56 protein-coding genes, 2 tRNA genes, 1 rRNA gene, 1 other RNA gene and 2 pseudogenes (1 of these 62 cut by a window edge) are annotated in these 54,478 nt (G+C 62.4%); 31 read left to right on the forward strand and 31 right to left on the reverse strand.

All coding sequences use genetic code 11. The features are described from left to right. A 5S ribosomal RNA gene (gene rrf, locus QTL96_RS15460) occupies positions 1 to 86 on the forward strand; the annotation flags it as partial. A 244-nt stretch (positions 87 to 330) separates the two neighbouring features. Next, positions 331 to 407 (forward strand) — tRNA-Met (locus QTL96_RS15465). Between the two features lie 308 nt (positions 408 to 715). Here the strand turns inward: QTL96_RS15465 and QTL96_RS15470 are convergent. The 6 genes from QTL96_RS15470 to QTL96_RS15495 all read right to left on the reverse strand — a co-directional run bounded on the left by QTL96_RS15470 (position 716) and on the right by QTL96_RS15495 (position 7,805). After that, complete coding sequence (locus tag QTL96_RS15470; RefSeq protein ID WP_289728325.1) at positions 716 to 1,936, reverse strand: alpha/beta hydrolase; 1,221 nt, start codon at positions 1,934 to 1,936, stop codon at positions 716 to 718. 178 nt (positions 1,937 to 2,114) lie between these two features. Continuing rightward, positions 2,115 to 3,098: an oligopeptide/dipeptide ABC transporter ATP-binding protein gene (locus QTL96_RS15475; protein WP_113012385.1), complete on the reverse strand. Its 984-nt coding sequence runs from the start codon at positions 3,096 to 3,098 to the stop codon at positions 2,115 to 2,117. Next, positions 3,091 to 4,098 carry an ABC transporter ATP-binding protein gene (locus tag QTL96_RS15480; protein ID WP_047506489.1) on the reverse strand — a complete coding sequence of 336 codons (1,008 nt, stop codon included), beginning with the start codon at positions 4,096 to 4,098 and terminating at the stop codon, positions 3,091 to 3,093. The genes QTL96_RS15475 and QTL96_RS15480 overlap by 8 nt, the downstream gene beginning before the upstream one ends. Positions 4,099 to 4,111: 13 nt before the next feature. Next, positions 4,112 to 5,029: an ABC transporter permease subunit gene (locus QTL96_RS15485; RefSeq protein ID WP_112945010.1), complete on the reverse strand. Its 918-nt coding sequence runs from the start codon at positions 5,027 to 5,029 to the stop codon at positions 4,112 to 4,114. Then, complete coding sequence (locus QTL96_RS15490) at positions 5,026 to 5,949, reverse strand: ABC transporter permease subunit (protein ID WP_289728326.1); 924 nt, start codon at positions 5,947 to 5,949, stop codon at positions 5,026 to 5,028. Before QTL96_RS15490 ends, QTL96_RS15485 begins: the two co-directional genes overlap by 4 nt. A 275-nt stretch (positions 5,950 to 6,224) precedes the next feature. After that, entirely contained in the window at positions 6,225 to 7,805 is a 1,581-nt protein-coding gene (locus tag QTL96_RS15495; protein WP_112945008.1) for a peptide ABC transporter substrate-binding protein, read from the reverse strand. 487 nt (positions 7,806 to 8,292) lie between these two features. Here QTL96_RS15495 and QTL96_RS15500 point away from each other — a divergent pair, with 487 nt between their 5' ends. Beyond that, positions 8,293 to 8,748, forward strand: coding sequence for a GFA family protein (locus QTL96_RS15500; protein WP_289728327.1), 456 nt, complete (start codon positions 8,293 to 8,295; stop codon positions 8,746 to 8,748). A gap of 286 nt (positions 8,749 to 9,034) precedes the next feature. Here QTL96_RS15500 and QTL96_RS15505 read toward each other — a convergent pair whose 3' ends face one another. The 3 genes from QTL96_RS15505 to lepA are packed head-to-tail and all read right to left on the reverse strand — an operon-like array spanning position 9,035 to position 11,458. Beyond that, entirely contained in the window at positions 9,035 to 9,334 is a 300-nt protein-coding gene (locus QTL96_RS15505; RefSeq protein ID WP_289728328.1) for a CcdB family protein, read from the reverse strand. Then, positions 9,335 to 9,565, reverse strand: a complete 231-nt coding sequence (locus QTL96_RS15510; RefSeq protein ID WP_112945005.1) for a type II toxin-antitoxin system CcdA family antitoxin — start codon at positions 9,563 to 9,565, stop codon at positions 9,335 to 9,337. 57 nt (positions 9,566 to 9,622) lie between these two features. Beyond that, positions 9,623 to 11,458 (reverse strand): translation elongation factor 4, encoded by a 1,836-nt coding sequence (gene lepA / locus QTL96_RS15515; protein ID WP_026283110.1) that lies wholly within the window; start codon positions 11,456 to 11,458, stop codon positions 9,623 to 9,625. A 139-nt stretch (positions 11,459 to 11,597) separates the two neighbouring features. Here lepA and QTL96_RS15520 point away from each other — a divergent pair, with 139 nt between their 5' ends. Both QTL96_RS15520 and QTL96_RS15525 read left to right on the forward strand, forming a co-directional pair. Beyond that, positions 11,598 to 12,167: an XRE family transcriptional regulator gene (locus tag QTL96_RS15520; protein ID WP_289728329.1), complete on the forward strand. Its 570-nt coding sequence runs from the start codon at positions 11,598 to 11,600 to the stop codon at positions 12,165 to 12,167. Positions 12,168 to 12,288: 121 nt separating this feature from the next. Next, positions 12,289 to 12,807: a GNAT family N-acetyltransferase gene (locus QTL96_RS15525; RefSeq protein WP_289728330.1), complete on the forward strand. Its 519-nt coding sequence runs from the start codon at positions 12,289 to 12,291 to the stop codon at positions 12,805 to 12,807. 21 nt (positions 12,808 to 12,828) lie between these two features. Here QTL96_RS15525 and QTL96_RS15530 read toward each other — a convergent pair whose 3' ends face one another. Next, on the reverse strand, positions 12,829 to 13,296 hold the full coding sequence (locus QTL96_RS15530; protein WP_289728331.1) for a truncated hemoglobin: 468 nt from the start codon (positions 13,294 to 13,296) through the stop codon (positions 12,829 to 12,831). Positions 13,297 to 13,920: 624 nt separating this feature from the next. Here QTL96_RS15530 and QTL96_RS15535 point away from each other — a divergent pair. From QTL96_RS15535 to QTL96_RS15550, 4 genes and pseudogenes are all read left to right on the forward strand, one after another. Further along, positions 13,921 to 14,079: pseudogene (locus tag QTL96_RS15535) on the forward strand (riboflavin biosynthesis protein RibD); the annotation flags it as partial. A gap of 136 nt (positions 14,080 to 14,215) precedes the next feature. Beyond that, a complete protein-coding gene (gene recF / locus QTL96_RS15540; protein ID WP_018899087.1) occupies positions 14,216 to 15,340 on the forward strand; it encodes a DNA replication/repair protein RecF in 1,125 nt (374 codons plus the stop codon). Next, positions 15,337 to 16,164 carry a molybdopterin-synthase adenylyltransferase MoeB gene (locus QTL96_RS15545; RefSeq protein WP_289728332.1) on the forward strand — a complete coding sequence of 276 codons (828 nt, stop codon included), beginning with the start codon at positions 15,337 to 15,339 and terminating at the stop codon, positions 16,162 to 16,164. The genes recF and QTL96_RS15545 overlap by 4 nt, the downstream gene beginning before the upstream one ends. Beyond that, the gene (locus tag QTL96_RS15550; protein WP_289728333.1) at positions 16,161 to 16,634 is read left to right on the forward strand and encodes a GNAT family N-acetyltransferase; all 474 of its coding nucleotides are present in this window, start codon (positions 16,161 to 16,163) and stop codon (positions 16,632 to 16,634) included. The genes QTL96_RS15545 and QTL96_RS15550 overlap by 4 nt, the downstream gene beginning before the upstream one ends. Here QTL96_RS15550 and QTL96_RS15555 read toward each other — a convergent pair. Beyond that, the gene (locus QTL96_RS15555; RefSeq protein ID WP_209232172.1) at positions 16,631 to 17,632 is read right to left on the reverse strand and encodes a D-glycerate dehydrogenase; all 1,002 of its coding nucleotides are present in this window, start codon (positions 17,630 to 17,632) and stop codon (positions 16,631 to 16,633) included. The genes QTL96_RS15550 and QTL96_RS15555 overlap by 4 nt on opposite strands. Before the next feature lie 183 nt (positions 17,633 to 17,815). On the opposite strand from QTL96_RS15555, the gene QTL96_RS15560 reads away from it, so the two are divergent. Continuing rightward, positions 17,816 to 18,355, forward strand: coding sequence for an SH3 domain-containing protein (locus QTL96_RS15560; RefSeq protein WP_018899091.1), 540 nt, complete (start codon positions 17,816 to 17,818; stop codon positions 18,353 to 18,355). Between the two features lie 115 nt (positions 18,356 to 18,470). Here QTL96_RS15560 and QTL96_RS15565 read toward each other — a convergent pair whose 3' ends face one another. Further along, a complete protein-coding gene (locus tag QTL96_RS15565) occupies positions 18,471 to 19,463 on the reverse strand; it encodes an adenosine kinase (protein WP_112435968.1) in 993 nt (330 codons plus the stop codon). 429 nt (positions 19,464 to 19,892) lie between these two features. Here QTL96_RS15565 and QTL96_RS15570 point away from each other — a divergent pair, with 429 nt between their 5' ends. Beyond that, positions 19,893 to 20,837 carry an AEC family transporter gene (locus QTL96_RS15570; RefSeq protein ID WP_289728334.1) on the forward strand — a complete coding sequence of 315 codons (945 nt, stop codon included), beginning with the start codon at positions 19,893 to 19,895 and terminating at the stop codon, positions 20,835 to 20,837. A gap of 68 nt (positions 20,838 to 20,905) precedes the next feature. Here QTL96_RS15570 and QTL96_RS15575 read toward each other — a convergent pair whose 3' ends face one another. Continuing rightward, on the reverse strand, positions 20,906 to 21,481 hold the full coding sequence (locus tag QTL96_RS15575) for a cytochrome c family protein (protein WP_112822261.1): 576 nt from the start codon (positions 21,479 to 21,481) through the stop codon (positions 20,906 to 20,908). Positions 21,482 to 21,639: 158 nt separating this feature from the next. Between QTL96_RS15575 and QTL96_RS15580 the strand changes: the two genes are divergently transcribed. Together QTL96_RS15580 and QTL96_RS15585 are read left to right on the forward strand one after the other, a co-directional pair. Further along, the gene (locus QTL96_RS15580) at positions 21,640 to 22,395 is read left to right on the forward strand and encodes a 3-deoxy-manno-octulosonate cytidylyltransferase (RefSeq protein WP_289728335.1); all 756 of its coding nucleotides are present in this window, start codon (positions 21,640 to 21,642) and stop codon (positions 22,393 to 22,395) included. A gap of 10 nt (positions 22,396 to 22,405) precedes the next feature. After that, complete coding sequence (locus QTL96_RS15585; protein WP_018899097.1) at positions 22,406 to 23,266, forward strand: prephenate dehydratase; 861 nt, start codon at positions 22,406 to 22,408, stop codon at positions 23,264 to 23,266. 46 nt (positions 23,267 to 23,312) lie between these two features. On the opposite strand, the gene QTL96_RS15590 is transcribed toward QTL96_RS15585, so the two are convergent. The 5 genes from QTL96_RS15590 to QTL96_RS15610 form a co-directional block, all read right to left on the reverse strand. Further along, on the reverse strand, positions 23,313 to 23,681 hold the full coding sequence (locus QTL96_RS15590) for a VOC family protein (protein WP_289728336.1): 369 nt from the start codon (positions 23,679 to 23,681) through the stop codon (positions 23,313 to 23,315). 96 nt (positions 23,682 to 23,777) lie between these two features. Beyond that, entirely contained in the window at positions 23,778 to 24,026 is a 249-nt protein-coding gene (locus QTL96_RS15595) for a hypothetical protein (RefSeq protein ID WP_289728337.1), read from the reverse strand. A gap of 52 nt (positions 24,027 to 24,078) precedes the next feature. After that, complete coding sequence (locus QTL96_RS15600; RefSeq protein WP_047506525.1) at positions 24,079 to 24,783, reverse strand: YafY family protein; 705 nt, start codon at positions 24,781 to 24,783, stop codon at positions 24,079 to 24,081. A 9-nt stretch (positions 24,784 to 24,792) separates the two neighbouring features. Next, positions 24,793 to 25,752 carry an NAD(+) diphosphatase gene (gene nudC, locus QTL96_RS15605; protein WP_289728338.1) on the reverse strand — a complete coding sequence of 320 codons (960 nt, stop codon included), beginning with the start codon at positions 25,750 to 25,752 and terminating at the stop codon, positions 24,793 to 24,795. Beyond that, a complete protein-coding gene (locus QTL96_RS15610; protein ID WP_111563253.1) occupies positions 25,749 to 26,159 on the reverse strand; it encodes an HIT family protein in 411 nt (136 codons plus the stop codon). The genes nudC and QTL96_RS15610 overlap by 4 nt, the downstream gene beginning before the upstream one ends. Before the next feature lie 89 nt (positions 26,160 to 26,248). Here QTL96_RS15610 and ffs point away from each other — a divergent pair. The 3 genes from ffs (at position 26,249) to QTL96_RS15625 (ending at position 28,618) form a co-directional block, all read left to right on the forward strand. Next, positions 26,249 to 26,345: signal recognition particle sRNA small type (gene ffs / locus QTL96_RS15615), an RNA gene on the forward strand. Between the two features lie 47 nt (positions 26,346 to 26,392). After that, a complete protein-coding gene (locus QTL96_RS15620; RefSeq protein WP_289728339.1) occupies positions 26,393 to 28,273 on the forward strand; it encodes a DNA polymerase III subunit gamma/tau in 1,881 nt (626 codons plus the stop codon). Between the two features lie 21 nt (positions 28,274 to 28,294). Next, the gene (locus tag QTL96_RS15625) at positions 28,295 to 28,618 is read left to right on the forward strand and encodes a YbaB/EbfC family nucleoid-associated protein (RefSeq protein ID WP_018899104.1); all 324 of its coding nucleotides are present in this window, start codon (positions 28,295 to 28,297) and stop codon (positions 28,616 to 28,618) included. 72 nt (positions 28,619 to 28,690) lie between these two features. Here the strand turns inward: QTL96_RS15625 and QTL96_RS15630 are convergent, their stop codons facing one another. Together QTL96_RS15630 and QTL96_RS15635 are read right to left on the reverse strand one after the other, a co-directional pair. After that, entirely contained in the window at positions 28,691 to 29,221 is a 531-nt protein-coding gene (locus tag QTL96_RS15630) for a DUF992 domain-containing protein (RefSeq protein WP_113239707.1), read from the reverse strand. A 105-nt stretch (positions 29,222 to 29,326) separates the two neighbouring features. Beyond that, the gene (locus tag QTL96_RS15635; protein WP_289728340.1) at positions 29,327 to 29,944 is read right to left on the reverse strand and encodes an MOSC domain-containing protein; all 618 of its coding nucleotides are present in this window, start codon (positions 29,942 to 29,944) and stop codon (positions 29,327 to 29,329) included. A gap of 56 nt (positions 29,945 to 30,000) precedes the next feature. On the opposite strand from QTL96_RS15635, the gene recR reads away from it, so the two are divergent. Together recR and QTL96_RS15645 are read left to right on the forward strand one after the other, a co-directional pair. Beyond that, entirely contained in the window at positions 30,001 to 30,606 is a 606-nt protein-coding gene (recR, locus tag QTL96_RS15640; RefSeq protein ID WP_018899107.1) for a recombination mediator RecR, read from the forward strand. Between the two features lie 173 nt (positions 30,607 to 30,779). Further along, positions 30,780 to 32,045, forward strand: coding sequence for a lytic murein transglycosylase (locus tag QTL96_RS15645; RefSeq protein WP_289728341.1), 1,266 nt, complete (start codon positions 30,780 to 30,782; stop codon positions 32,043 to 32,045). Positions 32,046 to 32,048: 3 nt separating this feature from the next. On the opposite strand, the gene QTL96_RS15650 is transcribed toward QTL96_RS15645, so the two are convergent. Further along, complete coding sequence (locus QTL96_RS15650; RefSeq protein ID WP_289728342.1) at positions 32,049 to 33,680, reverse strand: MFS transporter; 1,632 nt, start codon at positions 33,678 to 33,680, stop codon at positions 32,049 to 32,051. 232 nt (positions 33,681 to 33,912) lie between these two features. Here QTL96_RS15650 and rimP point away from each other — a divergent pair, with 232 nt between their 5' ends. From rimP to truB, 6 genes are all read left to right on the forward strand, one after another. Further along, on the forward strand, positions 33,913 to 34,518 hold the full coding sequence (gene rimP, locus QTL96_RS15655) for a ribosome maturation factor RimP (RefSeq protein WP_018899110.1): 606 nt from the start codon (positions 33,913 to 33,915) through the stop codon (positions 34,516 to 34,518). 61 nt (positions 34,519 to 34,579) lie between these two features. Continuing rightward, positions 34,580 to 36,184, forward strand: coding sequence for a transcription termination factor NusA (nusA, locus tag QTL96_RS15660; RefSeq protein WP_018899111.1), 1,605 nt, complete (start codon positions 34,580 to 34,582; stop codon positions 36,182 to 36,184). Beyond that, positions 36,184 to 36,873 (forward strand): RNA-binding protein, encoded by a 690-nt coding sequence (locus tag QTL96_RS15665; protein ID WP_289728343.1) that lies wholly within the window; start codon positions 36,184 to 36,186, stop codon positions 36,871 to 36,873. Before nusA ends, QTL96_RS15665 begins: the two co-directional genes overlap by 1 nt. Positions 36,874 to 36,972: 99 nt before the next feature. Continuing rightward, a complete protein-coding gene (infB, locus tag QTL96_RS15670; RefSeq protein ID WP_289728344.1) occupies positions 36,973 to 39,741 on the forward strand; it encodes a translation initiation factor IF-2 in 2,769 nt (922 codons plus the stop codon). A 75-nt stretch (positions 39,742 to 39,816) separates the two neighbouring features. Continuing rightward, positions 39,817 to 40,224, forward strand: a complete 408-nt coding sequence (gene rbfA / locus QTL96_RS15675; RefSeq protein ID WP_018899114.1) for a 30S ribosome-binding factor RbfA — start codon at positions 39,817 to 39,819, stop codon at positions 40,222 to 40,224. 12 nt (positions 40,225 to 40,236) lie between these two features. Then, positions 40,237 to 41,169, forward strand: a complete 933-nt coding sequence (gene truB / locus QTL96_RS15680; RefSeq protein ID WP_183900797.1) for a tRNA pseudouridine(55) synthase TruB — start codon at positions 40,237 to 40,239, stop codon at positions 41,167 to 41,169. Positions 41,170 to 41,208: 39 nt separating this feature from the next. On the opposite strand, the gene gstA is transcribed toward truB, so the two are convergent. Continuing rightward, the gene (gene gstA / locus QTL96_RS15685; protein WP_289728345.1) at positions 41,209 to 41,817 is read right to left on the reverse strand and encodes a glutathione transferase GstA; all 609 of its coding nucleotides are present in this window, start codon (positions 41,815 to 41,817) and stop codon (positions 41,209 to 41,211) included. 266 nt (positions 41,818 to 42,083) lie between these two features. Here gstA and rpsO point away from each other — a divergent pair, with 266 nt between their 5' ends. The 3 genes from rpsO (at position 42,084) to QTL96_RS15700 (ending at position 45,912) form a co-directional block, all read left to right on the forward strand. Then, positions 42,084 to 42,353 (forward strand): 30S ribosomal protein S15, encoded by a 270-nt coding sequence (rpsO, locus tag QTL96_RS15690; RefSeq protein ID WP_026283114.1) that lies wholly within the window; start codon positions 42,084 to 42,086, stop codon positions 42,351 to 42,353. Positions 42,354 to 42,681: 328 nt separating this feature from the next. Next, positions 42,682 to 44,820, forward strand: coding sequence for a polyribonucleotide nucleotidyltransferase (pnp, locus tag QTL96_RS15695; RefSeq protein WP_047506552.1), 2,139 nt, complete (start codon positions 42,682 to 42,684; stop codon positions 44,818 to 44,820). 75 nt (positions 44,821 to 44,895) lie between these two features. Continuing rightward, the gene (locus tag QTL96_RS15700) at positions 44,896 to 45,912 is read left to right on the forward strand and encodes a class I SAM-dependent methyltransferase (protein ID WP_289728346.1); all 1,017 of its coding nucleotides are present in this window, start codon (positions 44,896 to 44,898) and stop codon (positions 45,910 to 45,912) included. A gap of 5 nt (positions 45,913 to 45,917) precedes the next feature. Here QTL96_RS15700 and QTL96_RS15705 read toward each other — a convergent pair whose 3' ends face one another. From QTL96_RS15705 to fabA, 4 genes are all read right to left on the reverse strand, one after another. Further along, on the reverse strand, positions 45,918 to 46,313 hold the full coding sequence (locus tag QTL96_RS15705) for a type II toxin-antitoxin system HicB family antitoxin (RefSeq protein ID WP_289728347.1): 396 nt from the start codon (positions 46,311 to 46,313) through the stop codon (positions 45,918 to 45,920). Between the two features lie 139 nt (positions 46,314 to 46,452). After that, a complete protein-coding gene (fabI, locus tag QTL96_RS15710) occupies positions 46,453 to 47,259 on the reverse strand; it encodes an enoyl-ACP reductase FabI (RefSeq protein WP_289728348.1) in 807 nt (268 codons plus the stop codon). A 4-nt stretch (positions 47,260 to 47,263) separates the two neighbouring features. After that, complete coding sequence (fabB, locus tag QTL96_RS15715) at positions 47,264 to 48,487, reverse strand: beta-ketoacyl-ACP synthase I (RefSeq protein WP_018899122.1); 1,224 nt, start codon at positions 48,485 to 48,487, stop codon at positions 47,264 to 47,266. A gap of 59 nt (positions 48,488 to 48,546) precedes the next feature. Beyond that, positions 48,547 to 49,062 carry a 3-hydroxyacyl-[acyl-carrier-protein] dehydratase FabA gene (gene fabA / locus QTL96_RS15720; RefSeq protein ID WP_018899123.1) on the reverse strand — a complete coding sequence of 172 codons (516 nt, stop codon included), beginning with the start codon at positions 49,060 to 49,062 and terminating at the stop codon, positions 48,547 to 48,549. 301 nt (positions 49,063 to 49,363) lie between these two features. Here fabA and irrA point away from each other — a divergent pair, with 301 nt between their 5' ends. Beyond that, positions 49,364 to 49,783 carry an iron response transcriptional regulator IrrA gene (gene irrA, locus QTL96_RS15725; protein WP_026283115.1) on the forward strand — a complete coding sequence of 140 codons (420 nt, stop codon included), beginning with the start codon at positions 49,364 to 49,366 and terminating at the stop codon, positions 49,781 to 49,783. A 13-nt stretch (positions 49,784 to 49,796) separates the two neighbouring features. On the opposite strand, the gene QTL96_RS15730 is transcribed toward irrA, so the two are convergent. Then, complete coding sequence (locus tag QTL96_RS15730) at positions 49,797 to 50,432, reverse strand: trimeric intracellular cation channel family protein (RefSeq protein ID WP_018899125.1); 636 nt, start codon at positions 50,430 to 50,432, stop codon at positions 49,797 to 49,799. A gap of 114 nt (positions 50,433 to 50,546) precedes the next feature. Between QTL96_RS15730 and QTL96_RS15735 the strand changes: the two genes are divergently transcribed. Then, positions 50,547 to 51,029: a hypothetical protein gene (locus tag QTL96_RS15735; protein WP_289728349.1), complete on the forward strand. Its 483-nt coding sequence runs from the start codon at positions 50,547 to 50,549 to the stop codon at positions 51,027 to 51,029. Between the two features lie 18 nt (positions 51,030 to 51,047). Here QTL96_RS15735 and QTL96_RS15740 read toward each other — a convergent pair whose 3' ends face one another. The 4 genes and pseudogenes from QTL96_RS15740 to QTL96_RS15755 all read right to left on the reverse strand — a co-directional run bounded on the left by QTL96_RS15740 (position 51,048) and on the right by QTL96_RS15755 (position 53,164). Further along, on the reverse strand, positions 51,048 to 51,833 hold the full coding sequence (locus QTL96_RS15740) for a YdcF family protein (RefSeq protein ID WP_289728350.1): 786 nt from the start codon (positions 51,831 to 51,833) through the stop codon (positions 51,048 to 51,050). A 71-nt stretch (positions 51,834 to 51,904) separates the two neighbouring features. After that, positions 51,905 to 52,210, reverse strand: a pseudogene (locus QTL96_RS15745) (DUF1275 family protein); the annotation flags it as partial. A 332-nt stretch (positions 52,211 to 52,542) separates the two neighbouring features. Continuing rightward, positions 52,543 to 52,618: transfer RNA gene (locus tag QTL96_RS15750), tRNA-Ala, on the reverse strand. A gap of 153 nt (positions 52,619 to 52,771) precedes the next feature. Continuing rightward, a complete protein-coding gene (locus QTL96_RS15755; RefSeq protein ID WP_018899129.1) occupies positions 52,772 to 53,164 on the reverse strand; it encodes a TIGR02300 family protein in 393 nt (130 codons plus the stop codon). 257 nt (positions 53,165 to 53,421) lie between these two features. Here QTL96_RS15755 and QTL96_RS15760 point away from each other — a divergent pair, with 257 nt between their 5' ends. Further along, a complete protein-coding gene (locus QTL96_RS15760; protein WP_289729129.1) occupies positions 53,422 to 54,075 on the forward strand; it encodes an FMN-binding negative transcriptional regulator in 654 nt (217 codons plus the stop codon). 68 nt (positions 54,076 to 54,143) lie between these two features. Next, on the forward strand, positions 54,144 to 54,478 hold the 5' portion of the coding sequence (gene cmk, locus QTL96_RS15765; RefSeq protein WP_289728351.1) for a (d)CMP kinase. It continues 316 nt past the right edge of the window; the window shows 335 of its 651 coding nt (coding positions 1-335); the start codon lies at positions 54,144 to 54,146; its stop codon lies off the right edge, out of view.

Here is a 54,478-nt window from a genome sequence, read left to right on the forward strand (position 1 = left end):
CGTTCCCATTCCGAACACGGCCGTGAAACGCCCCTGCGCCTATGGTACTTCGTCTTAAGACGCGGGAGAGTCGGTCGCTGCCAGGTCTGCTAAACGCAACATAAATCTTCTCATCACGACAAACGGCCATGGCCGAAACAAAAGGGCCGCCTAAAGCGGTCCTTTCTGCTTTCCAAAGGCCGAAATGCAGAGCAAAATGAATGGGTGAGGCATCTGAAACAAGGTGCGTCCCTTACAGGAACAAAACCCAATAGGGTTTTGCTCCGGTAGAAGGCATAACCGCATAGCGGTTACGCCGCCGCGCCAAAACCCAAAGGGTTTTGCGCTGGACGCGGGGTGGAGCAGCCCGGTAGCTCGTCAGGCTCATAACCTGAAGGCCGCAGGTTCAAATCCTGCCCCCGCAACCAATCTTCCTTTCCCAGAACCTCAACGTTATCACTGTCGCGAAGGCTTCATTTTCGCTGGCGATGATAGATCCTCGTCATCAGGACCATAGTCTAAAGGCGGAGGGTCTAAGCCCGACAGCGCATCTAAATTCTCCCGGAATGCATAAGACAAGTACGAACCAAGCCCGCTTCACGCGGGCTTTTTGGCGTTTGCAGCACACGCATTGGCAACGCCGCACGAGGCGCGGCGATTGAGAAGGTCTTCAGCTCGATAGGAGTTCTCAAGCCACGGCTCCGGCTTCCGCCCTCAAGCCCAGCGACCACCGGCGTCACTGCGTCAGCTGCTGTTCCCTGAGGTCGCCCTGCAGCGTCTCGTCGGCTGTGGTCGGTTTCTTCTTCTTCGGCGGATGCATCATCGGCGCCTCGATGATCGTTGCCGGCACCGCCACCGCTGTGGCCGCCACGGTACCGATATTGGTGACCGTCCCCCCAACCACCGCAGTGATGCCCTGCCCGAGCGTCACATTGCTGTCGGTGAGCGGCTGGCCGGTCATCAGGCGTTGGCCGATCAGCTGCACGATCTCCGGGCTCTCGGCGAATTTGCCGTGGTTCAGCCGGTCGTTGCTGTTGACCTTGGTGAGGTCGATCGCGGTGATGCCAGCCTCTTCCAGCTTGGTGCGATAGGGTTCGACCGTCGGGTCGATGGCGCCGAGGCGCGAAACGCGGCCGGTGATGAAGCTCGAGAAGGCGAGCGCCCGGTCGTCCTGCGATACAAAGATCGTGAATTTTGGCCGCGGCGTGCCCATCTCGGCATATTGCTTGGCGAAGACCTGGATGTCGATGTCGGGCGAGGCCAGGATGACATCGCGGATCTTGCCGTTCAGGTGCCCGTCGCGAATGCCCATCTGCCTGAGCGATTCCATCGTCAGCCACGTGCCCATGGAGTGCGCGAGAATCGTGATGTCCTTGACATTGGGATCGTTGACCAGCGTCCGGAGCGCCTGCTCGAGCGCCGTGCGCGAATAGTTGGTGCTTTCCTTGTCGTATTCGTAAGCGGTGATCTGCGCGCGCGACGGCCATGTGAAGAGGATCGGCGTCGCGTCCATCTTGCTGTCGTTGACGATCTGCGCCAGACGGAAGACCGAATCCTCATACTTGTTGTTGAAGCCGTGGATGAAGACCAGCGCGTGGCCGTTGTGCATGTGCTGGCTGAGCCATGAGCGCCCCTCCTTCACCGTGGCGATCTGCTGGACGCCGGTGACGGCGAAGTCGGTGGCCGGGTTCGGCGGCAGGCGCTTTGGCCATTGCACGGTGCCCGCCTTGCGGTTCGGCGGAATGGAGACTTCGACGGCGGTCAGCGATGGCTTGGGGCTGCGCTCGCCGTTGAAAAGCGTCGCCGGATCGCCGGATGGTTCGCGTGTGGTTGCCACCAGCATGTCGACGCGGGTCGTTTTCGGGGTTGCCGCCGTCAGCGCCACGGGCGTCATCACGCCGCTTGGATGGCCACAACTGGTCAGCAGCAGCATGACAACGAGAAACCGTACGCGCATGAACCCCTCCGGTCTGATGGACGCACCATAGAGCAACCGGCGCTGGAGGGAAGCCCGCAAGACTACGCAATGACCACAGTATGGTGCTTGAGCAGGTGATGATATGCGCGCTGTTGCAGGACGCACACGGTTTGCGGGAAGCGGGCGGCCACGCACAGAGGTCGTGGCCGCCCGGATATCAACGCTCGATATGGTAGCAGGCGGCCGTCTGGCCGGGCCTGACCTCTTCCGTTGGTGGCATCTCGGTTCGACAGATGTCCGTCGCCTTCCAGCAGCGTGGTGAGAAGACGCACCCCTTTGGCGGGTTCAGCGGCGATGGCGGGTCACCCTGCAGGCGGATACGCTGGCGTCCGCGCGCCAGTTTCGGATCCGGGATCGGGGCCGCCGAAAACAGCGCCTGCGTATAGGGATGCGCCGGCTTGTCGAACACCGTCGCGCAATCGCCGGCTTCGACCACCTTTCCGAGATACAGCACCAGCACGTCGTCGGAGATCAGCCGCACGACCGAGAGATCGTGGCTGATGAAGATCAGCGTCAGGCCGAACTCCTTGCGCAGCTTGCGCAGAAGCGTGATCACCTGTCCCTGGATCGACACGTCGAGTGCCGAGACAGGCTCGTCGCAGATGATTAGCTTCGGCCGCGTGATGACGGCCCGGGCAATGCCGATGCGCTGCGCTTGGCCGCCCGAGAACTCGTGCGGATAGCGGTTGATCATTTCGGGCACGAGGCCGACGGCGGCCATGATCTCCTGCACTCGCTCGGCGCGCTGAGCGCGGTTGAGCTTAGGTTCGAACACCGTCAGCGGCTCGGCGATGATGTCGCCAACCGTCATGCGCGGGTCGAGCGATGCGATCGGATCCTGGAAGATGATCTGCATGTCGCGGCGTGCGGCCCGCATCTCCTCGTCCGAGAGGTCGAGCAGGTTGCGCCCCTGCCAGAGGATACGACCCTTCTGCGCCTTCAGGAGCCTGAGGATCGAGCGCCCGAGGGTCGACTTGCCGCAGCCAGATTCCCCGACGATACCGAGCGTACGGCCCTCGCTGAGATCGAAGCTGACATTGTTGACGGCGGTCAGCGTCAGCGGCGGCTTGAAGAAGCCCTTGGAGGGTACGTCGAACTGGGTCGTCAGGTTCTCGACCCTGAGAAGTGATCGTTCAGCCATTGGTCAGAACCTCCTCGAGGCGTGGGAAGGCATGGAAGCAGGCCGCGAGATGACGCGGCGCCTGCACATCGAGGCGTGGCGCGGCGTCGATGCAGTCGTTCTGCACGAGCGGACAGCGCGGCGAGAAGCTGCATCCCTTCGGCAGATGCTGCAGGTTCGGCGGCCGGCCGGGAATGACGGCGAGCTGGTCGACATCCTGGTCCGGTCGCGGGATCGAGGCGTGGAGTGCCGCCGTATAAGGGTGCGCCGGGTTCTCGAACAGCTCGTCCACCGGCGCCTCTTCGACGATGCGCCCGGCATACATGACTGCCACCCGGTCGGCGAGCCCGGCGACGACGCCGAGATCGTGGGTGATCATCACGAGCGCCGTGTTCATCTCGGCCGTCAGATCGTTGAAGAGATCAAGGATCTGCGCCTGGATCGTCACGTCGAGCGCCGTGGTGGGCTCGTCGGCAATCAGGAGCTTCGGCTTCGTCAGCAGCGCCATGGCAATCACGATACGCTGGCGCATACCGCCGGATAGCTCGTGCGGATAGAGGTTGAAGCGCCTGGATGGGTCGGGGATCCCCACGCGCTTCAGCATGTCCAGCGCCTCTGCCGAGGCCGCACGTGCCGTGAAGCCGCGATGTACTTCGAGCTGCTCCGTCAGCTGTCGGGAGATCTTGAGCGACGGATTGAGCGCGGTCATGGGGTCCTGAAACACCATGGCCATGTCCTTGCCACGCACATGGTCGAGCTCGCGCGGCTTCAGCGCCAGCACGTCGCGCCCTTCGAGAAGCGCCTGTCCGCTGGTCCGGCCGTTTTTCGCCAGCAAGCCCATGATGCCGAGAAAGGTCTGGCTCTTGCCGGAGCCGCTTTCGCCGACGATCGCGATGCGCTCGCCGCGCTTGACGGTGAGGTTCATGTTGGAAACGGCCTTCACCTCGCCCTCGGGCGTGCGAAAGCTGATCGAGTAGTCCTTCAACTCCAGAAGGGTGTCGTTCTTGATGTCTTTTTGCATGTCAGCGATCCCTTCAACGGTCCCTTGGGTCGAACGCATCGCGCAGGCCGTCGCCGATAAACAGCAGGCTGAGCAGAAGGGCGACGAGGAAGCCGGCCGGGAAGACGAGCAGCCACGGCATGCTCTCCATGGCATCGGTGCCCTCGGAGATCAGCGTACCCAATGAGGTCAGAGGCTCCTGCACGCCGAAGCCGAGATAGGAGAGAAAACTCTCCGTCGCGATGATTTCGGGCACGGTCAGCGCCGCGAAGATGACCACGGGTCCAACGAGATTGGGAATGATGTGCCGGGTAATGATCTTCAGCGGCTTCTGGCCGGAGGCGCGCGCCGCCTCGATGAATTCGCGCTGCTTGAGCGACAGCGTCTGCCCACGCACGATGCGCGCCATTGTCAGCCACTCCAGCGCGCCGATCGCCGCGAAGAGCAGATAGACATTGCGGCCGAAGATCACCATCAGCAGGATGACGAAGAGGATGTAGGGGAAGGCGTACATGATGTCGACGAAGCGCATCATGACGGCATCCACACGACCACCCATGTAGCCGGAGATGGCGCCGTAGAGCACGCCGATGACGACGGAGACAAGCGTCGCCGTCAACGCCACGGCCAGCGATACGCGGGTGCCGTAAAGCACGCGGGCAAGCAGGTCGCGGCCGTTCGGGTCGGTCCCGAAGTAATGGCCGTCGGCAAACGAAGGCGGTGCGCGGAAGGCGGCCCAATCCGGATCCTCGTAGCCGAAGGGAATGAGGTAGGGGCCGATAAAGGCGACAAGCACGAGCAGCGTCAGAACGATGATCGAGGCCACGGCCGCCTTGTTGCGACAGAGGCGTCGCAGCGCGTCGCGGGTGAGCGAACGGCTGACGGGGCTGAGACCCTCGGCCTCCAGCAGTTCGGCGGCGAGCAGCTCTCTCTTTGCGGGGTTGAGGATCATCGGTTTCTCACTTTCGGATCGAGCCAGGCATAGGCGATGTCGACGAGAAGGTTCAGGAACACGATCAGCACCATGTAGAAGATGACCGTGCCGAGAACCATGCCGTAGTCGCGGTTCAATGCGGCGTTGACGAAGTAGCGGCCGATGCCGGGCAGGCCGAAGACGCTTTCGACGACCAGCGAGCCGGTCAAGAGATAGCTGGCCGCCGGGCCGAGATACGAAACGACGGGCATCATCGCCGGCCGTAGCGCATGGCGCATGACGGTCAGCCGCGGGCCGATGCCCTTGGCCTTGGCGGTGCGGATGAAGTTCTGGCCCATCACCTCGATCATCGAGCCGCGGGTGATGCGCGAGATGCGCCCGGCATGCGGCAGCGCCAGGACGACGACGGGCAGCACCAGGAATTTCAGCGATCCGTTGCCCCAGCCGCCGACGGGCAGCCACTGCAGGTGAATGCCGAAGACCAGCTGCAGGATCGGCGCGATCAGGAAGTTCGGCAGCACGACGCCCACCAGGATCAGCGCGCCCAGAATGTAATCCGGCGCCTTGTTCTGGTAGAGCGCCCCAAGACAGCCGACGGCGACGCCGATGATGATTGCCAGCAGAAAGGCCGCCGTGCCGATGATGAAGGTGTAGGGCAGGCCGATCATGATCTGCTGCGCGACGGTGAAGTCTTCCGACGCGAAGGAGGGACCGAGATCGCCCTTCAGGAGATCGCCGACGTAATAGAGATATTGCTGGATCAGCGGCTTATCGAGATTGTAGTGGGCCGCCAGATTCTGGAGGATCACGGGTGGCAACGGCCTTTCGCCATCGAACGGCCCGCCTGGGGCCAGTCTCAGAACGAAGAAGCAGGCTGTCACGGCGATCCACATCACGGGGATCGTCGACAGCAATCGACGGAATGCATAATTGACCATGGTGGTGACGGTCTTTCCTGCGCCGGGTCTTTCGCATCATCGTGATCAGTCGAAACTGGTTCGGGCGGATGCGAAGGCAATAGTGTGGGAAAGGACCCCTCCCAACCCTCCCCACAAGGGGGAGGGCTTAACCCAGCCGATCCGCCGAGGCGGGATTGGGGCAGGGTTGGCGCGGCAGGTCTTCTCCCCCCTTGTGGGGGAGATGGCCGGCAGGCCAGAGAGGGTCTTTCTCAAGATGCAATCACCCCCGGGCAGGGTGAAGACAATGCCTCTCTCTATTCCTTGATGGACAGCCAGCGGGTGCGGTGGATGTCCTGGATGTTGTCGACGAAGCCTTCGATCTTCGGCGAGACCACGTTCTTGGAAACGTAGTAGTAGATCGGCAGCGCGGCGCTGTCGTCGAGCGCGATCTGCTCGGCCTTCTTGAACATCTCCGCCCGCTTCGTCAGATCGGTTTCGGCATTGCCGTCCTTGATCAGCTTGTCGTAGTCGGCATTCGACCAGCGGCCATAGTTCATCTGCACGCCGGTGACGAGCAGATTCAGGAAGTTGTCCGGATCGTTGTAGTCGGCGAGCCAGCCGGCGCGGCCAACCTGCACGTCGCCGCGCTGCAGCTGGTCGTAGTGCACCTTGGTTTCGGCGTTGATGAGTTCAACATTGACGCCGAGCGGCTTCCACATGGCGGCGATCGCAACGGCGATGCGCTTGTGGTTGTCGTTGGTGTTGTACTTGAGCTGCAGGGTGAGCGGCTTGTCCGGTCCGAATCCGGCTTCCGTCAAGAGCTTTTTGGCCTCTTCGACCTTCTGCTTGTAAGGCTCATCCTTCCAGGAGATGTAGGCCGGCTCGCCGTAATTGGCGGTGCCCGGCGGCACCCAGGAGTAAGCCGGCAGTTCGCCGGTGCCGAGGATCTGCGGTCCGATGACCTCGCGGTTGATCGCCATCGAAAGCGCCTGGCGCACGCGCTTGTCGGCGGTCGGGCCCTTCTGCGAGTTGATGACGTAGTAATAGAGGCCGGAGAACGGCGCGACATGCGCCTGGCCCGGCAGGTTCTTCTTCATCCACTCGTACTGGTCGGTCGGGAAGTCGGTGAGGATGTCGAATTCGCCGGCGCGGTAGCGCTTCAGAGCGGCTTCCTGGTCTTCGAGCACGAAGAACTTGGCGCCATCGATCTTGACGTTCGCGGCATCCCAATACTTGTCGTTCTTCTTGGTCGTGACGTGCGAGCCTGGAATCCATTCCGTAGGCGTGTACGGACCGTTGGTGACGATGTTGCCGATCTTCACCCAGTCGGCGCCCTTGGCGTCCACGACGTGCTTGGGCAGCGGATAGGCCGTGTAGTGCATCAGCGCGTTGAGGAAGTAGGGGGTCGGGTTTTCAAGCGTGATCTCGAGCGTCTTGTCGTCGATCGCCTTGACGCCCAGCTGGCTGAAATCGGTGATCTCGCCCTTGTTGATCTTCTCGGCATTCTTGATGGTGAACTGTAGATAGGCGTAGTCGGCAGCGTTCTTCGGGTCCATCAGGCGCTGGAAGGCGAACACGAAGTCGCCTGCGGTCACCGGGTGGCCATCGGACCACTGGATGCCGTCGCGCAGCTTGAAGGTATAGACCTTGCGGTCGTCCGAGATCGTCCAGCTCGCGGCCTGGCCGGCGACAGGATTGTCATGCGCGTCCTCGGTCACCAGACCTTCGAAGATGTCGCCGGCAATGCGGTTTTCCCAGTCGCCGGAGAGCTTCTGCGGATCCAGCGATTGCGGGTCGCCGCCATTGTGGATGTTGATCGTCGCCGCATGGGCGGAGAATGCCAGCAGCGAGCCAAGCACTGCGGAGGCAAGAATTTTCTTTGTGGGGAAGTTCATGTGGGGGCCCACCTTTCTAGGCTTTTTAGCGCCTTTTATTCGTCGTTGTTCCCTTGGTGACCTGTTACGTGCAAGTCAACGCGCAACCTATCGTAAAGGTCGGCCGTTGCAACCCCCAAAACGAAAGCTGCGAATAGTGGGGAAAACCGGGTGAAAAGACTGCCTATTAGCCGGTTAAAAGTCGATATGTCGCGCCAGGCATAGCGTCTGCGCTAGGGATTACCCGTATGTCGGCCGGAGCCTAAATACGGATGTAGACAATCAGTGATTGAAAATGCGTGCGCGTCGGTCAACGCACCCGTCGGTACGGATATGTCGCGGCCGCGACAGATTATTTCGCATTTTCAATGAGGCAGGATGGGCGATCTGAGGACAACTATCTCGTCCCGCAGGTTGAGAGTTCATCAGGAAGCGCATTTATTCAACCGATCCTCTTCATCTCCGCCCACGGGGCGCTATCATCTCAACCGGAATCAGGGAGATAGAGATGAGCCAGTTGAATTTGCCGAGCGAAGGTGGCTGCCGCTGCGGTCGCGTGCGATTGAAGATCAGCGCCAAGCCGCTTTTGACCATGGCCTGCCACTGCACCGGCTGCCAGACCATGTCCTCGAGCGCCTATTCGCTGAGCGCGGCAATCCCCTCCGATGGCTTCGAGATCACCAGCGGCGAACCCGTCATCGGCGGCCTCCACGGCGCTATGTCGCACCACTATTTCTGCCCGCACTGCATGACCTGGATGTTCACGAAAACGGAAGGCATGGAGTGGTTCGTCAACCTGCGCCCGACCATGCTCGACGATGTCAGCTGGTTCACACCCTTCATCGAGACCTGGACCCGCGAAAAGCTGCCCTTCGCCAAAACCGGTGCCGTGCACAGCTACGAAGCGCTGCCGGAGATGCAGGATTACGAACGGCTGACGAACGACTATATGACGCAGGGCTAGAAGGTATTCGAGGACAGCGAGCGGTTATACAATGCACGACATCGGTTTGAGGCAGTGCGCCTCACGACGGATAGCGTCAAGTAATAGCCTGGAAATATAAACGATGGACTGGTTCCTCATAATCTTCCTTCCGTTCAAAATCATCGTGCTGGGAACGGGCATGTTCTTCGCCATCAAGTGGCATCGCGATCAAGAGAAGAACAAGAAATAACAAGACCGGCGGACCTTAAGCGTCCGCCGATCTGCTGCCGATGCAGGATCACGAAAGATATATCGAAAACGACGCCTAGAAGCCCTGGAAAAGGAAATCCAGCGCTGCCGTGATGTCGTCGCTTCGCGACGAGAGATCAGCCACCTCCGCGCCGATCTCCGTCAGCGGAATGGACGCCATGCGCTGGGTCGCCATCACATAGGTTCGGCCATTCACTGTAACGCGTGGATTGAGCCGCGAAATCGCCCAGGACATACCTTCGATATTGTGAAGCGGCGCCATCACCCGCGATGGGAGGTCATCAAGAAAGTCGCTCTGCAGGTCGATCGCAAGAACATCGTCTCCCTTGAGCCGGTACACGCGGAAGCGCGCCATTCAGAACTGCCGGTACTTGGCAAAGGGCAGCCCATGCTTCTCGACATAGGCGTTTTCTTCCGCGATCGCCTCGGCGTTCTCGATCAGCCACAGCCGTTCGCGCTCGCTTTTGATGGCACGCCTGAGGCCGTCTTCGGCGGCCTTGGAAACATTGAGGTTCAGCTCGCGCGCCTGCGAGACGAGCTCGCTGTCGAGCGACAGGTTGGCGGCCTTGCGACGGGTCTGAGGCATGATCGATCTCCTGATATGCGCATATGATATGCGCATATCAGGCAGAAGCAAATAGCCTCAGTCGTCCTTCATCTTCAGCGCGGCAATGAAGGCTTCCTGCGGAATGTCGACCTTGCCGAACTGCCGCATGCGCTTCTTGCCTTCCTTCTGCTTGTCGAGCAGCTTGCGCTTGCGTGATGCGTCGCCGCCATAGCACTTGGCGGTTACGTCCTTGCGCATTGCCGAGATCGTCTCGCGGGCGATCACGTTGCCGCCGATCGCAGCCTGGATCGGGATCTTGAACATGTGCCTGGGGATCAGGTCCTTCAGCTTCTCGCACATGTCGCGGCCGCGCTTTTCGGCAGCCGTACGGTGCACCAGCATGGAGAGCGCGTCGACCGGCTCGCCATTGACCATGATCGACATCTTCACGAGGTTGCCCTCGCGGTAATCGGCCAGGTGATAGTCGAACGAGGCATAGCCCTTGGAGATCGACTTCAGGCGGTCGTAGAAATCGAACACCACTTCGTTGAGCGGCAGCTCGTAGGTGAGCATTGCGCGCTTGCCGACATAGGTGAGCTCGGTCTGGATGCCACGACGGTCCTGACAGAGCTTCAGGATACCGCCGAGATAATCGTCAGGTGTCAGGATGGTGGCCTTGATCCAGGGTTCGCGGATTTCGGAAATCTTGACGACATCGGGCATGTCGGCCGGGTTGTGCAGCTCGCGCTCCGAACCGTCGGTCATGGTCAGCTGATAGACGACCGAAGGGGCGGTGGCGATCAGATCGAGATCGAACTCACGCTCCAGGCGCTCCTGGATGATCTCGAGATGCAGAAGACCGAGGAAGCCGCAGCGGAAACCGAAGCCGAGCGCCGCGGAGCTTTCCATTTCGAACGAGAAGGACGCGTCGTTGAGGCGCAGCTTGCCCATGGCAGCGCGCAGATCCTCGAAATCGGCCGCATCGACGGGGAAGAGACCGCAGAACACGACAGGCTGCGCCGGCTTGAAGCCCGGCAGCGCCGTCGCCGTCGGCTTCTTGTCCTCGGTAATCGTATCGCCGACGCGGGTGTCGGCCACTTCCTTGATCGAGCCGGTGAAGAAACCGATCTCGCCCGGGCCGAGTGAATCAACCGCCAGCATCTTCGGCGTCAGCACGCCGACGCGCTCGACCTGATACTTGGCATCCGTGCCCATCATGCGGATGGTCATGCCCTTGGAGAGCACACCGTCGAGAATACGCACCAGAACCATGACGCCGAGATAGGTGTCGTACCAGCTGTCGACGAGCAGCGCCTTCAGCGGGCCCTTCTCGCCGGCTTCGCTCTTCGGCGCCGGCAGCTGGTGCACGATCGCCTCCAGCACATCGGGAATGCCGAGACCGGTCTTGGCCGAAATCAGCACGGCCTGGGAAGCGTCGATGCCGATCACTTCCTCGATCTGTTCCTTGATTCGGTCGGGCTCGGCCGCCGGCAGGTCGATCTTGTTGAGGACCGTGACGAGTTCGTGGTTGTTGTCGATCGCCTGGTAGACGTTGGCCAGCGTCTGCGCCTCGACACCCTGGGAGGCGTCGACGACGAGCAGCGAGCCCTCGCAGGCCGACAGCGAACGCGAGACTTCATAGGCGAAGTCGACGTGGCCGGGCGTGTCGATCAGGTTCAGGATGTAGGTTTCGCCGTCGTTCGCCTTGTAGTGCAGGCGAACGGTCTGTGCCTTGATGGTGATGCCGCGCTCGCGCTCGATATCCATCGAATCCAGCACCTGCTCCGACATGTCGCGCTCGGCAAGGCCGCCGGTCGACTGAATCAGGCGGTCGGCCAGCGTCGACTTGCCGTGGTCGATATGGGCCACGATCGAGAAGTTGCGGATATGGTCGAGGGGCGTGCGGGTCGAATTGGTGCTCATGCGCCGCATATAGCAGCGCATCCCCTTGCCGCAAAGCGGAAAAGCAGGGTTTCGTTTACGATAAGTCGCGCCGTCAGGCGGCGAAAATAGCGCTTGATTCCACGATTGAACCATGCATTTCTATTATAGTGGAAATATGGATCGGATAATGGAACAGGAACTCGAAACCGCGATCGGCGTCAGGATTCGCAGGCTGAGAACTGATAGAAACCTGAAGCTCGACGATCTCGCCACCGCCTCCGGCGTCAGCCGGGCGATGATCTCGCGCATCGAGCGCGGCGAGGCGAGCCCGACGGCAGCGCTGCTCGCCCGCGTTTGCGCCGCACTCGGCCTGTCGCTTTCGGCCTTCTTCGCGGAGGAAGGCGAGGCCGCGCCGCTGCTGCGTCGGCAAGACCAGCAGGTCTGGCGTGATCCGGAAACCGGCTACATCAGGCGCGCCGTCTCACCGCCGGGCACCACGTCGGATGTCGATATCGTCGATGTCGAGTTCCCGCCTGGCGCCCGCGTCAGCTTTCCGCCGCATGCGGCCGCCAGCGGCATGACCCAGCACATCTGGCTATTCGACGGCGAGATGGAGATGACGACCGGCGACAACACCGTGCATCGCCTGCTTCCCGGCGATTGCCTGTTCATGCCCTTGGCCGAAGGCCATGTCTTCCATAATCCCGGCCCCGCGCCGGCCCGCTATTGCGTCGTGCTCGACCGCCGCCGTCACTAGCGCATCGGCCCGAAAATCGGAATCGATTTTCGGAACGCTCGATGCGTAGATTCAAAGAGTTAGAGCGTCCTTTGTGCTTCCATTCGGGCGCAAGGCGCTCCAGTCAATCTCAGGAGACCCCATGACCACCATCCGCCTGCTCGACGCGACAGAGGCGCGCGCCGCAATACCCGATCTTTGCGATGTGCTCGTCGATTGCGTCGACGGCGGCGCCTCCGTCGGCTTCATGCAGCCCTATACGCGTGAGGATGCAGAACCCTACTGGCAGGCCGTCGCCGAGAGCGTCGCCTCAGGAGCCACCCTACTGTTTGTGGCAGAGATTGAGGGCAAAGCGCTCGGCACCGTGCAGATCGGCGCCGCCCAGATGCCGAACCAGCCGCACCGCGCCGATCTGAAGAAGCTCCTCGTCCACCGCGCCGCCCGCGGCAAGGGCCTCGCGCGCCTCCTGATGCGCGCCGCCGAAGAGGAAGCCGCGCGTCGCGGCAAGACCATTCTCGTGCTGGACACAGCGACCGGTAGCGATGCCGAGGCGATCTATCCCCGGCTTGGCTGGGAGCGCGTCGGCGTCATTCCGGATTACGCCCTCTGGCCGGAAGGCGGCTTCTGCGCCTCGACCTTCTTCTACAAGCGTATTGCCTGATCTCGGGCAGGCCCGGCGATCTCAGCCCTTCGTCAGCCTGGGATCGTCGAGCGCGGGATTATAGAACAGCGAGAGCGTCAGGCTCCTCGCGATCCGCTCGGCCGTCGCCATGAACCATGCCTTCGCCTCGTCGGAGGGGGCGATATCGTCAAGCGTCGCGGAAAACAGCGCCAGCCATTGCGGAAAAAGCTCCGGCGTTATGTTGGCCACGCCGACATGCGCCTGCACCGGCTTGCCGCCATAAGCGCCGCTGCGAAAGGCGACGGAGGACCAGAAGCTCTTCATCTTCTCCATATGCTCCGGCCATCGCCCGGAAAGTCTGGCATCGAACACCGGCCCAAGCGTGGGATGCGCGAGCACACGCCCATAGAACGTCTCGACCAGACGATCGATAAACGCCGCATCGACCCCCATGCCCGCCATCTCCGCCTCGGCCCGCTCCCGCATCGCCGCCGAATGCGCCGCTCGTCCCTGTATCTCGCTATCCATCGCAAAATCCGTTCCGCCGCGTTCCTGCGGCACGCCTCATATAAGCGCACGCCCGCTGCCGTGAAAGCCGCTGCGACGCAATGCCATCGCTGCCGTCTCCGCCGTGAATCACGCGGCTTCCTGCATGAGGGGACATTGGAGGTGACACAAGTATTGACGATCAAACACTTACGCAAAATCCAGGCGCTGATTGTCCCCGCGTCGAAAACCCCGCCCTACACTATCGGCGTCCCGTCATCGGATACACCGGCAGGCGTGCCGGCGAGGCGGGATCGGCGCGGGGCGTGAGGGTGAGACGCAAAATCTCACGGTCCGGGTCCGCGGAAAATGATCTCCCTCCGGTGACGGCGGGTCCTGTCGCAAGACGGGCCTGAGTTGAGCCCGGACGTGCCTGTGAGGCACACATGGTTCCGCCGCGAAGTTGGGCGGAAAGGCAGAGAGATCGGAGTCGCGGATAAAAACCGCCGAACGGGGCGCTGGGAAGCGCCATACTTTACTTACTCAATCGAGGTGATTTCCAGCGCCCCGTCCGAGTGAAGTTTGCATGGTGAAGACACGGGTGAGAGCCGCGTGGGGTTTTGGTGTGTCTTCGAGGATGTGATGATCAAGATGTGTTGCCGTGTGTTACCCCCCTCTGCCCTGCCGGGCATCTCCCCCACAAGGGGGGAGATCGGCAAGTGGCTTGCTCCCCAATCAAACAATGAAGGTAGAGCGAGCGACCGCGCCCAGCCAATCTCCCCACCTGTGGGGGAGATGCCCGGCAGGGCAGAGGGGGGTATCCCACGGCACGACGCTCAATACCTTGCCGCCACACTGCAGGCCGCTAAACATCCACTCCTCGCAACTCGCCGAAGCCCCACACCCTTGCCATCCGCGCCCATAGCGCTTAGCTCTCAGCCGTCACGAATCCGGATAAAGCATGCCCCACAAGGTTTCCCTGTCCCGTCTCAAGCTCACCGACTTTCGCAATTATGCGTCGGCCGGTTTGCAGTTGGATGGCCGGCATGTGGTGTTGGTGGGGGATAATGGGGCCGGCAAGACCAATCTGATGGAGGCGGTGTCGTTTCTGTCGCCGGGACGGGGCATGCGCCGGGCCACCTATGGCGATGTCACCCGCGTCGGCGCCCATGGCGGCTTCACGATCTTCGCGGCCCTCGACGGTATGGATGGCGAGGTCGAGATCGGCACCGGGGTCGACGGCAACGACGAGAGCACGTCGCGCCGTCTGCGCATCAACGGCACGCCGGCAAAGACCGCCGACGAGCTCACCGATCACCTGCGCCTTCTCTGGCTGACGCCCTCGATGGACGGCCTCTTCACCGGCGGCTCGTCCGAGCGTCGCCGCTTTCTCGATCGCCTTGTGCTGTCGCTCGATCCCGCCCATGGCCGCCGCGCCAGCGATTTCGAGCGCGCCATGCGCAGCCGCAACAAGCTGCTCGACGAGCGCCGCTTCGATCCCTCCTGGCTCTCGGGCATCGAGGAGCAGATGGCAACGCTCGGCATCGCCATGGCCATGGCCCGCCAGGAGATGCTGGGCCTGCTTGTCCGCCTCATCGAGGAAACCCGCGAGACTTCGCCGTTCCCGTCGGCCTCGCTTGATCTCGCCGGCTTCATGGATGGCCAGTTCGATCGCCCTGCCGTCGATCTCGAGGATGAATACGCGGCACAGCTTGCCGAAAGCCGCTACCGCGACGCCGCCGCCGGCCGCACGCTGGAGGGGCCGCACCGCGCCGACCTGCTCGTCCGCCACCGCGACAAGCGCATGGAGGCGGCGCGCTGCTCGACCGGCGAGCAGAAGGCGCTGCTGGTCGGCCTGATCATGGCGCACGCCCGTCTCGTCGCCAATCTCACCGGTCATGCGCCGATCCTGCTGCTCGATGAGATCGCCGCCCATCTCGACGAAAACAGGCGCGCCGCGCTCTTCGATCTGATCGACGCGCTCGGCGGCCAGGCCTTCATGACCGGCACCGATCGGTCGATGTTCGCAGCGCTCGGCGATCGGGCGCAATTCTTCACCGTTGCCGATGGAAAGATATTCGAATGACCGACACTTTCCCCGCCGCCAAGGGCCATGCTAGCATCGCGCCCATGGAACCGTTGAGCCCGGAAGAAATCGCCCGCTACCAGCGCCACATCCTGCTGCCTGAGATCGGCGGCGCCGGCCAGCAGAAGCTGAAGGCGGCGCGCGTGCTCGTCATCGGCGCCGGCGGCCTCGGCGCCCCCATCCTGCAATATCTCGCGGCAGCCGGCGTTGGCACGCTCGGCATTTCCGATGACGACCGGGTGTCGCTCTCCAATCTGCAGCGCCAGGTCATCCACGATTCCGGCACGATCGGCGAATTGAAGACGGAAAGTGCCGCCTTCGCCATCGCAAGGCTCAATCCGCACGTCCGCGTCATCCGCTTCGAGGAGCGCTTCTCCTCAGATAGCGCCCGCCGCCATCTCTCCGGCTTCGATCTCGTCATCGACGGTTCGGACAATTTCGACACACGCTACACCGCTGCCGACGCCGCCGAAGCGGCGCAGTTGCCGCTGGTAACCGGCGCCGTCGGCCGGTTCGATGGCTCGGTCACCGTGCTGAAGCCCTATGAGGCCGCTGCCGATGGCGTGCTCAATCCCACCTACCGCGACCTCTTCCCGGAAAAGCCGCCGGAAGGCTTGATCCCCGTTTGCGCCGAGACCGGCGTCATCGGCGCGCTCACGGGCGTCATCGGCACGCTGATGGCGATGGAAGCGATCAAGCTCATAACCGGGACCGGCGAGCCGCTGGTCGGCCGCCTGCTGCTCTATGATGCGCTTGCGGCACGCTTCGACACCATCCGCTACAAGCGTCGGCGCGCCAAACAGAGCCAAAGCCAGGCATCGTGACCATCCTTCGCCTCGATGCCGATTTCGCCCGCTGGGACGAGCTTCTCGCGCTCATCCTGTCGTCCTTCGCTTACATGAACGACCGCATCGACCCGCCATCCTCGGCGCTCAAGTTGACGGTCGAATCTCTGGCTGCCAAGGCGCAAGCCGAGATCGCCTATGTCGTGATCGAAGAGGGCGCGCTTGTCGGCTGCATCTTCCTGCGGCCCGAGGCGGATTGCCTCTATGTCGGCAAGCTGGCGGTGGCGCCGGCTGCCGAACGGCGCGGCATCGGTCGGCGGTTGCTGACTATTGCCGAGGACACGGCGCGCACACTCTCGCTGCCGGCGCTGCGGTTGGAAACACGCATCGAGCTTACCGAAAACCACGCTGTCTTCGGCCGTTGGGGCTTTGAAAAGACCGCCGAGAACGCCCATCCGGGCTTCACCTGCGTCACCTCGATCGAGATGCGCAAGCGCCTGCCAGCTTAACGCCCCGGCAGCACCCGGTTCGGCGGGCGGTGGCCGTCCATGAAGGCGCGGATGTTGATGATCACCTTGTCGCCCATGTCGATACGGCCCTCGATCGTGGCAGAGCTCATATGCGGCAGAAGCACCACCTTGCCCTCGTTGGCGAGCTTGATCAGCTTCGGATTGACCGCCGGCTCGTTCTCGAACACGTCGAGCCCGGCGCCGGCAAGCTTGCCTTCCCTGAGCGACTTGATCAGCGCCGCCTCGTCGATCACGTCGCCGCGCGCCGTGTTGACGAGATAGGCCGTCGGCTGCAGCAGCGCGAGACGCCGCGCCGAGAGCAGATGGAAGGTCGCCGGCGTCGACGGGCAGTTGACCGATACGATGTCGACGCGCGCCAGCATCTGGTCGAGGCTTTCCCAATACGTCGCCTCGAGCTCGTCTTCCGTCGTCGCCGTCACCCGCTTGCGGTTGTGATAGTGAATGGAGAGGCCGAAGGCCTTGGCACGGCGGGCAACGGCGGTGCCGATCCGGCCCATGCCGACAATGCCGATCCGCTTGCCGTGAATGCGCCGTCCGAGCATCCAGGTCGGCGACCATCCGGCCCATTCGCCGGGCCGGTCGGTCAGCACACGCGCACCTTCGCCAAGCCGGCGCGGCACGGCGAGGATCAGCGCCATCGTCATGTCGGCGGTATCCTCGGTGAGCACGTTCGGCGTGTTAGTGACGGTGATGCCCTTGCGGGCGGCGGCCTCGACATCGATGTGGTCCGTGCCGTTGGAGAAACTGGCGATCAGCTTCAGCTGCGGCCCGGCCTCGTCGATCAGCGCCGCGTCGATCCGGTCGGTCACTGTCGGCACCAGCACGTCGGCGCTCTTCATCGCTGCCGCCAGCTGCGCGGTGGTGCGTGGCGTGTCGTCGATGTTGAGCTCGGCGTCGAATAATTCGCGCATGCGCGTTTCGACGGCATCCGGCAGCTTGCGGGTAATGTAGACCTTCGTTTTTTTCTTTGTCGTCATATCCTGGAGCTGCTGCCTTGTTCAGAGGTCCTTAACCAAGACGCGGGATAATTTTCCCGTTCCGGGGAATTTCTACCAGACCCGTACGCGAAGACAAACAAAACTCGTTGAGCGTGCGCGGGAATGTCGAGGTCCGGAAACCAGGCGGAGGAACCGCCTGGATTTTAGCGAACGGAAATCGTCATGCGCAGCACAGTCCTGAAATCATGCCTCGCCCTCGCGTTGGGCTTTGTGCTTTCGGCCGGCACCGCCGAGCTTGGCTATGCCCAGGCGGCGAAGGGTCCGAGCGGCCTGCCGCTGCCGCGCTTCGTCACGCTGAAATCCAAGCGCGTCAATCTGCGCATCGGCCCCGGCACCGACTATGCCGCGTCGTGGATGTATCTGAAAGCCGGCCTGCCGGTGGAAATCATCCAGGAATATGACAACTGGCGCCAGGTGCGCGATGCCGATGGCACCGAGGGCTGGGTCAACCAGTCGCTGCTGTCGGGCTCCCGCGCCGCCATTGCCGCCCCCTGGATGAAGGGCAAGGGCAAGAGCGTCTTCGTCAACGTGCGCCGCGAGGCCCAGCCATCCGCGACTGTCGTCGCCAAGCTGGAGCCCGGCGTGATGATGAACATCGGCGAATGCACCGGCGACTGGTGCCTCGCCAAGATCGACGGCGCCGAAGGCTGGGTGGCACAGTCGGAAATCTGGGGCGCCTATCCCGGAGAGGCCTTTAAGTAAGGCCGATCCAGGCGAAGCCTTCAAGTAAGTGAGGCCTTCAAATAAGAGAAGCCTTCAACGGATTGAAGGCTTCCAGATAAGTCAGAGGGCAGGTACGCCAGAGGTAAGTCAGGCCTTAGAGAAGACCCGCCTGCTTGCCGGCCTCGGTGAGCGACTTCATCGGGCGCGGTCCGATTTGCTGGATGACGATACCGGCCGCCAGGCAGCCGAGCTTGCCGCAATCCTCGAGCGTCCGCCCCTGCGTGTAGCCGTAAAGGAAACCCGCCGCGAACAGATCGCCGGCGCCGGTCGTGTCGACAAGCTCCTTGATCTCGATGGCGCTGACATAGAAGCGCTCGCTGCCCTTCAATATGACGGCACCCTCTTCGCTCATCGTCACCGCGGCGATCTTGCAATCCTGCGCGATCTTGACGAGCGCCTCTTCGAAATCCTCGGTCTCGTAGAGCGCCAGTGCTTCCTGCTTGTTGGCGAACACGATGTCGACGGTGCCTGTCCGCATCAGGTCGAGAAACTCGTCGCGGTAGCGGCCGACGCAGAAGCTGTCGGAAAGCGTCATCGACATTTCGCGGCCGTTCTCATGGGCGATACGGGCGCAATCGCGGATCGCTTCCTTGGCGCGCGGCGGATCCCAGAGATAGCCTTCGAAATAGGTGACCTTCGACTGCGCCACGACCTCGGGCTCGACATCCTCCGGTCCGAGTTCGACGCAGGCGCCGAGATAGGTGTTCATCGAACGCTCGCCGTCTTCTGTCACGAAGATCATCGAGCGGGCGGTCGGCGGGAACTTGCCCTTCGGCTGCGTCTGGTAGTGCACGCCCTGGGCGCGGATGTCGTGTGCGAAAATCTCGCCCAGCTGGTCTTCGGCGACCTTGCCGAAATAGGCAGCCTTGCCGCCGAAATTGGCGATACCGGCCGCCGTGTTGCCGGCACTGCCGCCCGAGGCTTCCAGCGCCGGGCCCATGTGGTTGTAGAGCAGTTCGGCGCGCTCGGCATCGATCAGGTTCATCGCTGCCTTGGTGATCTTGTGATCAATGAGGAACTGGTCGTCGCAACGCGCGATGATATCGACGATGGCGTTGCCGACAGTCAGTACATCGAATTTGGTCATGAAATGGGAGGTCCCGGTTTTGGTGATAGCCGGTAGTCGGTCTTAGCGAATTTTCAGCCCATGGGAAGCAGAAATGCCGGATTTGCGGCCAATCCTTTCGCAAAAATGCCGCGTGGACGTCATTCGCCTGTCATTTTGGCTGGCTATATCTTCCATCAACAAGATCGGCATGGACGGCTTTAGGGCAGTCGCCGATCAAGAAGGGCCCGGCAAGTAAAACGATGCCCTTCGACGATACCGGTGCGACGCTGACCACGGATGAACTGGCAGCATGACCAACCGGCAATCCGGCAGGACCGGATGCGGAAAAGCGGGCCGAACCCCGCTTTTTTTGCGTTTGCGCCAAGGCTCGATGTCATTCCGGTTTGTCAGCGCGAACAGTTTGCTGTTAGACCTTTGATATTCCATGCAATAGGCAATCCGTCCCCGATGTCCGCCATCTTTCTCGACGTTCTTCCCATCTTCGTGATGATCCTCATCGGCTGGCTGATCGTCAAAGTGGGGTTGATGAAGGCGGAGGTCGGCGATGCCTTGAGCGACTTCGTCTTCAAGATCGCCGTGCCGTTGCTGCTCTTCCGCACCATCGCCGAAGCGGACTTCAAGGGCGCGTCGCCCTTCCGGCTCTGGATCGCCTACTTCTCCGGCGTTGCCATCACCTGGACCGCCGCCCATATCGCCGCCACGCGCTTCTTCGGCCGCGATGACCGGATCGGCGTGCTTGCCGGCGTGTCGTCGGCCTTTGCCAACACCATCTTCATCGGCCTGCCGCTCGTTCAGCGCACCGTCGGCGACAAGGGCCTCGTGCCGCTGTCGATCCTGATCGCCGTGCACCTGCCTGTCATGATGATCATCGGCACCATTCTGATGGAGCGCGCCGAGCACAAGATCGCCGGCGGCCCTGGCCGCAGCATCGTCGCGGTGCTGCGCCAGATCGCCAGCAATCTCGTGCGCAATCCGCTCGTCATCGGGCTCGCTGGCGGCGCCCTCATGCATCTGCTCGGCTGGACCATGCCGATGCCGGTCGAACTCGTGGTCGATCAGATCGCCGGCGTATCCGGCCCCGTCGCCCTGATCTCGCTCGGCATGGCGCTGCAGCAATACGGCACCTCGGGCAATGCCGGCATCGCCAGCGTCACCTCCGCCTTCAAGCTGCTGCTCTTGCCCGCCTGCGTCTGGACGACCAGCCACCTGCTCGGTCTGGAAAGCGATTGGACCGCCGCACTCGTCCTGATCTCGGCGGTCCCGACAGGCGTCAACGCCTGGCTGATCGCCAACCGCTTCGGCGTCGGCCACAGCTTGGCCGCCTCGACGATCACGCTGACGACGGCACTCGGCGCCATCACCGTCTCCTTCTGGGCCTACCTGCTCGGATAATCGAAATACCTGAAACGAAAAAGCCCGGCGCATCGGCCGGGCTTTCGCATTTCATGCAATGGATGATCTCACTGCGTCGCCGAATCAGGCGCGTTCGGATCCGGCAGCGGCACCGGCGAATCGGCCAGCGTGTGCAGGTAGAGGATCACGTTGGCGCGGTCGGTGTCCTTCTGGAGGCCGGCAAAGCCCATCGCCGTTCCGGCAATGTACTTCTTCGGCGCGGCCAAGAAGTGGTTCAGGTGATCGAAGGTCCACTTCTCGCTGGCGCCCTTGGAAAAATCCTTCATGGCGGCGGAATAGGCGAAACCTTCATGCGAGCCGATCGGACGATCTACGACACCAAAGAGGTTCGGCCCGACCTTGTTCGGTCCCCCTTTCGTGCCGTCATGACAGGCCTGACACTTCTTGAAGACCGTTTCGCCGGCCTTTGCGTCGGCTTTCGCAAGCAGCTGCGCGATCGGCACGGCGGCAGCCGGAGCAGCGCCACCGGCATCGGCGGCCGAAGCTTCCTCGGCTACAATGGCAAAGCCCTCTTTCTCCGGATTTTCCGAATGAAACAGGCTTTCCGAAGCGATGGATACGGACATCAGGACGAAAACCGTCCCAAGTAGCGCTCCCACCGCCGTATTCACGTAAGAATTCATCTGTGATGCTCCCCCCTCACAGCCGGCAGACATAAAACCGGTCTGTCACTTGAAATCGAGCGAAACCTATGTCTTTTGGCTAGTTCTTGCAACAGCCGAACACCTCGGCAGCATGAGACTTTTTGACACCTTTCCGCCCGGAAATGAAGGCCTGAGCAATGGCAAGTCCAAATTTAGACAACGTACTCGTCCTCATTCCGGCCCGCATGGCATCCACCCGACTGCCCGGAAAGCCGCTCGCCGACATCTGCGGCAAGCCGATGGTCATCCAGGTGGCTCTTCGAGCGAAGGAGGCCGCGATCGGCCGCGTGGTCGTAGCCGTCGACGAGCAGGAAGTGTTCGACGTGGTCGCAGCCGCCGGTTTCGAGGTCGTCATGACCGCCAAGGCGCACCAGTCCGGCTCCGACCGCATTTACGAGGCGCTGACCAAGGTCGATCCCGAAGGCCGCATCGAATATATCGTCAACGTCCAGGGTGACCTGCCGACGATCGAGCCGGAAACGGTGCGCGCATCGCTGCGCCCGCTGGAAGACGCCGAGGTCGATATCGCCACGCTGACGATCGCCATCGACAACGAGGAAGACAAGACGGCGCCGCATATCGTCAAGGTGGTCGGCTCGCCAATGTCCGAGACCCGCATGCGGGCGCTCTATTTCACGCGGGCGACGGCCCCTTATGGCGAAGGCCCGCTCTATCATCACATCGGCCTTTACACCTATCGCCGCGCGGCACTGGAGCGCTTCGTATCGCTCGGGCCCTCCACGCTCGAAAAGCGCGAATCGCTGGAGCAGCTGCGGGCGCTGGAAGCCGGCATGCGCATCGATGTCGAGATCGTTGACACCGTTCCGCTCGGTGTCGATACTCCCGCCGACCTTGAAAAGGCGCGGCGCATTCTTTCCGCACAAGTGAAGTAACGGATCTCCCATGAGCATCAAGACCAACAAAATCGCCTTCCAGGGCGACTTCGGCGCCAATTCCGACATGGCCTGCCGCGACATGTTTCCTGATATGGAGCCGCTGCCGTGCCAGACCTTCGAGGATGCCTTCGTGGCGCTCGAAAGCGGCGATGCCGATCTGGCGATGATCCCGATCGAAAACACCATCGCCGGCCGCGTCGCTGATATTCACCACCTACTGCCGGAATCGCGCCTGCACATCATCGGCGAGTATTTCATGCCGATCCGCTTCCAGCTCATGGTGCTGCCGGGCGTCACCAAGGACGAGGTCCGCACGGTCCACAGCCACATCCACGCGCTCGGCCAGTGCCGCAAGATCGTCCGCGCCAACGGCTGGAAGGCCGTGGTTGCCGGCGATACGGCGGGTGCCGCCAAGCTGGTGCAGGAAACCGGCGACCGCTCGATGGCAGCGCTCGCGCCGCGTCTGGCCGCCGACCTCTACAAGCTCGATATCATTGCCGAAAACGTCGAGGACACCGAAGACAACGTCACCCGCTTCGTCATTCTCTCGCGTGACGAGAAGTGGGCCGAGCGCGGGGCGGCCGAAGAGAAGCTGGTCACCACCTTTGTCTTCAACGTCCGCAATATTCCAGCAGCGCTCTACAAGGCGCTCGGCGGCTTTGCCACCAACAGCATCAACATGACCAAGCTGGAAAGCTACCAGCTCGGCGGCAAGTTCGTCGCCACCCAGTTCTACGCCGACATCGAAGGTCACCCCGGCGACGCCAATGTCCGCCGCGCGCTGGAAGAGCTGCAGTTCTTCTCCGAGAAGGTACGCATCCTCGGCGTCTACAAGGGCCACCCGATGCGGGGCCTGCTGCAGAAGTAACGAAAAAGGGCGCCTCGGCGCCCTTTTTAATGCTCAGCAATGACGCTTACTTATCCGGCTCACAAACCCGCAACCGATGCCCATCCGGATCGAGCACCACGAACGTCGGACCGAAGTCGAGATCGGTCAGGTCCTGAGCGATCGGCAGGTGGCGATCGCGCCAGTCGCGGTAAAGGTTGGAGACGCCGTTTTCGCCAGGAACCATGAAGGCGATCTCGGCGCGGCTGCCGATCGCCGATGGTTGCGGCACGACGCTGCTCAGCCGCCACAGGCCGAGCGTGAAGCCGCCATCGAGCGCGAAAGCCACGAAATTGGGGGCTGATGCGACCGGCTCGCGGTTGAGGAGCGCCTTGTAGAAGCTGGCGCTTGCGGCGGGATCGCGGACATAGAGAATGATGAGATTGGGGCTGTTCATGATGGTGTCCCTCTGCGTGAAAATGACGTGATGATGCGAACGCCGCTGGGCTTGCCGGCAGCGGTCAAAAGCGTGATTGAAATGTAAGCGTGTCGGTTACCGCTCGCGGTCGCGGCTGTCCCAGTCGATGACGCCGATATCGCGCCTCAGGTTTTCCGACATGGATTGCGGATCGAGACGCGGCGCGCCGGCCCGTCCCATGCTATGCGCCATGCCGCGCGATGCATTCTGCATCATCCTCAGCATCAGCGACTGCGGATACCAGGTGTCGGAGCTGGCCTCGTCGGAACGGTGGTTGCCGCGCGTCGTCTGGCCCATGGTCTGGGACGTGTTCGGGCTCGTCATGGCAGGTCCTCCTGTTTCGATAGGACCTATACTAGACTCATATGCTGTCAGTTTATGGCAGTAGTGTTTTCTGTTCTCGCGGTGCGATTTCGCGGTCGCTCCACTCCTGCAGCAGCACGGCGCGGCGGCGCGGATAGCGCGTTTCCTGCGGGATCATTTCCACGATGCGATCGGTGCGGAAATGCCGGTAATCCTGTCTGAGCTCGCACCAGGCAACGATCATCCGAACCTGCTCGGTATAGCTGATGGCGAAGGGCCAGACATTGCGGATGGAGACCGCGCCGCCCTCGTCGGTATAGGTGAGCTTCAGCACCCGCTCGCCGCGGATCGCCTTGCGGATCACGCCCATGTCGGCCTTGCTCGATATTGGCGGGCGCATGTGGATGAGGAGAGGGGATGTTTCGATCTCATCGCGGATCTCGCGCGGCAAAACGTCGGCGATCTTGGCGAGTGCATCGGCGCCCGCTGCCGCCAGCCTCGGATCGGCCGCCCGCGCCACCCAACGCGATCCCAGCACCAGCGCCTCGATCTCGTCTTGCGAAAACATCATCGGCGGCAGCATGAAGCCGGGTCTGAGGATGTAGCCAAGCCCCGGCTCGCCCTCGATCAGCGCCCCCTGCGCCTGCAGACTGGCAATGTCGCGGTAGAGCGTGCGGATGCTGACGCCGGTTTCCTCGGCCAGCACCGCGCCGCTCACCGGCCGCCGGTAACGGCGCAGCGTTTGCAGCAGTGTCAGCAGCCTCTCGGAGCGTGCCATTCTATTGGCCTATTTCTTCCACTCCACCCAGTCGCGCATCAGGCGGTGGGCGATGGCGCCCTTCGGCGGCGGGGCGCTGCCGTTGGCGCCGGGACGCTCGAGCATCTCGATCGTCTCCTCGCGGGTAAACCAGCGGCAGTCCTCGAGCTCCTGCTCGTCGCGGTTGATGTCGCGTGACTTGGCCTCGGCGTAGCAGCCGATCATCAGCGTGTGCGGCATCGGCCAGGGCTGGGAGGCGTGGTAGCGGATGCGCCCGGTGCGGATGCCGGATTCTTCCAGCGTCTCGCGGCGCACGGCATTCTCGATGGTTTCGCCGGGCTCGACGAAGCCGGCGAGACAGGAATACATGCCCGGCGCGAAATGCGGACCGCGCCCGAGCAGGCAGAGATCGCGCTCCTCGTCGATGGTAAGCATGATGACGACAGGGTCGGTGCGCGGGAAGATCGTGTGCTGGCAGGAGGAGCAGACGCGCTTGTAGCCGCCGATATGCATGTCCATGCCGGAGCCGCAGCGACCGCAGAGCCGGTTGTCGCTATTCCAGCGGATCAGGCTGGCGCCCTGCGCGAACTCGCCAAGCAACACGTCGTCGAGCAGCATGTCGCGATAGAGCGAGCGGCCGTCGGCGGGCTTGTATTGGCTGGACAACTCTTCTTCCGGCACGGCGACCGGCACCGCCAGCCTCGGCTCGCCGGTCTTGCGGTAGCCGAGCAGGATCGTCTCGTCCCAGTTGGGCTTGAGATCGGTCAGCTCGTAGCGCGCAAACAGCGGGTCGAGCACCTGGCCGTCATGCTTCAATACAAGCTTGTCGCCGGTGAAAGCGAAAATATGGGTTCCATCCTTGGCGAGCGCCTCGTCCACCGAGTTTTCGTTGCGATGCTCGGAATCGCGGATCAGGTCGTTGGCGGCGAATGCCGTCAGATTGCTGGGCTCGGGATGGGGTACATCCGTCTCGAAAAGCGAACGGCTCATGATGAAAGGGCTTCCCGCATCGTCTCTATGAATTGGTCTCGTTTCGCGTCCTCATAGGCCTCCGCCTTGCCGTAGCCCCAGATCGGGCCGGGCCAGTTCGGATCACCTTCGAAGCGCGCGACGACATGAACATGAAGCTGGCGGACGATATTGCCAATAGCCGCGACATTGATTTTTGTCGCCCCGGTCACCTTCTTCAAGGCGGTCGACGCCAGTTCCGTCTCGAAGGTCAGCATCACCTGGTCGAGCGGCGTCAGCTCGAAAATCTCGGTGATATCGGCGCGCTGCGGCACGAGGATCAGCCATGGCCAGCGACAGTCCCTGGCGAGCCGGAAGTCGCAGAGGCCCGTTTTCAGGATACTGATGCTGTCATTGGCCAGCCGGTGGTCGAGTTTGAAAGCGTCCAACGGGTATTCCTCCAGAGTTTTCCATAGGCTAGCAGTTTTTTCGGAGCTTGGCTTGCTTTTGATCGCGATATTGCCGATATGTGCCTTCGGGAGGTTGGTGGTGGACGAGCCACTCGCCAACCGGGTCAGGTCCGGAAGGAAGCAGCCCTAACGAGCCAGGCACGGGTCATCGTGCCAGCCTCCCACCCTTCTCTCCATCCTTTGCCCGAAGAGTTCGGGCGTTAAGCAGGGCGATGAGCGACACCGAGCGACAATCACCAGATGCCGCCTCGACGGGCACCGGATACCGGGTGCTGGCACGCAAATACCGCCCCAAGGATTTCACGGATCTGATGGTCGGCCAGGAGCCGATGGTCCAGACCCTAACCAACGCCTTCGAGACCGGCCGTATCGCGCAGGCCTACATGCTGACCGGCGTTCGCGGGGTCGGCAAGACGACGACCGCCCGCATCCTGGCGCGCGCGCTGAATTACAAGACAGCCGAGATCGACAAGCCGACGATCGATCTGCGCATCCCCGGCGACCACTGCCAGGCGATCATGGAAGGCCGCCATGTCGATGTCATCGAGATGGACGCCGCCTCGCATACCGGTATCGACGACATCCGCGAGATCATCGAGCAGGTGCGCTACCGCCCGGTGTCGGCGCGCTACAAGGTCTACATCATCGACGAAGTGCACATGCTCTCGACGCAGGCCTTCAACGGCCTGTTGAAGACGCTCGAAGAGCCGCCGGAGCATGTGAAGTTCATCTTCGCCACGACTGAAATCCGCAAGGTGCCGATCACGGTCCTGTCGCGCTGCCAGCGCTTCGACCTGCGCCGCATCAGCGCGTCCGATCTCGTTGGCCTGTTCACCACGATCGCATCGAAGGAAGGCATCGAGGCCGAGCCCGATGCGCTGGCGATGATCGCCCGTGCCGCCGAAGGCTCGGCGCGCGACGGCTTGTCGCTGCTCGACCAGGCGATTGCCCATGGCGGCGGCGCGGTGCTGGCCGAATCGGTGCGCGGGATGCTCGGTCTCGCGGATCGCGCGCGCATCGTCGATCTCTTCCAGCACGTCATCAAGGGTGACGTGGCCGCAGCGCTTGGCGAATTCGAGAGCCAGTACGAGGCCGGCGCCAATCCGGTGGCGGTGCTGACCGATCTTGCCGATTTCACCCATCTCGTCACCCGTCTGAAGTACGTGCCGGATGCGGCAAACGATCCCTCGCTCAGCGAAATCGAGCGCACCAAGGGCGCGGAATTCTCGCAAGGCGTCGCCGTCACGGCGCTGTCGCGCATCTGGCAGATGCTCTTGAAGGGCATTCCCGAGGTGGAAGCATCCTCGCGTCCGTCGGGTGCCGCCGAAATGGTGCTGATCCGCCTCGCGCATGCCGCCGACCTCCCGGCCCCCGAGGACGCAGCCCGTAGGCTTGCGGAATTCTCTGAAAACAACGGTGGCGCGCGTTCGCCTTCGCCATCCGGCAATGGTGGTGGAAACGGCGGCGCGACCGTCAGCTACCAGGGCAATGTCATGGCCCGTGCCGCGGAAGCCACAGCACCTCGCCCGCAGCCCGCAGGCCCGACCGCCATGCTGCGCGTCGTCCAGAACCCCGATCCTCAGAACCTAGCCGTCGGCCGCACCGAGGCGAAGGCCGCCGATGCGCCGCAGCCGCTGGTGCGGGTCAATTCGGTCAGCGATATCGCCAACCTCGCCGGCGAAAAGCGCGATGTGAAGATCAAGGCGCTGGTGCGCAATTTCGTGCGCCCGGTTCGCGTTCAGCCCGGCATCCTGGATGTCAACCTGACGGAAGGCGCGCCGGGAACGCTGCTCAACGAGCTTGCGCTGAAGCTCAAGGAATGGACGGGGATCCACTGGATCGTCAGCCTCAGCCGCGAGGCCGGCCAGCCGACCATGGTGGAAGCCGAGGCCAACGCCAAGGCGCAGCAGGTCAGCGACGCCCGGCAGGACCCTGATGTGGCGGCCATCCTCTCGCAGTTTCCGGGCGCCAAGATCATCGACGTTCGCGTCCGTGCGCCGGAACCGGAAGAAGAGGAAGGTCCCGTGCAGGCGCCGGCGACCGCCGAATCCGAAGAGGGCGATATCCTGCCCGGCGACGACATAGAATTTTGAGACACCAAGAAGGAGAAGACGATGCGCGACATCATGGGCATGATGGGCAAAGTCAAGGAAATGCAGGCCAAGATGGAGCAGATGCAGGCGGAAATCGCCACGCTCACGGCCGAAGGCAAGTCTGGCGGCGGCCTCGTAACCGTCGTCATCACGGGCAAGGGCGAAATGCAGAGCCTGAAGATCGATCCGTCGCTCTTCAAGGAAGACGACGTCGAAATTCTCGAGGACCTGATCGTCGCCGCCCACAAGGATGCCAAGGAAAAGGCCGACGCGGTTGCCGCCGAAAAGACCAAGGCGCTGACGGCAGGTCTGCCGATCCCGCCCGGCTTCAAGATGCCGTTCTGATCATTCGATCCAACTTGGATTTTGCAAGCGCCGGCGCCCATCGGGTGGCCGGCGCTTGTCGTTTGAGAACGCTTATTTCGTGTGCTTCTGCGTGTGGTGCTTGGCGGGCTTTGCCTTCGGCGGCGGAACGAAGGTCAGCTTCATGTTGGCGATGCCGGCCGCGACGTTGAGGCCGGATGTGCCCTCGACCGACAGCGGCTGCAGCGCCACCGATCCCTCCAGGCCGCCCACCAGCGCATTGGCGCCGAGCCCGAGGCCGACGGTCGCATTGGCCGCCACGCCGGAATAGCTGCCCTGCAGCGCGCCCTCGGGGTGGTTGGCCGGCGCATAGACGTACCAGATCAGCGTTCCGCCTTTCAGCACGCCGATATCGACGCCGATCTTGGTGATCGCGCCGCGATAATGCTCCACATGCCCGGGCTGCGAGGGCGTGAACATGCAGTCCACCTCTCGTTTCGAGCCGATGATCATACCGATTCCCGCCGAGATATCGCAGGTCAGCGACCCCGCATGCACATTTGCCGCTGCCGCCGGCTGCGGAGCGGAAAGGGCCGTCGCGGCGGCAACGGCAAGGGCGATCGAGGTAGACTTGAAGACGGACATGCAGGCCTCCTTGGATTGGCACACCGTCAGAAGGAAATTAGGAGACGTCCTGATATCAGCAAGTGATCATAAAGCCGGAATCTCGGTGCCGCGACCCGCGCGGGCTTACCTTTCCGCGAGAAGGCTGTCGCGTAGCTTGTAGTGGATCGGCGCGGCCAGATAGCGGGTGCGGTCTTCGGCTGACAGCCGCCTGCCGAACGTCGCCATCATCTCCGGCATCGTCACCCGTGCACCCTCGAACCGCCGCCATTCCACGCTTTCGCCTGCTGTCACCGTGCCCGGTTCGATCACCCGGCAATAGATGCCGGGCCGGCCGGCGCGGGTGTAGCGCTTGACGAACAAGGGATCGCCCATGCGCGCCGCGAAGGTGGCGCAGGGAATGCGCGCGGAGGTGACCTCAAGCACAAGATCGCCGGCTATGAACCGATCGCCAACGGCAACCATCGTGTTGTCGAGCCCTTCGATGACGAGGTTTTCGCCGAAGGTGCCGGGGGTGATCGTTTGCCCGAGCTCCGCCGACCACCAGTCGAGCGTCAGCGATCCCTCGACATAAACGGCCTGATCGACGCCGCCATGGTGCTTGCGGTTGCAGATCGCGTCGCCGAGCAGCCCTTCGGCGTCGACCAGCACGCCGCCGCTGATGGCATGCTTGTTGATGCCGGTCTTGTAGCTCTTGCCCGGCAGCCTCTCGGCGTTGCCGATGCAGACGGCGAGGATTTTCATAAGGCCCGCTTTTCTGTCCGTTTCCGTTTTTCAAACATATGGGCTAAGAACCCGATATGGCAAAGCGAGTCACCGGCCCCGAAATCGAAAAACTCATCCAGCTGCTGGCGAAAGTGCCGGGCCTCGGCCCCCGCTCCGCGCGCCGCGCCGCGCTGCATCTGATCAAGAAGAAGGATCAGCTGCTCGGGCCGCTGGGCAGCGCCATGGGCGAGGCCTATGACAAGGTCAAGATCTGCTCGCGCTGCGGCAATGTCGATACGTCCGATCCCTGCACCGTCTGCACCGACGACCGCCGCGACCAGTCCGTCATCATCGTCGTCGAGGATGTCTCCGACCTCTGGGCGCTGGAGCGCGCCGCTGCCTTGAACGCCGCCTATCACGTGCTCGGCGGCACGCTCTCGCCGCTCGATGGCGTCGGCCCGGATGATCTGAACATCAAGGGTCTGATCGAACGCGTCACCGCCGGCGGCATCAAGGAACTGATCATCGCCGTCAACGCCACCGTCGAGGGGCAAACCACAGCACACTATATAACCGACCAGCTGGCCGGGCTCGATGTGAAGATCACGCGATTGGCGCACGGCGTGCCTGTCGGTGGCGAGCTTGATTATCTCGACGAGGGTACGCTGACCGCGGCGCTTCGGGCGCGGACGTCGATATGAGGGGAGATGAGGTGAGGGGAAATTTGATGCCGCCTGAGATCCGCCATACCCCCCTCTGCCCTGCCGGGCATCTCCCCCACAAGGGGGGAGATCGACTCGTGGCGGGCTTCCAGTCAAACAATGAGAGTGGAGCGAGCGGTCGCTCCCAGCCAATCTCCCCCCTTGTGGGGGAGATGTCCGGCAGGACAGAGGGGGGTATCGCACGGTACGCCCTTGCCACCTTCTCTCTGTTCCTCAGCCTCGCAGCGACTGCCCACGCAGCCCCCTCGAAAGCCGAGGTCGAAGCCCAGTTCGAGCGCTGGGTGCAGACCGACCTCTGGCCGGAAGCGCAAAAGGGCGGCATATCCGAAAAGACCTTCAAGGCCGCATTCGCAGGCGTCACGCTCGATTGGTCGCTGAACGATCTCGCCCCTCCCGGCTTCCCTAAGCCGAAGGAGCAGAAACAAACGCAGGCCGAGTTCTCCTCGCCGGCGCCCTATTTCAACGATGACCGGCTGAAGCGCCTGGCCGTCACCGGCCGCAGCTTCCAGACGCAATACGCCTCGACGCTGAAGAAGATCGAGAAGACCTATGGCGTGCCCGGCTCGATCGTGCTCGCCATCTGGGGCCGCGAGACCGGCTTCGGCGCCGCCAAGATCCCGAATTCCGGCATCGAGGTGCTGGCCACCAAGGCCTTCATGTCCACCCGCAAGGAGATGTTCCGCACCGAGCTGATCGCCGGGCTGCACATCATCGACGGCGGCGATGTCACGGCGGCCGATTTCAAGGGATCGTCGGCGGGCGCGCTCGGCCAGCCGCAGTTCATGCCGACGAGCTATCTGAAATACGCCGTCGATTTCGATGGCGACGGTCACCGCAACATCTGGACCTCGGTACCCGATACGCTGGCCTCGATCGCCAACTTCCTGGTCAAGAAGGGCTGGCAGGCAAACCGTAGCTGGGGCTACGAGGTGACGATCCCCGAAAACGTCTCCTGCGCCCAGGAAGGCCCCGATCTCGGCAAGCCGATCGCCCACTGGAACTCGCTCGGCATCGACCGCATCTCCGGCAAGGCCTTCCCGTCGGCTGAGAAGAACGCCACGGGCATGATGATGGTGCCGGCCGGTCGCGACGGGCCGGAATTCCTGGTGACGCCGAATTTCTACGTCATCAAGGAATACAACAATTCCGATCTCTACGCGCTCTATATCGGCAATCTCGCGGACCGCATCGCCTATGGCTCCGGCGCGTTCGAAGGCGCCTGGGGCGATGTCGGCAAGATGCTGCGCTCGGATGTCGCTACCATGCAGAAGGCGCTGGAGAAGAAGGGCTACGACGTTGGCGGTTCCGATGGCCTGCCCGGCTACAAGACGCGCCGCTCCATCGGCCAGTGGCAGGAAAAGAACGGCATGAAGCCGACTTGCTATCCTGAGGCGCACATGATCGGCAAGCTGAAATAGACGCTAGTGGTGCAGATCGATATGCGCCTTGAAGAACAGGTCGTCGCTGGGCGGAATGGCCTGCCGCTCGATCATCCGGTGCACATGCGGCCCCGCTTCGCCGCGATGCAGCGCCCTTAGCCGGTCGGTGTTTTCGCCGTCCACCTGGGTTCGCCGCTGGTTGTGGCGGATATACTCGACCCAGGTCGGCGTGTGGTAGGTCTCGGTCCACGAGCCCGGCTTTTCCAGGTCGCGCATCAGCGCCCAGTTGCGGGCCCCGTCGCGGATGCGGATGCGCCGCCGCTCGCCCATCAGCTTCAGGAACTCCGGCACGTCAAGATCGTCGATCTCGTAATCGACCTGGATGACGACAGGCCCGCTGCGCGGGGTGATATCGAGGCCGAGCGCCGGCTCGGTGAAGCGGTTGAGCGGATCGAGGTTGAGTGTCTCAAAGGCCGGCATGGCGAATTTCAACCCGACGACGATGCCGAGCAGCATGACAACGGCCGACATCAGCAGCGCGTTGGCGACGCCGTAATTGTCGGCGGCGATACCCCAGATCCAGCTGCCGCCGGCAATCCCGCCGAAGGTCACCGTCTGGTAGAGCGACAGCGCCCGGCCGACCACCCAGCGCGGCGTCGAGAGCTGCACGATGGTGTTGAACAGCGACAGCGCCAGCACCCAGCAGGCGCCCGAGATCACCAACCCCAAGCAGGTGACCGCCGAAATCGGGCTGAAGGCGGCAATCGCTGCGCTGAGCGCGAAACCGGCAAAAGACAGGCGCACGATCGTCTCGCTGGAGAAGCGCTCGCGCAGCCTTGCGTTCAACACCGCGCCGCCGATGGCGCCGATCCCGAAGGAGCCGAGCATCAGGCCGTAGGTAAGGGGTCCGCCGACCACCAGCTCCAGCGCCACGATCGGCAGCAGCGCGAGGATCGAGCTGGCGCTGATGCCGAAGATGAGCCCGCGCAGCATGACTTTCTGCAGGTTGGGCGACATGGAGATGTAGCGCAGGCCGGCGAAGATGGCGCTGCCGAGCGCCTCGCGCGGCAGCGTGGTCGCGGGGTAAGTCGGCTTCCAGCGCATCAGCGCGTAGATCAGCGCGAAATAGCTCATCGTATTGACGGCAAAGGCGGCTGCCGCACCCGCAGCCGCGACGATGATGCCGCCGATCGCCGGCCCGACGCTGCGGGTGATGTTGAAGCCGACGCTGTTCAGCGTGACGGCGCCGGGAAGATCGGCGCGCGGAACCATGTCGCCCACCGAGGCCTGCCAGGAGGGATTGTTGAGCGCCGTGCCGCAGCCGAGCAGGAAGGTGAAGAACAGCAGCAGCCAGGGCGAGAGGATTCCGAAGAAGGCGAAGATGCTGAGCAGCGCCGAGACCGCCAGCATGAAACACTGCGCCGTCAGCATCACTCGCCGTCTGTCGAAGCTGTCGGCCAGCGCGCCCGAGACCAGCGAGAAGAGCATGATCGGCAGCGCGGTGGAGGTCTGCACCAGCGCCACCATGTCGCCCGACGCGGTGATCATGGTCATCATCCACGCGGCACCGACCGCTTGGATGAGGCCGCCGAAATTGGAAGCGATGCTGGCGAACCAGATGGTTCGGTAGGTCTCGTGCCTGAGCGGTGCCAGTGTCGAAGAAGTATAGGCCACGATTCCTCCCGTCGAATGCCATGCGCTGCGCCAAGCTATATAAGCGAAACGGCGATCAAGGCCACCGACCGCCTGCAGCAACCGCGCCGCACCGCCGATGGAGCTTGCTATTTCACGGAAACGGGCCTATATGGCTCTCAAATCTTGATCGCATTGATGAGGAGTGGGCCGCAAGGACCCGCTCTTTTTTATTACCGCGATCGCCCGAAAATATCGCTTAGGAGCGCATCGCTTGTCGGATTCGACGAACGCAGACAATGAACTTGAGCCGCGGCTGATCACCGAGACTGGCCTCGACCAGCGCCTCGCCGCCATCATCGAGCCCGTCCTCATCGACCTCGGCTACCGCCTGATCCGCGTGCGCATGCTCAACCAGAACGGCGCCACCATGCAGATCATGGCCGAGCGCAACGACGGAACCATGGACGTCGAAGGCTGCGAGGAGGTCTCGGTGGCCGTTTCTCCTGTTCTCGATGTGGAAGATCCGATCGATAAAGAGTATCATCTGGAAGTGTCGTCGCCCGGCATCGATCGCCCGATGGTGCGCAAGTCCGATTTCGTGCGCTGGCAGGGCCATTTTTTGAAGTGCGAGACCTCGATAATCGTCGGTGGTCGCAAGCGCTTCCGCGGCAAGATCGTTTCCAGCGACGTCGATGGCTTCACGCTCGAGCGTGACGAGGCTCCGGCCGGCGAGGAAAAGGCGATCGTCATTCCGTTCACGGCGCTTGCCGATGCGAAACTCATTCTGACCGACGATCTGATCCGTGATGCCCTGCGCGCCGACAAGCTGGCGAAGGCAGAGGCCGCGAACCAGAACGAAGCGGAAGACGAAGAATAGACCGATCAACTTGTGGCGCCGGGCAAGGGAAAGCCTGGACGCCTAGACGGAGACAAAACACATGGCAGTCAGTGCGAACCGGCTCGAACTTCTGCAGATCGCAGATGCAGTCGCCCGCGAAAAGGTCATCGACCGCGAGATCGTGCTCGCCGCGATGGCGGACGCGATCCAGAAGGCGGCGCGCTCGCGCTACGGCACTGAATCCAACATCCGCGCCGACATCAACCCGAAGACCGGCGAAATCCGCCTGCAGCGTCTTCTCGAGGTTGTCGAGGCTGCCGAGGACTACTCGACGCAGATCCCGCTCGAACTGGCCCGCGACCGCAACCCGGACGCAGCTCTTGGCGATTTCATCGCCGATCCGCTGCCGCCGATGGATTTCGGCCGTATCGCCGCCCAGTCCGCCAAGCAGGTCATCGTCCAGAAGGTTCGCGAAGCTGAGCGTGATCGCCAGTTCGACGAATTCAAGGATCGCGTCGGCGAAATCGTCAACGGCACCGTCAAGCGCGTCGAATACGGCAACGTCATCGTCGATCTCGGCCGTGGCGAAGGCATCATCCGTCGCGACGAAATGATCCCGCGCGAAAACGTCCGCTATGGCGATCGCGTCCGTGCATACGTATATGACGTACGTCGCGAACAGCGCGGCCCGCAGATCTTCCTGTCGCGCACGCATCCGCAGTTCATGGTCAAGCTCTTCACCATGGAAGTGCCCGAAATCTACGACGGCATCATTCAGGTGAAGTCGGTTGCCCGCGATCCGGGTTCGCGCGCCAAGATTGCCGTGATCTCGAACGACAGTTCGATCGATCCTGTTGGCGCCTGCGTCGGTATGCGTGGTTCGCGCGTTCAGGCCGTTGTCGGCGAGCTCCAGGGCGAAAAGATCGACATCATTCCCTGGTCGCAGGACCCGGCGACCTTCGTCGTCAACGCCCTGCAGCCGGCTGAAGTCGCCAAGGTCGTTCTCGATGAAGATGCCGAGCGCATCGAAGTCGTGGTTCCGGACGAGCAGCTGTCGCTGGCCATCGGCCGCCGCGGCCAGAACGTTCGCCTCGCATCGCAGCTGACCGGCTGGGATATCGACATCATGACGGAAGCCGAAGAATCGGAACGCCGTCAGAAGGAATTCAACGAGCGCACCAACCTGTTCATGGATTCGCTCGACGTCGACGAAATGGTCGGCCAGGTTCTGGCCTCCGAAGGCTTCGCTGCCGTTGAGGAACTCGCTTACGTCGAACTCGACGAAATCGCCTCGATCGACGGTTTCGACGAAGACACCGCGCAGGAAATCCAGACCCGCGCCCGCGAATATCTCGAAAAGCTCGAAGCCGAGATGGACGAGAAGCGCAAGGCGCTCGGCGTTTCCGACGAACTGCGTGGCATCGACGGCATGACCGCCCAGATGATGGTCGCCCTCGGTGAGGACGGGATCAAGACGATGGAAGACTTCGCCGGCTGCGCAGCCGACGATCTTGTCGGCTGGAGCGAGCGCAAGAACGGCGAGACCAAGAAGTTCGAGGGCCTGTTCTCGAAGTTCGACGTTTCGCGCGTCGAAGCTGAACAGATGGTCGTTCAGGCTCGCCTCGCGGCTGGCTGGATCACCGAAGAGGACCTTGCGAAGGAAGCGGAAGCTGAAGAAGCTCCCGAGGCCGAGCAGGAAGTTTAATGTCTGCGCGTGAGCCTACCGTTTCTCCTGAGGACGACGATCTTGCAGGTTATGACGTGAATGGTCGCATGTGCATCGTGACGCGCGAAAGCGGATCGCCGGATGAGCTGATCCGCTTCGTCGCCGCTCCCGATGGGACGGTGGTGGCCGACCTGAAGCGTCAGCTTCCGGGTCGCGGCTGCTGGGTGAAGATCGACCGCACCCTGGTCGACAAGGCGGTGGCGAAGAAATCCTTCGCCCGCGCCCTGAAAACGGATGTGAAGGCGGCCGCCGATCTCGGCGAGACCGTCGACAAGCTGCTGATGCAGCAACTGATGCAGATGATGAACATGGCCCGCAAGGCCGGACAGTTCATCACCGGCGCCTCTAAGGTGGATGCCGCGATCCGCAGTGGCGCGGCGCTTGCCGTGTTCCATGCAACGGACGCGGCGGCCGACGGCGTGAGAAAGATCGACCAGGCCCGCAAGGCCTGGCACCTCGGAATGGAGACCGAGGAGGAAATACCTTCCTACAAACTCTTCTCGGAGAGCGAAATGGAAGGCCTGATGGGTCAGAACGCTTTTATCCATGCTGCAGTGCTTGCAGGGCAGGCGGGTGAGGGTGTAGTGAAGCGCGCAAAGATGCTCGAACAGTACCGCAATGGCGGTCAGTCCCGGGCAGCGGGCGGCGCTGGCCGGCAAAAACAATGATACGGTCACCGGACTTGTCCGGCCCGATGTCATTGATCGACATTTTGATTGACAGGGACTGATGACGTCATCGCTCCCTGTCCGAAGGAACGGGAACGAATGACCGATAGCAATGACGACAAGACACTGAACGGCCCGGGCAAGAAGACTCTGACCCTGAAACCGTCGGGCGTAAGCCAGGGCACCGTGCGCCAGGATATGGGCCGCGGTCGCACCAAGGCGGTCGTTGTCGAGACCCGCAAGCGGCGCCCGATGCGCCCGGAAGACGAACAGCGCCCGATCACCCCGGTGGCGGCACCGGCAGCGCCCGTACGCGCCGCCGAGCCGGCTCCTGCGCCCGCAGCACAGGCAGCGGCAGCACCGGCGCCGGCGCCTGTTCAGCAGGCCCGCCCGCCGCAGCCCCAGCAGCCGCAGCGTTACAACCAGCCGAGCGGCCAGCAGTATAACCGTCCGCAATCCCAGCAGCCTTCGCGCCAGCAGGATCGTCCGCGCCCGGTGGTTCTGAACCATCTGTCGCCGGAAGAAATGGACGCGCGCCGCCGTGCGCTCGCCATGGCCCAGGTTCGTGACGCCGAGGATGCGGTTCGCCGCGCCGAGGAAGAAAAGCGCCGCGCCGCCGAAGAGATCGTTCGCCAGGCTGCTGCCGCTGAAGAAGCCAAGCGCCTTGCCGCCGAGGAAGCAGAACGCGCCGCAGCGGCCGCTGCCGCTCCGCCGGCACCAGCTGCTCCGGCTCCGGCCGCGGAAGCACCGCGCACGCAGGCTGCGGCACCCGCCGTTCGCCGCACCGATGCGCCGTCTTCCGCACGCCCGGCTCCCGGCGCTGCGCCTGCGGGCGCTCCCGGCGTCCGTCGCCGTGAAAATGATGAAGATGATCGCGGTGGCGCACCGCGCGGTGGCGCTCCGGCGCGTGGCCGCGTCGTGCGTCCGGAACCGGCAAAGCCTGTTACCGCGCGTCCGAAGGGTGACGATGGTCGCCGCCAGGGCAAGCTGACGATCACGGCTGCCAGCACGGATGACGACGGCAACAACCGTGGCCGTTCGATGGCCGCCATGCGCCGTCGCCAGGAAAAGTTCCGCCGCAGCCAGATCCAGGAAACCCGCGAAAAGGTTGTTCGCGAAGTCATCCTGCCTGAGACCATCACCATTCAGGAACTGTCGCAGCGTATGTCCGAACGCGCCGTCGACGTCATCAAGTACCTGATGAAGGAAGGCCAGATGATGAAGCCGGGCGACGTCATCGACGCCGACCTCGCGGAAATCATCGCCGGCGAATTCGGCCACACCGTCAAGCGCGTTTCGGAATCCGACGTTGAAGAAGGTATCTTCGACCGGGCCGACGATGCCGGCGAAATGGTATCGCGTCCGCCGGTCGTCACCATCATGGGTCACGTCGACCACGGCAAGACCTCGCTGCTCGACGCCATCCGTCAGGCAAACGTCGTTTCGGGCGAAGCCGGTGGCATCACGCAGCACATCGGTGCCTATCAGGTCGAACAGAACGGCCAGAAGATCACATTCATCGACACCCCCGGCCACGCCGCCTTCACGGCCATGCGTGCCCGTGGTGCGCAGGCGACGGATATCGCGATCCTCGTGGTTGCGGCCGACGACAGCGTCATGCCGCAGACGATCGAATCCATCAGCCACGCCAAGGCGGCCGGTGTTCCGATCATCGTGGCGATCAACAAGATCGACAAGCACGAAGCCAATCCGGACAAGGTCCGTCAGCAGCTTCTGCAGCACGAAGTCTTCGTTGAATCGCTCGGCGGTGAAGTGCTCGACGTCGAAGTGTCGGCGAAGAACAAGACCAACCTCGACAAGCTGCTCGAAGCCGTCCTGCTGCAGGCCGAAATCCTCGACCTCAAGGCCGACCCGACGCGTACTGCCGAAGGTATCGTCATCGAAGCCCAGCTCGACCGTGGTCGCGGTGCGGTTGCGACCGTCCTCGTCCAGAAGGGTACGCTGAAGCCGGGCCAGATCATCGTTGCCGGCGATCAGTGGGGCCGCGTTCGCGCGCTCGTCACCGACAAGGGCGACCATGTCAAGGAAGCTGGCCCGGCCATGCCGGTCGAAGTGCTCGGCCTGTCCGGCACGCCTGCTGCGGGTGACAAGTTCGCCGTCGTCGAAAACGAGAGCCGTGCGCGCGAGATTTCCGAATATCGCCAGCGTCTGGCCCGCGACAAGGCGGTTGCCCGCCAGACCGGTCAGCGCGGTTCGCTCGAACAGATGATGAGCAAGCTGCAGAACACCGGCTTCAAGGAATTCCCGCTGCTCATCAAGGGCGACGTGCAGGGTTCCATCGAAGCGATCATCGGTGCTCTCGACAAGCTCGGCACCGACGAAGTGCGGGCACGTATCGTCCATTCGGGCGCCGGTGCCATCACGGAATCGGATCTGGCACTTGCCGAATCCTCCGACGCCGCGATTATCGGCTTCAACGTCCGTGCCAACGCACAGGCACGTGTCGCCGCTGAACGCGCAGGCATCGAGATCCGCTACTACAACATCATCTACGATCTGGTGGATGACGTGAAGGCAGCGATGTCGGGCCTGCTTACGCCGGAGCGCCGCGAAACCTTCCTCGGCAATGCCGAGATCCTCGAGGTCTTCAACATCACCAAGACCGGCAAGGTCGCGGGTTGCCGCGTCACCGAAGGCAAGGTCGAACGTGGTGCTGGCGTCCGCCTCATCCGCGACAACGTCGTCATCCACGAAGGCAAGCTCAAGACGCTCAAGCGCTTCAAGGACGAAGTATCGGAAGTTCCTGTCGGTCAGGAATGCGGTATGGCCTTCGAGAACTACGAAGACATCCGCGCGGGCGATGTCATCGAATGCTTCCGCGTCGAGCATATCACCCGTACGCTCTGATCGTGCGAGACTAGAGTTGTGGACGGGCGCCGGATCATATGAGGCCGGCGCCCGAACCTTTTGAGGCAAAGAACAATGGCAACGAAAACCTCGACAGCACAGTCGCAGCGCATGCTGCGCGTCGGCGAGCAGGTGCGCGCCGCGATCACCCAGGTCCTGCAGCGCGGCGAAGTGCGCGACGACCTTCTGGAAAAGACCGTCATCTCCGTATCCGAAGTGCGCATGTCGACCGACCTCAAGGTCGCGACCGCCTTCATCACGCCGCTCGGCGTGTCGGATCACGAGACGGTCATCACGGCGCTCAACCGCCACGCCAAATTCATCCGCGGCCGTCTCGGCCCACATCTCCGGCAGATGAAATTCATGCCCGAGATCCGCTTCCGCGACGATACGAGCTTCGACAATTACAAGAAGATCGACGAGCTGCTGCGCTCGCCCGAGGTCATGCGCGACCTCGAGGACGGCGATACCGACGAGAAATAACAGAAGAGCCTTATGTCCAAACCACGCAAGCCCAAAGGCCGCCCGATCTCGGGCTGGCTTATCCTTGACAAGCCCGTCGACTTCGGCTCGACCGAAGCCGTCTCCAAGATCAAGTGGCTGTTCAAGGCGCAGAAATGCGGCCACGCCGGTACGCTCGACCCACTGGCTTCGGGCATGCTGCCGATCGCGCTTGGCGATGCGACCAAGACCGTTCCCTACGTTATGGACGGCCGCAAGATCTACGAATTCACCGTGACCTGGGGCGAGCAGCGCTCGACCGACGACCTCGAGGGCGAGGTTATCGAGAGCTCCGACAAGCGTCCGACGGAAGACGAGATCCTGGCGCTGCTGCCGAACTACACCGGCGTCATCAGCCAGGTCCCGCCGCAGTTCTCCGCGATCAAGATCGCCGGCGAGCGCGCCTATGACCTTGCCCGCGAGGGTGAGACGGTCGAGATCCCGTCGCGTGAGGTCGAGATCTATCGCCTGACGCTGCTCGAATGCGAGAACGAGAGCACCGCGCATTTCGAAGTCGAGTGCGGCAAGGGCACCTATGTCCGCGCGCTCGCCCGCGATTTCGGCCGCGATCTCGGCTGCTTTGGCCATATCTCCGGCCTGCGCCGCAGCTTCGTCGCACCGTTTGCCGAGGAGACCATGATCCCGCTCGCCGAGCTCGTCGCACTGGAAGAAATTCAGGATGACGAAGAGCGTCTGGCGGCACTCGATGCGCTTCTGATCGACACCAGCGAAGCGCTGTCCTCGCTGCCGCATCTGATCGTCAACGACGACCAGGCCCACCGCCTGAAGATGGGCAACCCCATCCTGGTGCGCGGTCGCGATGCGCCGGTGGAAGAAAGCGAAGCCTATGCCACGGCCCGCGGCAAGCTGATCGCCATCGGTGAAATCGGCCAGGGCGAATTCCGCCCCAAGCGCGTCTTCGGATAAAGATCAGCGCGCGGTCCGAACCGCGCGCATCTCTTGTAATCAGATCAGGCCTTCGGCCTTCATCGTCGCTTGGACCGACGGGCGGGCGGCAATGCGCGCCACGTAATCCTTCAGCTTCGGCCAGGCGTCCAGCGAAACGCTCATCGGCTTTGTCCAGCTGGTCACCACGAACGCATAGGCATCGGCTACGGTGAAGTTCGGGCCGGTCAGATAGTCGCGACCGTCGGCCAAAAGCGATTCCAGCCATGCGAATTTCTTCTGCAGCACTTCGCGCGCCGCGTCCTTTTCCGCATCGGTCTTGCCGGGATGGAAGAGCGGGCTGAACGACTTGTGCAATTCGGAGCCGACGAAGCTCAGCATTTCCTGAACGCGGGCGCGGGCAAGCGTGCCGGCCGGAGGTGCGAGATCGGTGGCGCCATTGCTGTCTGCGACATACTGCAGGATCGCCGGACCTTCGGTCAGGACTTCGCCGCCATCGAGCTGAAGAGCCGGCACCGCGCCCTTGGGGTTGATCGCAAAGAAGTCGCCGCCGCTTTCCATGACCTTCGTCTTGGTGCTGACCTTCTCGATCTCGAAAGGCTTGCCGATTTCATGAAGGACGATGTGGGATGCCATGGAGCAGGCGCCGGGGGCATAGAAGAGTTTCACTCAAATTCCTTTCTGGACATAGACTTGGCTGGCGCAGGTGATAGTCGATCGCTCTCTCCGCGCAACAAACATTTTGCGTGATCGTCTCTTTGTGATTGCTGCGCCAAATCGCTGATCAGGCGCCAAAAACTCCGCTCTTCCATTCATGTGCCGGATATTGTATAGGCAGCGCCAGCATCAGGCTCGCTTGAATGCATTCGCGGCCAAAGCTGGACGACATCCCGGCTTTTGGCGACCTTATCTCCTCTCATCGAAAGGAACATCCGATGTCGATTACTGCTGAGCGCAAGACGGCACTTATCAAGGAATACGCAACGTTCGAAGGCGACACCGGTTCGCCCGAAGTTCAGGTTGCGATCCTCACCGAGCGCATCAACAACCTCACGGAACACTTCAAGGGCCACAAGAAGGATAACCATTCCCGCCGTGGCCTGCTGACGATGGTTTCGAGCCGCCGCTCGCTTCTTGACTACCTCAAGAAGAAGAACGAAGGCCGTTACACCAAGCTGATCACCAGCCTGGGTATCCGCCGCTAAGGCTTTGCCGGCGGGCGCTCCTTATGGACGCCCGCCGCATTTGTTTCCGGGGAACGTTTCTCCGACACCGCAGGACGCCCTAGGCGTTTGCGGGACTGCCCGCGGACCCGGATGGGCCGGATCCGCAAAACCAACCGTTGACCTGTCATGGGGCAGGATTGCCGGATGCTTTCGGCCAAGGCGCACACCTTGGCCCGATTTTCTCGACGAGGAAATCGAGACCGCAAAGCCTCCCGTTGTCTTGCCCATGATGCGTCATCAACAATTGCGGTCGTCTGCGCCGTGCCCCAGGGCCAATGGCGCGCCTCCGCATTGAAGGACAAGACATATGTTCGACACTCATTCCGTGGAAATCGAGTGGGCAGGCCGCCCGCTGAAGCTCGAAACCGGCAAGATCGCCCGTCAGGCTGACGGCGCTGTTCTCGCGACCTACGGCGAAACCGTGGTTCTCGCCACCGTCGTTTCCGCCAAGGCGCCGAAGCCTGGCCAGGACTTCTTTCCGCTGACCGTCAACTACCAGGAAAAGACCTACGCAGCCGGCAAGATCCCCGGTGGCTACTTCAAGCGCGAAGGCCGTCCGTCGGAAAACGAAACGCTGGTTTCGCGCCTGATCGACCGCCCGATCCGCCCGCTCTTCCCTGAAGGCTACAAGAACGACACCCAGGTCGTTGTCACGGTTGTCCAGCACGATCTGGAAAACAACCCGGACGTTCTGTCGATGGTTGCCGCTTCGGCTGCCCTGACGCTCTCTGGCGTTCCCTTCATGGGCCCGGTCGGCGGCGCACGCGTCGGCTACATCAACGGCGAATACGTCCTGAACCCGCATCTCGACGAGATGGACGAGTCGATCCTCGACCTCGTCGTCGCCGGTACGCACGACGCCGTTCTGATGGTTGAATCCGAAGCCAAGGAACTCAACGAAGAAGTCATGCTCGGCGCCGTCATGTTCGGCCATCGTGGTTTCCAGCCGGTTCTCGACGCGATCATCAAGCTCGCCGAAGTGGCTGCCAAGGAGCCGCGCGACTTCCAGCCGGAAGACTTCTCCGAACTCGAAGCCGAAATGCTGAAGCACTTCGAAGCCGAGCTGCGCACCGCCTACAAGAACACGCAGAAGGCTGAACGCTACGCTGCCGTCGACGCCGTCAAGGCCAAGGTCAAGGCCCACTTCTTCCCTGAGGGCGAAGAGCCGAAGTACACTGCCGAAGTCATCGGCGCGATCTTCAAGCACCTGCAGGCCAAGATCGTTCGTTGGAACATCCTCGACACCAAGAGCCGCATCGACGGCCGCGACCTCGAGACCGTTCGCCCGATCGTATCGGAAGTCGGCCTCCTGCCGCGCACCCACGGTTCTGCTCTCTTCACCCGCGGTGAAACGCAGGCGATCGTCGTTGCCACGCTCGGCACCGGCGAAGACGAACAGTACGTCGACAGCCTGACGGGCATGTACAAGGAGCGCTTCCTGCTCCATTACAACTTCCCTCCCTACTCGGTTGGCGAAACCGGCCGCATGGGTTCGCCTGGCCGTCGCGAAATCGGTCACGGCAAGCTCGCATGGCGCGCTATCCGCCCGATGCTTCCCTCGGCTGAGCAGTTCCCCTACACGCTGCGCGTCGTCTCCGAAATCACCGAGTCCAACGGCTCGTCCTCGATGGCAACCGTCTGCGGCACCTCGCTCGCTCTGATGGACGCCGGCGTTCCTTTGGCCAAGCCGGTTGCCGGTATCGCCATGGGCCTGATCCTCGAAGGTGACCGCTTCGCCGTTCTCTCCGACATTCTCGGCGACGAAGACCACCTCGGCGACATGGACTTCAAGGTTGCAGGTACTGCCGACGGCATCACCTCGCTGCAGATGGACATCAAGATCGCCGGTATCACCGAAGAGATCATGAAGGTCGCTCTCGGCCAGGCACAGGGCGGTCGCACGCACATCCTCGGCGAAATGTCGAAGGCGATCTCCGAAGGCCGTTCGCAGCTCGGCGAATTCGCTCCGCGCATCGAAGTCATGAACATCCCGGTCGACAAGATCCGTGAAGTCATCGGCTCCGGCGGCAAGGTCATCCGCGAAATCGTCGAAAAGACCGGCGCCAAAATCAACATCGAAGACGACGGCACCGTGAAGATCGCCTCTTCCTCGGGCAAGGAAATCGAAGCGGCCCGCAAGTGGATCCACTCGATCGTTGCCGAGCCTGAAATTGGCGTGATCTACGAAGGTACCGTTGTAAAGACCGCCGACTTCGGTGCCTTCGTCAACTTCTTCGGCGCCCGCGACGGCCTCGTCCACATCTCGCAGCTTGCTTCCGAGCGTGTTGCCAAGACCCAGGACGTCGTCAAGGAAGGCCAGAAGGTTTGGGTCAAGCTCCTCGGCTTCGACGAGCGCGGCAAGGTCCGCCTGTCGATGAAGGTTGTCGACCAGGCAACCGGCCAGGAAATCCCTGCCGACAAGAAGAAGGAAGAAGCAGCCGAGTAAGCTGCGCCTTCCCTAGACTTCATGGGCGCGGGAATCTTCTCGCGCCCTTTTTCTATTCAAGATCGAGATAAAACGATGAGCAGCGAGACGCTGAAGACACTGTTCCACCCCTTTGTAAGCGGCACCGTCGAGGCGCCCGGCGAGGGCGAGCGCGTGCTCTTTCTCGGCGCCGAGGCGGGCTTCGCCCTGCCGCAGGGCTTTGCCGCCGCGCTGAGCGCCGTACAGGGCTTCCGGCCGCTGTACCGGCAGCTTCTCGCCCAGCGCATCGAAACCACGCCTGAGGTCGAAGGCGAGGATTATGATGCCGTTCTGGTCCTCTGCAACAAGCACAAGGGCGAGAACGAGGCGAATATCGCCGAAGCACTCACGCGCGTGAAGATGGGCGGCCTCGTCGTCATCGCCGGCGGCAAGGAAGACGGTATCCAGTCGCTGCGCAAGCGCATGGAAGCATTTGGCCTGTCGCTCGAGCACATGCCGAAATACCACGGCGTCGCTTTCTGGTTCGGCGCGCCCGCCGATCCGTCCGAAATCATCGCCAAGTTCGCCAAGCCGGCAGTGCGCGTCGACGGCCGCTTCGAGGCTGCCGCCGGCATGTTCTCGCACGACCGCATCGACGACGGCTCGGAGCTGCTGGCCTCGCGCCTGCCAGTCGATTTCACCGGCGACGTCGCCGATTTCGGCGCCGGCTGGGGCTATCTCTCCGTCGAGATGGCGGAACGCTCTCCCGGTGTCAGCCGCCTCGACCTCTACGAGGCGAATTACGCCGCGCTGGAGGCCGCCAAGGCCAACATCGAGGAGAACTGCCCGAATGTACCGGCACGCTTCTTCTGGCACGATCTGGCGGGCGAGCCGGTCAAGGACAAGTACGACCTCATCATCATGAACCCGCCCTTCCACGAAAGCCACGCCGCCGAGCCGGCGCTCGGCCAGGCGATGATCAAGACCGCGGCATCCGCGCTCCGCTCCGGCGGCCGTCTGCTTCTGGTCGCCAACCGCGGCCTGCCCTACGAGCCGGTACTGGCCGCAAGCTTCCGCGAAAGCGGCGAAACCTGCCGCAACGCCCGCTTCAAGGTCTTGTGGGCGAAGAAATAAGCGGCTCAGGCCGCTTCTATTTCCTTGCGGGCGGCGCTCGCAAGGAAGGCCGAGCGTGTCAGGCCGCGCTCCTTGGCGGCCGCGTCGATCGCGTCGAGCACGCCTTTGTCGAAGGTGACATTGGCGCGAACGGTCCGTGTCGTATCCTCGATAAACGGAATCCGCGTCAGGAAGGCGCCTGACGCAAGTTCACTCCGCACCTCGGGACGTGCGCTGATCTCGTCGAAGGACGATGGTGTCGGTAAAGCCTCGTCTTCCGCCCACAGCCGCAGGGCCTCGATCGCGTTCGCAGTCAGATCATCCTCAACGTCTGCTGCGGAAAACACGGAAGGCAGATCGGGAAAGCTTACACCGAAGGCGCTGTCCGGTTCTTTGTGCACGAGCGCGAAGAAATATCTCATCATCGCTTTCCCTACTCGCCCAGCCTCGAAGGCTGGGCCTGCGTTGATTTGCGTGTCCGCAGGATAGTATCGAAAACGAAAAAGGCCATGCGCAATATAATGCGCATGGCCTTGCATTCTGTTTGTGGCTGGCTGCCGCTTATTCGGCGTCCGCCTTGCGCAGCGTATCGAGCGCTGGCATCGAGGTGATGTTGAAGCCGGCATCGACGAAGTGGATTTCGCCGGTGACGCCTGCCGCCATGTCGGAGAGCAGGTAGAGCGCCGAGTTGCCGACGTGATCGATCGTCACGGTCTTGCGCAGCGGCGCGTTCTGCTGGTTCCACGACAGGATGGCGCGGGCGTCCGAGATGCCGGCGCCGGCGAGCGTGCGGATCGGGCCGGCGGAGATCGCGTTGACGCGAATGCCGCGTGGGCCGTAATCAGCCGCCAGGTAGCGCACGGAGGCCTCGAGAGCCGCCTTGGCGACGCCCATGACGTTGTAGTTCGGGATGACGCGCGTCGAGCCGTTATAGGTCAGCGTCAGCATCGAGCCGCCTTCGTTCATCAAAGGCGCCAAACGCTTGGCGATCTCGGTGAACGAGAAACAGGAGATCACCATCGTGCGGCTGAAATTCTCGCGCGTGGTGTCGGCGTAGAGGCCCTTGAGCTCGTTCTTGTCGGAAAAGCCGATTGCGTGCACGACGAAATCGAGCGTGCCCCAGCGTTCCTTGATCGCGTCCACAGTGGCGTCGACCGAAGCGATATCCTCGACGTCGCATGGCAGCACGAAGTCGGAGCCGACTTCGGCGGCAAGCGGCTTCACGCGCTTGCCCAGCGCATCGCCCTGGTAGGTGAAGGCAAGTTCCGCGCCCTGTGCCGCCAGCGCCTTGGAAATGCCCCAGGCGATGGAGTGGTTGTTCGCGACACCCATGATAAGCCCGCGCTTACCCTGCATGATTCCCGTCATGTTATTATCCGTTGTAGCGCTGGAAGACGAGCGTGGCGTTGGTGCCGCCGAAGCCGAAGGAGTTGGAAAGCGCGATGTCGATCTTGGCATCGTCGATGCGCTTGCGCACGATCGGCACGCCATCGAACTCAGGGTCGAGCTCGGTGATATGAGCGCTTTCGCCGATGAAGCCGGCCTGCATCATCAACAGTGAATAGATCGATTCCTGCACGCCGGCAGCGCCGAGCGAATGGCCGGTCAGAGACTTGGTCGACTGGATGTGCGGGATCTTGTTGCCGAAGACTTCGCGGATCGCGCCGATTTCCTTGCTGTCGCCAACTGGCGTCGAGGTGCCGTGCGTGTTGACGTAGTCGACATCGCCCTTCACCGTCGAGAGCGCCTGGCGCATGCAGCGGATCGCGCCTTCGCCCGACGGAGCGACCATGTCGTAGCCATCGGAGGTGGCGCCGTAGCCGACGATTTCGGCGTAGATCTTGGCGCCGCGGGCCTTGGCGTGTTCCAGCTCTTCGAGAACCAGAACGCCGGCGCCGCCGGCAATCACGAAGCCATCGCGGGTCGCGTCATAGGCGCGCGACGCGGTCTCGGGCGTGTCGTTGTACTTCGAAGACATGGCGCCCATGGCGTCGAACAGGTTCGACATCGTCCAGTCGAGATCTTCGTGGCCGCCGGCGAACATGATGTCCTGCTTGCCCCACTGGATCATTTCAGCGGCGTTGCCGATGCAATGCGCCGACGTCGAGCAGGCCGACGAGATCGAATAGTTGACGCCGTGGATCTTGAACCAGGTCGCGAGCGTGGCCGATGCCGTCGACGACATCGCCTTCGGCACGGCGAACGGGCCGATGCGCTTCGGGCTGTTGTTCTTGATGGTGATCTCGGCGGCTTCGATCAGCGTGCGGGTCGAAGGACCACCCGAGCCCATGATGATGCCGGTGCGCTCGTTTTCGCTGTAGTCCTTTTCCTCAAGACCGGAATCGGCGAGCGCCTGCTTCATCGCAACATGGTTCCACGCACCGCCCTGCGACAGGAAGCGCATGGCGCGGCGATCGACCAGATCCGTCGGATCGAGCGAAGGGCGACCCCAGACCTGGCACTTGAAACCGTGCTCGGCGAAATCGTTGGAAAAGGAAATGCCGGACTTGGCATCGCGCAGCGAAGCGGTGACCTCGGCGGCGTCATTGCCGATCGAGGAAACGACGCCCAGACCCGTGACAACTACCCGTCTCATGTGTTTCGACCTTTTCGTTTTTTCTAACTTGGAAAACCGGGCACGGATGCCCGGTGTAATCAGGCGTCTTTGTCCTTGGACAGGCCGACGCGCAGGTCGGAGGCCTGGTAGATGGTTTCGCCATCGGCCTTCAGCCAGCCGTCAGCGGTGCCGAGCACCAGACGGCCGCGCATGACGCGCTTGAAGTCGATGCCGTATTCGAGGAGCTTCGTGGTTGGGCGGATCATGCCCTTGAACTTCACTTCACCGGTCGAGAGCGCCATGCCGCGACCGGGCTCGCCGAGCCAGCCGAGGAAGAAGCCGGTCAGCTGCCACATGCCGTCGAGGCCGAGGCAGCCCGGCATGATCGGGTTGCCCTGGAAGTGGCAGGGGAAATACCAATCGTCAGGCTTCACATCGTACTCGGCGCGGATATAGCCCTTGTCGAAGGCGCCGCCGGTTTCGGAGATGTCGGTGATGCGGTGAACCATGAGCATTGGCGGCAGAGGAAGCTGCGCGTTGCCGGGGCCGAAAAGCTCGCCGCGGCCGCATGCCAGGATTTCCTCATAGTTGAAGCTGGATTGTTTCGTCGCCATGAAAACTCTAATTCCCCCCGCAACTAAGCTGATGGATGTGAACGTTTAATCCAAGTTCGACGGAAAATGAAGCATAAGCATGACTGAGCTTCACCCACGTCCAAGGACCGGCTGCGCGCCTTATTTGGTGGTCGCATACAGGAAGGCCAAGCCCCCGACCAGCACTAATTACGCGAAAAGCCCGATTTCGCGGCGCTTTGACACCTGTTGTCCCCATTGAAACTATTGAAAGCCATTCGTGCAAAAGTTATATGGCTAATAGAAACATGATTGCGAGACGCTAGATTAGCGGGAGTTGTTGATGGCGGCTGAAGCCCCTCTTACCATTGAAGCAAGGTTGCGGGGCGCTGGCCTCAGGCCGACGCGCCAGCGCGTCGCGCTCGGCGACCTGCTCTTTGCAAAGGGCGATCGCCACCTGACCGTCGAGGAACTGCACGAAGAGGCTGTTGTCGCCGGCGTGCCGGTATCGCTCGCCACGGTCTACAACACGCTGCACCAGTTCACCGAGGCCGGCATGATCCGCGTTCTCGCGGTCGAAAGCGCCAAGACCTATTTCGACACCAATGTCTCCGATCACCACCACTTTTTCGTGGAGGGTGATAACGACGTGCTCGATATTCCTGTCAGCAACCTCACCATCGACAATCTGCCGGAGCCGCCCGAGGGCATGGAGATCGCCCATGTCGACGTGGTGATCCGCCTGCGCCCCAAGCGCTCCTGATCCAACTCAATCTCTACATCACATCGTCAGGATGCCGCCCGGGCTTTGCCTTGTAGGTGGGAAACGTCCAGCCGTAGTAAAGCGCGCCGCCGCGCACCGCGAATGCCGCAAGCACGCCTGCCGCCGATGCCGCATAGAGCGGTAGCCCGAATTCATTGGCACCGGTGAAGATCGCCGCGCCGACGAGTGCGGCGCTGATGTAGATTTCCGGCCTGAGCAACACCGAGGGCTCGTTGGCGACAAGATCGCGCAACACGCCGCCGAAGGTCGCCGTCAGCGTGCCGGTGACGATTGCGATGGTCGGCGAGCCGGTGGCGGCCAGCCCCTTGGCCGCACCCATGGCGCAATAGGCCGAAAGCCCGACGGCATCGAGCCAGATCAGCAACCGGTAGCGCGATTCCACCATATGCGCGGTGAAGAACACCAAAACGCCGGCGGCACAGCAGACCAGGATATAGGTGGGGTTCAGAACCCAGAAGACCGGCACGCGACCCAAAACGATATCGCGCACCGTGCCGCCGCCGATGCCCGTGATGACCGCGAAGAACAGGAAGCCGATGAGATCGAGCTGCTTGCGCGAAGCGGCAAGCGCACCCGTTGCCGCAAACAGGGCAACGCCGGCATAGTCGAGATAGACGAATGGCGACATCGCGTGCTCCAATGGCGATCTTTCCCTCGAATAATCATGGCCGCAAGGGCGGCGCAAGGCGGATCAGCCAAACTCACGAACCAATGGCGTCCTTATCCGACGAAAAGAGAACCTGTGAAAACGCTGCTGATCGCCTTGAACCTCTTTGCGGCTCTTGCCGTATCCACTGCGGCCTACGCCCAGCAGTCGCTGCTTCCCGATCCCGAGATTTACGAGAAGGATCATTTCAAGAAGCAATGCACCGAGGTCGAGTTCTCCGACGGTTTCGTCACCCATCAGGACATCAACAATGACGGGCTGGTCGACGTCGTCGTCAACGAGGGCGAAATGACCTGCGATGGCACCAAGGGCCCGCAGTGCGACGAGGACGGCTGCGTCTACAATTTCTATCTGCAGGTCGCCGAGGGCGGCTACTTCATGATCGCCACCGCCAAGACCTACGGCTACGATTTCGTGCAACGTTTCGGCAACAAGGTGCTGGCCATGAAGATGCATCCGCGCTTCTGCGACCGGCCCGACGGCGATCCGAAGACAGATCCCTGCGTCATCACCACCCGCGTGCGCGGCACCAAGTTCGTGACCATCTCCAAGAAATAGCGCCAGGAAACGGCCGGCTCAGCGCGGATAAAGCTCCGAGGTGCGCCCGGCGAAGTAATATCCGACAAGGCCGAACCATTCGCGGATCGCCGTTGTCATGTTCTGCGCGTTCCGGTTCGGCTGGCTGAAATCGAGCGCCAGGCGCTCGTGACCATCCGTCCTATAGTCCGTCGGCCAGGGCGTCACGTCGATGCCGAGCTTGCGGAAGATTCCGACCGAGCGCGGCATGTGATAGCCTGAGGTGATCAGCAGACAGTTGGAAAGCCCCTGGCTCGCCAGCAGGTCCTTGGTGTTGACTGCGTTTTCGAAGGTGGTCCGCGAGGTTGTCTCCTGGACCAGACGCTCCTTCGCCACGCCGAACATCGGGAAGAACCGCTCCGCCATGACCGCATCGCCCTCATAGACACCAGACATCGACCCATCGCCGCCCGAGACAAGAATGCGCGATTGCGGATATTTCTGCGCTAGCCTCAGCGTCTCGATGAACCGGTCGCCGCCGGCATTCATTTCGATCCCGTGCCTGGATGTATTGACCTCGTTCTCGAAGCCGCCGCCAAGCACGATCATGCATGTGAGCTCAGCCGGATCCTGCGGCTTGGCGAAGCGATCCTCCAGCCCCTGCAGAAGGTAGTTACCTACAGTCGTATAGAGCGTGACGAAAAGCACCAGCGCGGCGCAGGCGGTCGCGAGCAGGCTGATGATGCGAAAGCGGATCAGCCCCGCGATCAGCGCGACGAGGACAAGCAGGAAAGCCAGCGACAGCGGCTGGCCAAAAATCCAGACGAGTTTCGAGAAGACAAACACGCGGGCGCTCCCGTTCCTGCATCGGTTCTGGAACGACGTCTAGCTGATTCGCGCTGACGATGGTGCGACGATCACTTCGCGCGCTGGACGGACGCGCGTGCGGCAGCCGACTGGTTGAACCGCCGCTGCAGCGGCTTCGGGATGAGAAGTGCGGCCAGCGCGATCAACATCGCGAAGCCGGCGACCACCCAAAGTGCTGAGGCACCCGCAACCTGCGTTAGCAGCGCGCCCGCTATGGCGCCGAGCAGCATGCCGAGCCAGGGTACGATCTGGATCGTCCAGTCGAGCCGCCGGTCGCCGATCAGAAAGCGGCCGATGCCACGCCCGAAACGTGACAGCGCCCCGGTCACATAGGTGAGCCCGATCGGCAGCCCTTCAGCCCAACAGAGCTTTTGATGTTATTCGGGAGAAACTTTGGAAGGGCCCTGCTGGCAAGAGTTTCTCATCAGGCTTGAAGGTCTTTCCTTAAAAGCGAAAGGCCCCGGTAAACCGAGGCCACGACGCCGACCAGGAACGAACCCCAATCCATTTAACAGCAACATAAACGGATTTTAAAAAAGTCAAGTTTATTCAATGGGTTGACGGAAATTCGGCTAAGTGCATGTAAAGACTCGGCTATTGGAGCTTCTTGAATGCGTGCACTTCAGTCTGCCTATGATCGCGCGCTTTGACCGCAGTAATTCTATTCGCCAAACTGCTTGGAAAAATTTGGTGGAGCTAAGCGGGATCGAACCGCTGACCTCTTGCATGCCATGCAAGCGCTCTCCCAGCTGAGCTATAGCCCCATCAGGGTGGACCGGTTTGTGCCGGGCCTGGGATGCTTCGCGAAGCGCTTGTCCTCGGGAAGTGGCGGCTTAATACGTGCGGTTTTCGCAGATGGCAAGCCTAAAAAATCGGCCCGGTGATTTTTTCTCGCCCGGGCCGATCCTTGTTCGAAATCAGACGTCTTCTTCGTCGCCGGTCACGCCGATGATGTCGCTCATGTCGTCATCGTCGTCGTCTTCGTCGGCTTCCAGGAAGGTATCGTCGTCGTCATCGCCTTCGATTTCGACGTCGTCGTCGCCCATGTCAGGGATATCGTCGCCGGATGCATCGCCGTCTGCGTCCTCGAGCGAGACCAGTTCGACTTCCGTGCTTTCGGTATCGACTTCGGCCACTTCTTCCTCTTCCTGCGCGGCTTCAGCAGCGGCCGCAGCCGAGCTTTCGACGAAGAAGGAGAGCGGGTAGGTCTTGCCCGTGTAAGGAGAAACGATCGGGTTCCGGTTCAGGTCGTAGAATTTCTTGCCGGTTTCCGGATCGGTACGCTTGGTTCCAAGTTCAGCTTTCGCCACTGTTGAGCCTCGTGATCGTGAGAATGGCCGAACCTGAGTTCGGCAAATGCCGTTGAAACCGGCGTTCTGTTCGGAATTTATAAGCCGGTCCCCATAATCGTTGCGGGCCGCCATGTCAAAGCCTAACTTCACGGGGCGCGACCGCAAGCGCCATGCGCCGCGCCGGATGACCGGGCCGATGCTTTGTGCTAGTGAGCCGCGAATACTCGATGGGCAACGTGACGCCGGCAGGTTCCGGCAGCAGACGGATGGGCGACATGTATCAGCCACCGCATTTCAGGGAAGACGATCTCGGCGTCCAGCACGCGCTGATCAGGGCGCATCCGCTCGGCCTTTTGATCACGACGGGCGCCTCCGGCCTGATGGCCAATTCCGTGCCCTTTCATCTCGATGCGGCGGCATCCGAGAAGGGAACGCTTCGCTTGCATCTGGCCAAGGCCAATCCGCAGTGGCGCGATCTCGCAGATGGCGCCGAGCTGCTTGTCGTCTTCCAGGGCGCCGACAGCTATGTCACGCCCTCCTGGTACGAGACCAAGCGCGAGACCGGCAAGGTGGTGCCGACCTGGAACTATGCGGTGGTGCAGGTGCGCGGCACCGCCCGCGTCATTGACGACGCCGATTGGCTCTTGGCGCAGATCACCGCGCTGACCACGCAACACGAGACACCGCGTGAAAAGCCTTGGGCCGTCAGCGATGCACCGGATGCCTATGTGAAGGCGCAGATGAAGGGGATCGTCGGCGTCGAGATCGAGATCACTGCCATCGAGGGCAAGTGGAAGGTCAGCCAGAACCGGCCGATCGCCGACCGCGAAGGGGTTGCGGCGGGGCTTGGCGAAACGGCGGGCCAAGGCGAGATGACGGATCTCGTGCGTCGCTATGGCGGCCTCGCTGACGCCGGCAAAGAGAATTGAGACACCGGCCGATCGATATCGGCCGACAGCAATGCCCTTAGAATATCGGGCGGGATAGAAAGACGAGCATGCCGACCAGTTCAGACCATTTTGTCATCGCCATCGATGGACCGGCAGCGGCCGGCAAGGGCACGCTGTCGCGCCGCATCGCCGAGACCTATGGCTTCCACCATCTCGACACCGGCCTGACCTACCGCGCCACCGCCAAGGCGCTGCTCGATGCCGGCCTGCCGCTGGATGATGAGCTTACGGCGGAAAAAATGGCCCGCGAGGTTGAACTCGCCGGGCTCGATCGCGATATCCTGTCGAAGCACGAGATCGGCGAAGCCGCCTCGAAGATCGCGGTGATGCCGTCGGTGCGCCGCGCGCTGGTCGAGGCGCAGCGCAAGTTTTCGGAGCGCAC

It is taken from the genome of Rhizobium sp. S163 (genome assembly GCF_030380805.1).
GTDB lineage: Bacteria > Pseudomonadota > Alphaproteobacteria > Rhizobiales > Rhizobiaceae > Rhizobium.

Excerpts from the sequence above, each read along its gene's own strand:
- QTL96_RS15530 (WP_289728331.1), bottom strand. The coding sequence starts at position 13,296 with ATGGATAGCGAGATACAGGGACGAGCGGCGCATTCGGCGGCGATGCGG.
- QTL96_RS15590 (WP_289728336.1), bottom strand. The coding sequence starts at position 23,681 with ATGAACAGCCCCAATCTCATCATTCTCTATGTCCGCGATCCCGCCGCA.
- recR (WP_018899107.1), top strand. The coding sequence starts at position 30,001 with ATGGCAAAGCGAGTCACCGGCCCCGAAATCGAAAAACTCATCCAGCTG.
- QTL96_RS15700 (WP_289728346.1), top strand. The coding sequence starts at position 44,896 with ATGAGCAGCGAGACGCTGAAGACACTGTTCCACCCCTTTGTAAGCGGC.
- QTL96_RS15520 (WP_289728329.1), top strand. The coding sequence starts at position 11,598 with ATGGAACAGGAACTCGAAACCGCGATCGGCGTCAGGATTCGCAGGCTG.
- QTL96_RS15575 (WP_112822261.1), bottom strand. The coding sequence starts at position 21,481 with ATGAATTCTTACGTGAATACGGCGGTGGGAGCGCTACTTGGGACGGTT.
- QTL96_RS15495 (WP_112945008.1), bottom strand. The coding sequence starts at position 7,805 with ATGAACTTCCCCACAAAGAAAATTCTTGCCTCCGCAGTGCTTGGCTCG.
- QTL96_RS15635 (WP_289728340.1), bottom strand. The coding sequence starts at position 29,944 with ATGAAAATCCTCGCCGTCTGCATCGGCAACGCCGAGAGGCTGCCGGGC.
- QTL96_RS15500 (WP_289728327.1), top strand. The coding sequence starts at position 8,293 with ATGAGCCAGTTGAATTTGCCGAGCGAAGGTGGCTGCCGCTGCGGTCGC.
- QTL96_RS15560 (WP_018899091.1), top strand. The coding sequence starts at position 17,816 with ATGCGCAGCACAGTCCTGAAATCATGCCTCGCCCTCGCGTTGGGCTTT.
- QTL96_RS15565 (WP_112435968.1), bottom strand. The coding sequence starts at position 19,463 with ATGACCAAATTCGATGTACTGACTGTCGGCAACGCCATCGTCGATATC.
- QTL96_RS15600 (WP_047506525.1), bottom strand. The coding sequence starts at position 24,783 with ATGGCACGCTCCGAGAGGCTGCTGACACTGCTGCAAACGCTGCGCCGT.
- QTL96_RS15620 (WP_289728339.1), top strand. The coding sequence starts at position 26,393 with ATGAGCGACACCGAGCGACAATCACCAGATGCCGCCTCGACGGGCACC.
- QTL96_RS15730 (WP_018899125.1), bottom strand. The coding sequence starts at position 50,432 with ATGTCGCCATTCGTCTATCTCGACTATGCCGGCGTTGCCCTGTTTGCG.
- fabA (WP_018899123.1), bottom strand. The coding sequence starts at position 49,062 with ATGGCGACGAAACAATCCAGCTTCAACTATGAGGAAATCCTGGCATGC.
- QTL96_RS15625 (WP_018899104.1), top strand. The coding sequence starts at position 28,295 with ATGCGCGACATCATGGGCATGATGGGCAAAGTCAAGGAAATGCAGGCC.
- QTL96_RS15585 (WP_018899097.1), top strand. The coding sequence starts at position 22,406 with ATGAGCATCAAGACCAACAAAATCGCCTTCCAGGGCGACTTCGGCGCC.
- rbfA (WP_018899114.1), top strand. The coding sequence starts at position 39,817 with ATGGCAACGAAAACCTCGACAGCACAGTCGCAGCGCATGCTGCGCGTC.
- QTL96_RS15760 (WP_289729129.1), top strand. The coding sequence starts at position 53,422 with ATGTATCAGCCACCGCATTTCAGGGAAGACGATCTCGGCGTCCAGCAC.
- QTL96_RS15705 (WP_289728347.1), bottom strand. The coding sequence starts at position 46,313 with ATGAGATATTTCTTCGCGCTCGTGCACAAAGAACCGGACAGCGCCTTC.
- QTL96_RS15505 (WP_289728328.1), bottom strand. The coding sequence starts at position 9,334 with ATGGCGCGCTTCCGCGTGTACCGGCTCAAGGGAGACGATGTTCTTGCG.
- infB (WP_289728344.1), top strand. The coding sequence starts at position 36,973 with ATGACCGATAGCAATGACGACAAGACACTGAACGGCCCGGGCAAGAAG.
- QTL96_RS15545 (WP_289728332.1), top strand. The coding sequence starts at position 15,337 with ATGACCGACACTTTCCCCGCCGCCAAGGGCCATGCTAGCATCGCGCCC.
- QTL96_RS15630 (WP_113239707.1), bottom strand. The coding sequence starts at position 29,221 with ATGTCCGTCTTCAAGTCTACCTCGATCGCCCTTGCCGTTGCCGCCGCG.
- fabB (WP_018899122.1), bottom strand. The coding sequence starts at position 48,487 with ATGAGACGGGTAGTTGTCACGGGTCTGGGCGTCGTTTCCTCGATCGGC.
- QTL96_RS15485 (WP_112945010.1), bottom strand. The coding sequence starts at position 5,029 with ATGATCCTCAACCCCGCAAAGAGAGAGCTGCTCGCCGCCGAACTGCTG.
- QTL96_RS15595 (WP_289728337.1), bottom strand. The coding sequence starts at position 24,026 with ATGACGAGCCCGAACACGTCCCAGACCATGGGCCAGACGACGCGCGGC.
- QTL96_RS15645 (WP_289728341.1), top strand. The coding sequence starts at position 30,780 with ATGTCCGGCAGGACAGAGGGGGGTATCGCACGGTACGCCCTTGCCACC.
- QTL96_RS15510 (WP_112945005.1), bottom strand. The coding sequence starts at position 9,565 with ATGCCTCAGACCCGTCGCAAGGCCGCCAACCTGTCGCTCGACAGCGAG.
- rpsO (WP_026283114.1), top strand. The coding sequence starts at position 42,084 with ATGTCGATTACTGCTGAGCGCAAGACGGCACTTATCAAGGAATACGCA.
- fabI (WP_289728348.1), bottom strand. The coding sequence starts at position 47,259 with ATGACGGGAATCATGCAGGGTAAGCGCGGGCTTATCATGGGTGTCGCG.
- QTL96_RS15475 (WP_113012385.1), bottom strand. The coding sequence starts at position 3,098 with ATGGCTGAACGATCACTTCTCAGGGTCGAGAACCTGACGACCCAGTTC.
- nudC (WP_289728338.1), bottom strand. The coding sequence starts at position 25,752 with ATGAGCCGTTCGCTTTTCGAGACGGATGTACCCCATCCCGAGCCCAGC.
- QTL96_RS15525 (WP_289728330.1), top strand. The coding sequence starts at position 12,289 with ATGACCACCATCCGCCTGCTCGACGCGACAGAGGCGCGCGCCGCAATA.
- QTL96_RS15580 (WP_289728335.1), top strand. The coding sequence starts at position 21,640 with ATGGCAAGTCCAAATTTAGACAACGTACTCGTCCTCATTCCGGCCCGC.
- recF (WP_018899087.1), top strand. The coding sequence starts at position 14,216 with ATGCCCCACAAGGTTTCCCTGTCCCGTCTCAAGCTCACCGACTTTCGC.
- truB (WP_183900797.1), top strand. The coding sequence starts at position 40,237 with ATGTCCAAACCACGCAAGCCCAAAGGCCGCCCGATCTCGGGCTGGCTT.
- QTL96_RS15470 (WP_289728325.1), bottom strand. The coding sequence starts at position 1,936 with ATGCGCGTACGGTTTCTCGTTGTCATGCTGCTGCTGACCAGTTGTGGC.
- irrA (WP_026283115.1), top strand. The coding sequence starts at position 49,364 with ATGGCGGCTGAAGCCCCTCTTACCATTGAAGCAAGGTTGCGGGGCGCT.
- QTL96_RS15665 (WP_289728343.1), top strand. The coding sequence starts at position 36,184 with ATGTCTGCGCGTGAGCCTACCGTTTCTCCTGAGGACGACGATCTTGCA.
- nusA (WP_018899111.1), top strand. The coding sequence starts at position 34,580 with ATGGCAGTCAGTGCGAACCGGCTCGAACTTCTGCAGATCGCAGATGCA.
- QTL96_RS15490 (WP_289728326.1), bottom strand. The coding sequence starts at position 5,949 with ATGGTCAATTATGCATTCCGTCGATTGCTGTCGACGATCCCCGTGATG.
- QTL96_RS15570 (WP_289728334.1), top strand. The coding sequence starts at position 19,893 with ATGTCCGCCATCTTTCTCGACGTTCTTCCCATCTTCGTGATGATCCTC.
- QTL96_RS15555 (WP_209232172.1), bottom strand. The coding sequence starts at position 17,632 with ATGACGACAAAGAAAAAAACGAAGGTCTACATTACCCGCAAGCTGCCG.
- lepA (WP_026283110.1), bottom strand. The coding sequence starts at position 11,458 with ATGCGGCGCATGAGCACCAATTCGACCCGCACGCCCCTCGACCATATC.
- pnp (WP_047506552.1), top strand. The coding sequence starts at position 42,682 with ATGTTCGACACTCATTCCGTGGAAATCGAGTGGGCAGGCCGCCCGCTG.
- QTL96_RS15480 (WP_047506489.1), bottom strand. The coding sequence starts at position 4,098 with ATGCAAAAAGACATCAAGAACGACACCCTTCTGGAGTTGAAGGACTAC.